Here is a 56,492-nt window from a genome sequence, read left to right on the forward strand (position 1 = left end):
AAGGTGGACGCCGCCGAGGAGGCCGGGCTCTACGACCCGTCCGACCGCAAGCCGGTCCCGATGCCCGAGCAGACGCCGGCCACGGCGCGCACGGAGCAGGACCCCGCCGACACGGTCTGAGGTCCTACGATGCCTCCATGGCGGGAGTGGGGGCAGCGCCGGGACCTCGGGGACGGCCGCCGAGCATGGCCGACGTGGCCGCCCTGGCGGGCGTGTCGCACCAGACGGTGTCGCGGGTCCTCAACGACGCCTCCCTGGTGAAGGAGGCGACCCGGGCCCGGGTCCTCGACGCCATCCACGAGCTCGGCTACCGCCGCAACTCCGCGGCCCGCTCGCTCGCGACCAACCGGTCCGGCCGGATCGGGATGATCTCGGCGCACCTCGCCCTGCACGGGCCGAGCATGATCGCGGTCGCGGTCCAGGAGGCCGGCCACGACGCGGGCTACGACGTCTCGCTCGTCGGCGTCTCGGACTTCGCGCCCGAGTCGCTCCAGGGCGCGGTCGACCGGTTGCTCGACGAGGCGGTCGAGGCCCTCGTCGTCGCCGTCGCGCACCGCGACTCGATGGAGCGTGCGCTCTCGCTCGACCTCCCGGTCCCGATGGTGCTCGTCCAGGGGGTCAGCGCCGGGCAGGCCCTGGCCGCCGGCATCGACCAGGTGGCGGGGGCCCGACTGGCCACCGAGCACCTGCTCGACCTCGGCCACCGGCACGTCGCCCACGTCACCGGCCCGCTCGAGTGGGTCGAGGCCGGCCAGCGCCGGGCCGGCTGGCACGACGCCCACGAGCGGCGCCAGCTGCTCCCCGGTCCCGAGCTGGCCGGCGACTGGTCGGCGGGCAGCGGCTACCGCGCCGGGCAGCGGATCGCCGAGGACCCGGAGGTCACCGCGGTCTTCGTCGCCAACGACGGCATGGCCCTCGGCGTCCTCAAGGCCCTGCACGAGCACGGTCGGGCGGTGCCCGGTGACATCAGCGTCGTCGGCTTCGACGACGTGCCCGAGGCGGCGTACTTCTGGCCCGGGCTGACCACCGTCAGCCAGGCCTTCTCCGAGCTCGGCCGCAGCGCCGTCGAGCTGGTCCTGCGGGCGCTCGGCGGGGAGTCCGGACCGGCGACCCGGCTGCTCGAGCCGACCCTCGTCGCGCGCGGCTCGACGGGACCGCCGTCGAGCCGCTGATGTTAACGTTCACATCATGACGCAGGGGCCGCCCGGACGCCGTTTCGACCACCTTCCGGACGGCCGCGAGGTCCGTCTGCTGAGCATCGGATCGGCCCCCGGGCCGGTCGTGGAGGTGCTCACCCTGGGCGCCACCGTGCACCGTCTGGAGGTGGCCGGGGGTGACGGCCGGCGCCGCAACGTCGTGCTCGGGCACGCGGACGTGGCCGAGCGGCTCGCGAGCTCCGACTACGTCGGCGGCACGATCGGTCGCTACGCCAACCGGATCGCCGGCGGCCGGTTCGTGCTCGACGGCCGCGAGGTCGTCGTCGGCGTCCACGACCGTGGGAACAGCCTGCACGGCGGGCCCGACGGCTTCGACCGACGGCTCTGGGACGTGGTGGAGCACGGACCCGACGAGGTGGCGCTCGGCCTGGTGAGCCCGGACGGCGACCAGGGCTTCCCGGGCGAGGTCTCGGTGCTGGTGCGCTACCGGGTCGACGGCGACGCCGTACGCGTCGACATGGAGGCGACGACCGACGCGCCCACCGTGCTGAACCTGACCAACCACGCCTACTTCAACCTCGACGGCGAGGGTGCGGGCACGGTCGACGACCACCTGCTGATGGTCGCGGCCGACGAGTTCACCCCGGTCGACGCGACCGGCATCCCGCTCGGTGAGCACGCGCCGGTCGCGGGCACGCCGTTCGACCTCCGCGTGCCGGCGCCGATCGGTCCGGCCGTGCGCGCCGAGCACCCGCAGGTCGTCGATGCCCGGGGGATCGACCACAACTACGTCGTGCGTGGGGAGGAGCTGCGCACGCACGCGGTGCTGGAATCTCTGCGGTCCGGCGTGCGGCTCGAGCTGCGCTCGGACCAGCCGGGGCTGCAGGTCTACACCGGCAACAACCTCGACGGTACCCGGCGCTCGACCCACGGCGGGCGCTACCGCCAGGGCGACGGGATCGCGCTCGAGCCGCAGCTCTTCCCCGACTCGCCGCACCGACCGGCGTGGCCGTCGGCCCGGCTCGACCCGGGCGAGACCTACCGGGCGCGCCTCGAGTGGGACTTCGCGGCGTTGGATCGTTCCGATTCCGCCGCCGCGAAGTGAGCGTTCACATTTCTCGGTCGCAATCTGGTCGCAGGGGTTGACGGCCAGGAATGTTAGCGCTCACACTCATGCCTCAGTGACACCGGTCACAGGGTGGAGAGCCCGACGATCTGGAGGAAAACCAGTGCTGAAGAAGACCCTGATCGCGGCGAGCGCGATCTCCTTGAGCGCGTTCGCGTTCACTGCGTGTGGCAGCGATTCCGCCGGCGGCGACGCCACGGCCTCGGACGACGGCAGCATCACGATGGGCTTCGCCCAGGTCGGCGCCGAGAGCGGCTGGCGCACCGCCAACACCACGTCGATCCAGGACTCCGCCAAGGAGGCCGGCATCGACCTGAAGTTCACCGACGCCCAGGGCAAGCAGGAGAACCAGATCCAGGCGATCCGCTCCTACATCCAGCAGAAGGTCGACGTGATCGCCTTCAGCCCGGTCGTCGAGACCGGCTGGGACGCCGTGCTCAACGAGGCCAAGGCGGCCGGCATCCCGGTGATCCTGACCGACCGGGCCGTCGACTCCAAGGACACCTCGCTCTACAAGACCTTCCTCGGCTCCGACTTCGTCGTGGAGGGCCAGAAGGCCGGCCAGTGGGTCGTCGACAACGCCGACGAGGCCGACACCGACGGCGACGGCAAGATCAACGTCGTCCAGCTCGAGGGCACCACGGGCGCGGCGCCCGCGATCGACCGTGGCGAGGGCTTCGCGGACTCCATCTCGGCCGACCCGTCCATCAAGGTCGTCGCCTCGCAGACCGGTGACTTCACCCGTGACGGCGGCAAGCAGGTGATGGAGTCCTTCCTGCAGTCCGGCGACCACATCGACGTGCTGTTCGCGCAGAACGACGACATGGGCCTGGGTGCCATCGAGGCGATCGAGGCCGCCGGCCTGACGCCCGGCAAGGACATCAAGATCATCACCGTGGACGCGGTCCACGACGGGATGCAGGCGCTGTCCGACGGCAAGATCAACTTCATCGTCGAGTGCAGCCCGCTGCTCGGGCCGCAGCTGATGGATCTGGCCAAGAAGGTCCTGGACGGCGAGGAGGTCGAGCCGCGGATCCTCACCGAGGAGACGACGTTCGACCAGGCGCAGGCCACCGAGGCCCTGCCCGACCGTCAGTACTGATCCACCGATCCGCCACGACGTCGTACGACGACGCACCGTCGCCGAGCCATCGGGCCCGTCCGGTCACCTCCGGGCGGGCTCGATGACTCAGCGGGGCCGCCCCGACCGGGTGGACCATGCAGCATGGAGAGGAACGAGATGACCCAGATGGACCTCGAGTCGTCCGAGTCGGGCACCCGGGTGCCGGCCGACCGGGCACCGGTGATCGAGATGCGCGACATCTCCATCACGTTCGGCCGCGTGCGCGCGCTGGACGAGGTCTCGCTGCGGCTCTACCCCGGTGAGGTGCACGCCCTGATGGGCGAGAACGGCGCCGGGAAGTCGACGCTGATCAAGGCGCTCACCGGCGTCTACAGCATCGACGCCGGCACCGTGCTCGTCGGCGGCGACGAGCACGCCTTCACCTCGCCCGCGGCCGCGCAGGCCGCCGGCATCAGCACGGTCTACCAGGAGGTCAACCTCCTGCCGAACCTCACGGTGGCCGAGAACATGCTGCTCGGCCGCGAGCCGCGGCGCTTCGGCTCGATCAACGTGAGAGCGATGAACCGACGGGCCCGTGAGCGGCTCGAGAGCCTCGGCATCGACATCGACCCCACCTCGGACCTCGGCGAGCACCCGATCGCCATCCAGCAGCTGGTCGCGATCGCCCGCGCCGTCGACGTCGAGGCGCGGGTCCTGATCCTCGACGAGCCGACCTCCAGCCTGGACGCCGACGAGGTCGCGAAGCTCTTCGAGGTGATGCGACGGCTGCGCGACCAGGGCGTCGCGATCGTCTTCGTCTCCCACTTCCTCGACCAGGTCTACGAGATCGCCGACCGGATGACCATCCTTCGGAACGGCGCGCTGGTCGAGGAGCGGATGGTCGCCGAGACCACCCAGCTCCAGCTGGTGAAGCTGATGATCGGCCGGGAGCTCGAGGCCCTCGAGCGGCTCGACCGCGAGGTCAGCGCCACGACCGCCGACGAGTCCGGCACGCCGGTGCTGAAGGCCGTCGGCATCGGTCGCAAGGGGTCGCTCGAGGCGACCGACCTCGAGGTCTACGAGGGCGAGGTGATCGGCCTGGCCGGCCTGCTGGGCTCCGGCCGCACCGAGCTCGCCCGGCTCCTCTTCGGTGCGGACACCGCGGACACCGGCGAGGTGGCGATCGGGTCGTCGCGCCGCAAGCTGCGCAGCCCCCGGCACGCCATCGACCGCAACGTGGCGTTCTCCAGCGAGGACCGCAAGGCCGAGGGGATCGTCGGCGACCTCACCGTCGCCGACAACATGCTGCTCGCGCTCCAGGCCTCGCGAGGTTGGCTGCGGCCGATCCCGCAGGCGACCCGGAACCAGCTCGTGGAGCAGTACATGGCGGCGCTCGACATCCGGCCCGCCGACCCGACCGCCCTGATGCGCAACCTCTCCGGTGGCAACCAGCAGAAGGTGCTCCTGGCCCGCTGGCTGATCACCCAGCCCGACGTGCTGATCCTCGACGAGCCCACGCGCGGCATCGACATCGGTGCGAAGGCGCAGATCCAGGCGAAGGTCGCCGAGCTCGCGGCACAGGGCATGGCGGTGGTCTTCATCTCCGCCGAGCTCGAGGAGGTGCTCCGCCTGAGCGACCGCCTCGTCGTGATGCGGGACCGCCGCAAGATCGACGAACGACCCAACCGCGACGTCAGCGTCAGCGACGTCCTCGAGATCATCGCGGGCGAGGCCCGCTCCGAGCAGGAGGAGGGCGACCGTGCCTGAGACCGCGACCCTCACCCAGCGCGTGCTGCGCCACCCGCTCCTGTGGCCGGTGCTGGCGCTGCTCGTCCTGCTGCTGATCAACGTGCTCGTGAAGCCGAACTTCTTCGACATCCGGATGCAGGACGGGCACCTCTACGGCAACCTCGTCGACATCGTGCGCAACAGCGCGCCGGTGCTCCTCGTCGCCCTCGGCATGACCCTAGTGATCGCGACCCGCGGCATCGACCTGTCCGTCGGTGCGATCGCGGCCATCTCCGCCGCGGTCGCCTGCACGCGGATCGTCGGTGCGGGGGACGAGGGTGCGCTGACGACCGCGGTGCTCGCGTGCACCTACGCGCTCGCCGTCTGCATCGTGCTCGGCGCCTGGAACGGCTTCCTGGTCTCGGTCGTCGGCATCCAGCCGATCATCGCCACCCTGATCCTGATGGTCGCGGGCCGCGGCATCTCGATGGCCATCACCGACGGCCAGATCACCACGGTCCGCAACGGCTGGTTCAGCGACCTCGCCTCCGGCTACGTGCTGACGGTGCCGCTGGCCTTCATCATCGCGCTCGGCGTCTTCGCCCTCACGGCGCTGCTCACCCGTCGTACGGCGCTGGGCATGCTCATCGAGGCCGTCGGCATCAACCCCGAGGCCAGCCGCCTCGCCGGCGTCCGCTCGCGCACGATCATCTGGACCGTCTACGCGTTCTCCGGTCTGTGCGCCGGCATCGCGGGCCTGGTCATCGCGGCCAACACCAACTCCGTCAACGCCAACAGCCTCGGCCTCTGGATCGAGCTGGACGCGATCCTCGCCGTGGTCATCGGCGGTACGTCGCTCGCCGGTGGCCGGTTCTCGCTCACCGGAACCCTCGTCGGCGCGCTCTTCATCGCGACCCTGGCCCGCACGATCCCGAACATCGGGATCCCCTCGGAGCTCAACTACCTCTTCAAGGCCGTCGTCGTGATCGCCGTCTGCCTGCTCCAGTCCCCGAAGGTCCGCGCCCTCTTCCGGGTCCATCGTCGCGGCCCGTCCGTGCCCGCCCTCGCGAAGGGAGCAGCGTGATGAGCGCCGCCACCGCCAGTCCCGCCGTCTCGCTCTGGGACCGCGTCAAGGGCTACTCGCCGCCGTCCCGCTTCCTGCCGGTCATCGCGACCCTGGCGCTCTTCGTGGGTCTGTTCGCGCTCGGCGGCGTCCGCTACGAGGGATTCTCCGACCCGCAGGTGCTGCTCAGCCTGCTCATCGACAACGCGTTCCTGATCGTGCTCGCCGTCGGCATGACGTTCGTGATCCTCACCGGCGGCATCGACCTCTCGGTCGGGTCGGTCGTGGCGCTGTCGACGATGATCGCCGCGAAGACGCTGGAGATGGGCTGGTCGCCATACCTCTCGATGGCCGCGGTGCTCGCGACCGGCACGCTGCTGGGCCTGCTGATGGGGCTGCTGGTCCACTACTTCGACATCCAGCCGTTCATCGCCACCCTGGCCGGGTTGTTCCTGGCCCGCGGGCTCACCTACCTGATCAGCGTCGAGTCGATCTCGATCAGCGACCCCACCTTCACCAAGCTGGCGTTCAAGACCGTCACGTTCGGCGACTACTACCTGCGGTGGACGGCGATCATCGCGCTGGCGACGGTGGCGATCGCGGCGTACGTGCTCGCCCGGACCCGCTTCGGTCGCACCGTCTACGCGATCGGCGGCAACGAGAGCTCCGCGATGCTGATGGGCCTGCGGGTGGCCTTCACGAAGGTCGGCGTCTACGTCATCAGCGGCTTCTGCGCCTCGCTCGGCGGCCTGCTCTTCTCGTTCTACATCCTGTCCGGCAACAGCCTGCACGCGATCGGCACCGAGCTCGACGCCATCGCCGCGGTGGTCATCGGCGGCACGCTGCTCACCGGTGGTCGCGGGTACGTCGTGGGCTCGCTGCTCGGCGTCCTCGTGCTCGGCCTGATCCGGGTGCTCATCTCCTTCGACGGCACGCTCAGCTCCTACTGGATCCGGATCATCACCGGCGCCCTGCTGCTGGTGTTCGTGGTCGTCCAGCGGTTCGCCACGCGGCGGCAGCCGTGACCGAGACCGCCCCACGACCACCGGCCGAGAGGACGCCGGTGATGGCCGACGTCGCACGCCTCGCCGGCGTCTCGCACCAGACGGTGTCGCGCGTGGTCAACGGCCAGACGAACCTGCGGCCCGAGACCCGCGAGCGCGTCGAGCGCGCGATCCGTCAGCTCGGCTACCGGCCCAACAAGGCCGCCAGGGCGCTGGTCACGAAGCGGTCCGCGACCGTCGGGGTCATCGGGTCGCGCACCGGCTTCTGGGGGCCGAGCACCGTGCACCGGGCCATCCAGTCGGCCGGCCGCGACGCCGGCTTCTTCGTCAGCTCGGTCAACCTCCCGACCATGACCCGGGCCGAGGTCCTGGACGCGGTCGACCACCTGCACGACCAGCGGGTGGAGGGCATCGTGCTGATCGCCGCCAACGACGAGGCGCTCGAGGTCGCCCGCGCCCAGGAGGCGACCGGCGTCCCGATCGTGGTCGTCGAGGGCGACGACGCGACCACCCGGCTGACGGTCGGCGTCGACCAGGTGCGTGGTGCCGAGCTCGCCACCCAGCACCTGCTCGACCTCGGCCACACCGAGATCGTGCACCTCGCCGGGCCGCTGCCCTGGACCGAGGCGCGGGCCCGGCTGACCGGCTGGCAGCGCGCGATGCACGGGGCCGGGCTGCGGCCGCACCCGCACGTGCCGGGGGACTGGACCGCCAGCAGCGGCTACGCCGCCGGCGTCGAGATCGCGCGGCGCCCCGACATCACCGCGGTCTTCGCCGCCAACGACCAGATGGCGCTCGGCCTCCTGCGTGCGTTGTCCGAGGCCGGGCGGTCGGTGCCCGGCGACGTCAGCGTCGTCGGCTTCGACGACATCCCGGAGGCGGCGTACCTGATCCCGCCCCTGACCACCGTCCGCCAGGACTTCGCGGCGGTCGGCACCCGCGCGATCGAGATCCTGCAGGCGGCGATCGCGGGGGAGCGACAGCTGCCCGAGCGCCTGATCGACGCGGACCTGGTGGTCCGCGCCAGCACCAGCGAGAGGACCCGATGACCAGCCAGGGGAGCACGCAGGACCAGTACGTCGTCGGTGTCGACTTCGGCACCCTGTCCGGCCGCGCCGTCGTGGTGCGGGTGGCGGACGGCGCCGAGCTCGGCAGCGCGACCCACGCCTACCCGCACGGCGCGCTCGAGCGGTCCCTGCCCGACGGCACCGAGCTGGCCCCCGACTGGGCGCTGCAGGTGCCGGAGGACTACCGCGAGGTGCTGCGCACCGCGGTCCCGGCCGCCGTCGCGGCCGCGGGCATCGACGCCGCGGACGTGATCGGCATCGGCACCGACTTCACCGCCTGCACGATGGTGCCGACGCTCGCCGACGGCACCCCGCTCTGCGAGCTGCCCGAGCACGCCGGTCGCCCGCACGCCTACGTGAAGCTGTGGAAGCACCACGCCGCCCAGCCGCAGGCCGACCGGATCAACCGGCTGGCGGCCGACCGCGAGGAGGCCTGGCTGCCGCGCTACGGCGGTCTGATCTCCTCGGAGTGGGAGCTCGCGAAGGGGCTCGAGCTCTACGAGGACGACCGCGCGACGTACGACGCGATGGAGCGCTTCGTCGAGGCGTCCGACTGGATCGTCTGGCAGCTCACGGGCCGGTACGTCCGCAACGCGTGCGCCGCCGGCTACAAGGGCCAGCTCCAGAACGGCAGCTACCCGAGCGTCGACTTCCTCGAGGCGCTCGCCCCGGGCTTCGGCGGCTTCGTCGCCGACAAGCTCGACCAGCCGATCGGCCAGCTCGGGGACCGGGCCGGCACCCTCACCGCCGAGGCCGCCGCGTGGACGGGGCTGCCCGAGGGGATCGCCGTGGCCGTCGGCAACGTCGACGCCCACGTCACAGCGCCCGCCGCACAGGCCGTGGGACCCGGACAGATGGTCGCGATCATGGGCACCTCGACCTGCCACATCATGAGCTCGGACATCCTCCGCGAGGTCCCCGGCATGTGCGGCGTGGTGGACGGCGGGGTGGTCGCCGGGTCGTGGGGCTACGAGGCCGGCCAGAGCGGTGTCGGCGACATCTTCGGGTGGTTCACCGAGACGTCCGTCCCGGCGGCGTACGCCGAGCGTGCGGCCGCCGCGGGCCAGGGCCTGCACGAGCTGCTGACCGAGCTCGCCGCGCGCCAGGAGGTCGGCGAGCACGGCCTGGTCGCGCTCGACTGGCACAGCGGCAACCGGTCGGTCCTGGTCGACCACGAGCTCTCGGGGATCGTGGTCGGCCAGACCCTCGCCACCCGGCCCGAGGACGTCTACCGCGCGCTGCTCGAGGCCACCGCCTTCGGCACCCGGGTGATCGTCGAGACGTTCCGCGACAGCGGGGTGCCGGTCGAGGAGTTCATCGTCGCCGGAGGCCTGGCCAAGAACCCGCTGCTCATGCAGGTCTACGCCGACGTCACGCGGCTCCCGCTGTCCGTCATCGGCTCCGAGCAGGGGCCGGCGCTCGGCTCCGCCATCCACGCCGCGGTCGCCGCGGGCGCGTACGCCGACGTGTCGACGGCCGCGAAGAGCATGGGCAAGGTCGTGCGCGACGCCTACCTCCCCGACGACGCCCGGGCCCAGGTCTACGACCAGCTCTTCGAGGAGTACCTGCAGCTGCACGACCACTTCGGGCGCCGCGACCGCGCGATGCGCCGGCTCAAGGCGATCCGGCGGGCCGCGGTCGAGCGCCGTCGTACGGCGTCGGCACCGGCGGTGACGTCATGAGCGCCGTCACCGGCGTCCAGGGCACCGTCGCCGCCCTGCGCCGCGAGGTCTGCGCCCTGCACGAGCAGCTCACCCGCTACCAGCTCGTCGTGTGGACCGCGGGCAACGTGTCGGCGCGGGTGCCGGGCCACGACCTGCTGGTGATCAAGCCGAGCGGCGTCTCCTACGACGACCTGACGCCCGAGAACATGGTGGTCTGCGACCTCGACGGCAAGGTCGTCGACGGCCGGCACGCCCCGTCGTCCGACACCGAGGCGCAGGCCTACGTCTACCGCGAGATGCCCGAGGTCGGCGGCGTCGTGCACACGCACTCGACGTACGCCACCGCCTGGGCGAGCCGGGGCGAGGCGGTGCCGTGCGTGCTGACGATGGGCGCCGACGAGTTCGGGGGCGAGATCCCCGTCGGGCCGTTCGCGATGATCGGGGACGACTCCATCGGGCGCGGCATCGTCGAGACGCTGCGGGCGAGCCGCTCGCCCGCCGTCCTGATGCAGAACCACGGTGTCTTCACCGTCGGGCCGACCGCCCGGGCCGCGGTCAAGGCCGCCGTGATGTGCGAGGACGTCGCCCGCACCGTGCACATCGCGCGCCAGCTCGGCGAGCCGATCCCGATCGCGCAGGCCCACGTCGACTCGCTCCACCACCGCTACCAGAACGTCTACGGACAGCAGAAGGATCGCCGATGACCACGAGTGCCACGCCCGTGCCCGAAGTCTGGTTCCTGACCGGCAGCCAGAGCCTCTACGGGCCGGAGACACTCGACCAGGTGGCCGCGCAGTCGCAGCAGGTCGCCCGCGAGCTCGGCGCGAGCATGCCGGTGCCTGTCGTCTGGAAGCCCGTGCTCCTCGACGCGGCCGCCATCCACCGCCAGATGCTCGAGGCCAACAGCGCCCCCGAGTGCGTCGGCGTCATCACGTGGATGCACACCTTCTCGCCGGCCAAGATGTGGATCGCCGGGCTCGACGCCCTGCAGAAGCCGCTGCTGCACCTGCACACGCAGGCCGGCATGGAGCTCCCGTGGTCGACGATCGACATGGACTTCATGAACCTCAACCAGGCCGCGCACGGCGACCGCGAGCACGGCTACATCCAGACCCGGCTCGGCGTCGCTCGCAAGACGGTCGCTGGCCACGTGCGCTCGCCGGAGGTCGCGCGTCGTACGGCGATCTGGGCGCGCGCCGCGATGGGCCGCCACGAGCTGCGGCGCCTCGAGCTCGTCCGCTTCGGCGACAACATGCGCAACGTCGCCGTGACCGAGGGCGACAAGGTCGAGGCGCAGCGCCGCTTCGGCGTCGCGGTCAACACGTACGGCGTCAACGACCTGGTCGCCGTCGTCGACGCCGTCGTCGATGCCGACGTCGACAAGCTCGTCACGGAGTACGCCGACTCGTACGCCGTGGCGCCCGAGCTGCTCCCGGGCGGGGACCGGCACGAGTCGCTGCGCTACGGCGCCCGGGTCGAGCTCGGCCTGCGGCAGTTCCTCACCGAGGGCGGCTTCCGCGCGTTCACCACGAACTTCGAGGACCTGGGCGGGCTGCGGCAGCTGCCCGGCCTCGCCGTACAACGCCTGATGGCCGACGGCTACGGCTTCGGCGGCGAGGGCGACTGGAAGACGTCGGTCCTCCTGCGTGCCGCGAAGGTGATGGAGGGCGACGAGCCGGGCGGCAGCTCCTTCATGGAGGACTACACGTACCACCTGGTCCCCGGCGCAGAGAAGGTGCTCGGCGCGCACATGCTCGAGGTCTGCCCCTCGATCGCCGCCGGCCAGCCGACCCTGGAGGTGCACCCGCTGTCGATCGGCGGTCGCGAGGACCCGGTGCGGCTGCGGTTCACGGCTGCACCCGGCGAGGCCGTCGTCGCGGGGCTCTCGGACCTCGGCGACCGGATGCGCCTGACCCTCAACGAGATCGACGTGGTCGAGCCCGACGAGGCGCTCCCGCAGCTGCCCGTCGCGTGCGCCGTCTGGGAGCCGCGGCCGTCGCTGTCGGTGTCGGCGGAGTCCTGGCTGATGGCCGGGGCGCCGCACCACACCGTGCTCTCGAAGGCGGTCGGCCGGGAGGTCTGGGAGGACTTCGCGGAGATGACCGGCGTCGAGGCGCTCGTCATCGACGCCGACACCACGACCCGCCGCTTCCAGCAGGAGCTGCGCTGGAGCGCGGCGTACCGGCGGCTCGCCGAGGGCCTCTGAGCGAGGCCGAGTTTGGGGTCCGGATCGATCGGTTACCGCTCCTGGTGCGTCGTCACCGACGCACCAACTGGAGGGAGCCCACCATGCTGTGGACCATTCTGATCATCCTGGCGATCGTCGCCCTCGTGCTGTTCATCCTCGGCCGCGTGCGCGGCGGCCGCGGCGTCTGAGCCTGGCCTGGGCGCCGCTCAGAGCAGCGCGTCGAACTCCGCCGCCTGCCGGTCGGTCTCGGAGCGATCCGGGCCGGCCGGCGGGCGCGGTCTCGTCGCGTCCATCCGCTCCTGGCTCGTCGTGACCCGGTTGGCGTCGTCGAACGCCCGCACGTAGGCCCGCTGCCCGACCGGGTCGGGACCGGCGAGCAGGTCGAGCATCTCGGTGTCGGCGCCGCTCGTCTTGGCGAGGAAGCGCTCGCCGGTCGCCTCGAGACGGCCCACCACCGTGCCCGCACGCCGGTCGTCGGGCAGGAAGCGCACCGAGTACGTCTCGATCGTCGCCCACCCCTCCGGGGTGTGCGTGTACGGCGTGGTCGGCCACGCGTCGACCTCGGCCTGGAGCTCGGCGCTGCGGTCCGGGCGCCACCCGACCGGCCTGGCCGAGTAGAGGCCGACCGAGTACTTCGACATGGTGCCGCCGTTGGCGCCGACCAGCCCGAGCTCGTCGGGGTGGGCCCGGCAGCGCTGCACCGCCTCGGCGATCGCGTGCATCGAGTAGTTGTTGCCCGAGCCGCCGAAGAACGGCAGGCCACCGGTCAACGTCAGTCCGCGCGGGTCGTCGGCCGCGAGGTCGAGCGCGTCGAGCACGACCGAGACCGCGACCGGGAAGCACGAGTAGAGATCGAGGAAGTCGACGTCGTCCAGCTCGACGTCCGCGACCTCGAGCGCGTGCCGGACCGCGAGCTCGGCCACCGGGTAGCGGCTGAGGTCGTCGCGCTCGACGAGCTCCGCGCTGTGCAGGTCGGCGTGGCCGTGCAGGAAGACCCAGCGGTCCTCCGCCACGCCGAGACGGCGGGCGGCAGCGACCGACATCAGCAGCACCGCTGCGCCCTGGTTGACCTGGTCGCGGGCGACGACGAAGCGCGGGTACGGGTCGACGATCGGCCGGTTGCGCTCGCTGGGCGTGACCAGCTCGGCCGAGGTCCGCTCGGTCGGGGCCGCGGCCAGCGGGTTGGCCGCCGCCACTCTCGTGAACGGCGCGAAGAGGTCGCCCATCTGCTCGTCGTACGCCGCACGCGACAGGCCGAGCCGGGCCCGGCGGGCGTTCTCGAGCATGGCGTACTGCACCGGGGCGCCGATCAGGCCGTGGGTCACCGTGTGCCACGAGACCAGGCCGCGCAGGCCGGCTCCCCGGTCGTCGAGCTGGCCGCCGACGGTCTCGCTGAAGTCCGGGCGGTCGTCGCGGCCCTCGAAGTGCCGCGCCGTCGAGATCGCCTCGGCTCCCGCGAGCAGCACGACCTCGCGACGCCCGGCCGCGATGTCGCCCGCCATCTCCGTCACCAGGCTCTGCGGTGCCTGGCCGCCGGCGACCTCGAGGATCGCGTGCGCCGGGTCGGCGCCGATCCGGCCCGTCACGGCGCGCGGGAAGTTGTCGGCCGCGCCCAGCGTCACCTCGATGCCGGGCCCCGAGATCTCGAACTGCCGCACCCCGGCGACCGTGTCGATCGCGGCGGCCACCGCGGCGATCTCCGCACCGGTGTCGGTGAGGGCCTGCGCCGCCGCGCGCCCGGCGAGGTCGGCCGCGGACAGTGCCTCGTAGCCCGGGTCGTCGATGCTCTCGGCGTACTGGCCGACGCCGACGAGCACGGGCGTGGCGGGGTCGAGGTCGCTGGCGCGCATGGCGTGACGGTAACCGCGAGGAGCACGTTCACCCGGTCTGGGTGACGCGGTTCACAGTCGACTGGTGCTCTGCTGGGTCCATGTCTGACAGTGCGCCCGCCGGTGCGGCACCGGCCACGAGCAACGACAGGGCGGTCCGGGTCGTCGGCGTCATCGTCGCCGTCCTCGGAGCCGTCTTCCTGGTCGCCGGCATCGTGACGTACGCCGTCGTCTCGAGCACCCTCGCGGACCAGAACATCTCGGTGTCCGACGACGCCGCCCACTTCGCCGGCAAGGACGTGAAGGGGCCGTTCACGGCGTACGCCCAGGCCGACGTCATCAACAAGCACGCGCTGGAGATCGGCGGCGGCAAGACCTACGCCGAGCTCCCGCAGGACGACCCCAACCGCGACACGGTGATGACGGCGTCGTTCCTGCAGGCGAGCCTCTTCACCTCGGTGGTGGCCTTCGGCGTCGCGGCCTTCGTGTCGGTGATCGGTGTCGTGCTGATGCTGCTCGGCTGGGTGCTGATGCGGCTCGCGCGGCGACCCGTGCCGCGGACGATCTAGCCGAGGGCCGCGAGTGCCGCGAGTGCCTTGTCGGCGTGGACGTTCATGTTCAGCTCGCTGGCGATCTCCTCGACGACGCGTCCGTCGGGCGCGACCACGAACGTGACGCGCTTGGCGGGCAGGCCCGGCATCCGGCGCTTGAGGCCGTACGCCGCCGCGACCGCGCCGTCCTGGTCGGACAGCACCGGGTAGCCGAGGCCGTACTCGTCGTCGAAGCGCTTCTGCGTCGCCACGTCGTCGCGGCTGATGCCCACGATGGTGGCGCCGGCGGCGCGGAACTCCGCGGTGATGTCGCGGAAGTAGCAGGCCTCCTTGGTGCAGCCCGTCGTGAACGCGGCCGGGTAGAAGAACAGCACGACGGGGCCCTCCGTCAGGTGCGAGCGCAGCGACCACGGCGCGCCGTCCTGGTCGGCCAGCTCGAACTCGGGGGCGGTGCTTCCGGGCTTCATGCCTGAACTATGTCGCACAATTGAGTTGGGCACAATCTAATTCTTCGCACGGTATCGTCGACCACGTGGAGTACCCGCAGCTGGATCTCGACGTACAGCTCTGCTTCCCGCTGTACGCCGCCAGCCGGGCCATCACCCGGGAGTACACCGAGCTGCTCGCCGAGGTCGGCCTCACCTACCCGCAGTACCTGGTGATGCTGGCCCTCTGGGGGACCCCGTCCCTGAGCGTCAGCGAGATCGGCCGGCGGCTGCAGCTCGACTCCGGCACCCTGACGCCGCTGCTCAAGCGGCTGGAGGCCGCCGGCCTGGTGACCCGGGCGCGGGACCCCGAGGACGAGCGCCGGGTCATCGTCACGCTGACCGCCGACGGGCGCGCGCTCCAGCACGAGGTCGCCGAGGTGCCCTTGCGCCTCTGGAAGTCGCTCGGGCTGTCCCCTGAGGAGTACGACGCGCTCCGCGCCAGCCTCGCGAAGGTGCTGGCCAACCTCGCCGCCACTCCGCCTGAGAGCCTGGACGCGTGAACCGACTCGCCTCCGCGACCTCGCCGTACCTCCTCCAGCACGCCGGCAACCCCGTCGACTGGTGGGAGTGGGAGCCGGCCGCGTTCGAGGAGGCCCGGCGCCGCAACGTGCCGGTGCTGCTCAGCGTCGGGTACGCCGCGTGCCACTGGTGCCACGTGACGGCGCGCACGCTCATGGGCACGCCTCGGGAGACGATTCACGCTCAAACCAGGGCCAATCAGCGCCGTTCGGGGTCGCCCTGCATCGCCAATTGACGCCGATTCCGGGGCTTCGTGTATCACTCTCGTGTATCACTCGGCCAAGTCCGACTGCGCCAGCCTTGCCGCTCGGGTGGCGTCGCGGACGAGGAGCTACGCGACCCACTTCGTCGGCAACGCATTCTCGCGCGGGAAGTCGTCCCACTTGCCGTACATGGTGTGCTTGGTGACCCTCGTGATCTTGCCCGTGAAGCCCGACCATCGAACGGCCGACGGCCAACCGAGACACCTCCGAGGCACGGCCAAAGTGATCACGTCGCTCCGATAGTTGACCGCGCGGTGGATGCCCTTGCACTTCACCTCGTCACTGCTCCGCCATGAGGTCGACCTGCCAAAGAACACGGATCCAGCCGCTGTAGCGGGGTTCGTTCCCATGTACCAATCGACGGCGAACTCCGGACCATTGCGCCCACGCCGTGTGTCGAAGTAGATCCGGACGAGGTCAGTTTGATCTCTGACGAAGTCGCCGCCGAAGACGCGGACCCGCAGGTATCCCTTTCGGCACACGTCGAGCGCTGTTCGCTTCACGTTGATCACCGATGGGGCATCGGTGGGCTTGTCCTTGTAGTTCCACGCGCAACGGCCGGGCCCGGGGTGTACCTGACCGACTTGGCTGCCGTCGCCTGTGTGCCCCGGGGTTCCACCGCCTCCGCCTCCACCCTGACCGTAGTAGCAAGGGCAGGGGTTGGACTCGCAGGCGACTCCGTCGTGATCGGTGTCGAGACCAGCAGGGTCGGATTGAGGCCCGCCGTGGTTGATGAACCATCGCTGCGCCGACGCTTGAGACCCGAAGTCGCTGCAGTTGACCGAGCCGGCTACCGCGGGTGCCGATGCTGCTGGGATCGCAATGATCGCGACGGCGAGGCCGACGACGAGTCCGAGTGCAACGTGGATGAGGCGTGACTTCACTGGAGACCCCCGATGTCGAGTGATGTCCCGTCGACGCTACGTCCGGTGTCGTGTTTTGGGTCAAGGTTGGAAACATTGGTGCCCTCAGGCCGAGGTTGCGATGGTGTGCTTCGTCCTGGTTGCAGGTCAGCGTGGGTTTCGCCGAGATAGGCCGAATTTTGTCGAACGGTGCGGGGCGCTCCTCTCGCAAAGCGAGGTCACGCCGATCGACGAGGCGCTCGCTTCGGTTGGGGCAGGAGATTGAGTAGGCGTTCGATGGTGTCGGGCTCAGTCGGTTCGGTGACCGACACGCCTCGCTCCTCCCAAGCCATCAGCTGATCCAGCCGCCAGCGATCCGGATGGGTCACCGCAGGGGGCGGCACCAGGCTTCGATCTTTAAGATTTCGGTAGCCCCGCGTCTTGCCCCAGTTGTATCGGTGCATGACAGCTCGTGCGTCGAGGAACACGTGTTTTGGATCGCCCCCTGGGCCCGGATGGCGGCTCGAGGTGTCAGTTCTGATGCCGGTGCGGGTCTTAGCCACGATGCTCGTCATCTCCTTGCATCACAAACTGACCGGACCCGATCGATCAGCGCGGATAGAAGGTCGGTGGATCAGCGCGCCACAGAGGTCGGCGCGCGTGGTGCCTGCCGTAGTGGTCGGCCGGGTCGGGTGAGGGATCAGGGCGTGGATCGTGTCGAGCAGGTTCCGGTTGCGTGTGCGATCCACGGTCACGAGCTGGTCGCGTATGGTGGCGGCGAGGTCGTCGGTCTCGGCGGGGCGGGGGAGCCGGGTTCGTTGCGCGAACGCGCCGTACGTGATGCCTTCTTCGATGACGTCGGCGATGTGTTGATCGAGTTGGTCGAAGAGCAGTTGGAAGCCGCCGAGGACCCGCGGTTCCAAGATGGTGTCTGCTGGCAGGCTCCGCAGACGGGCGACGGCGTTGCCGCCTTCGGCCGCCGCAGCTCCGCCGCCCGTGCCGAGGAGGCCGCTGACGCTGCGGAACTGTCGTTGGAGCGTGGCATAGGTGTCGGCACGGGTGTCCCAGCGTTCCGCGAGCCGGCCGTCGATTCGGTCGGCGAACGGCGTGAGGTGGTGCGACAGGATGCGTTGGGAGTCGATCACGTACCGCAGGTTGATCGTGCTTGGGAGCGATGACCCAAGTTTCACGACCAGGTTGTGCTCCGCTTGGAGCACACCGAGGATCCCGGGTCTCGGCGGACCGGAGATCGGCTTGACCGGCGGATGCCAGCCGAGCCGGTCCACGGTGTAGTCCGGCTGACCGAGGCTGACGTCGAGTGCTGCGGCGAGGGCGGCCCAGCCTAGGTGACCGCCCTGCTTGAGAAAGTGCCACTCGGGGGTGTTGCTGTGGCGCTGGTCGAGCACGACCAAGGCCTGGACGATCGCGGCGACGTCGGCCACAACGGCCTGGGCCTGCGGGGCGGTCATGGTCGCCGCGATTGCGGGTGCTGTGTCGTGCTCCGCCAGCGCTGCGGCCTTGGCGACCTGGCGCCAGAGCTCCACATGTAGTTCTCCGGTAGGTGTGGTGAGCTCCTTGCCGGAGGCGCACGCTGCCGTATCGCCGGCGAGGGCCACGTCGATGGAGCGAGCGAGCTCTCCGGCCGGCGAGGCGCCGGCGCCTGCGGCAACGGCGCGGAACGGATTGGCCCGCCGGCTTGGTTGATTGACGAACGTCATCGGGCTGACCGACTCCAGCGCTTGCCCGCACCAAGTCAGGACGCTGTGGCGGTATCGACGGACCTGCTTCCCGGCCTCCGTCCGCTCCGCGGTCGAGTGGCCGAGCCGGTGCTGCACGCGGTGCTGACGCAGCAGTTCGGCGAGCGCGGTGCGCATCGCGGCGCCGGTCTCGGCGTACATCAGCCGGCACCCTGGCCGACGTCTGCGGTGTGGGCGTCGAGGAGCATCCAGCAGAGGAGCTCGACACTGAGCGGTTCGACCCCGTGACGGGTCAGGTTCGCGATGGTGACGAGGGCGAGCTCGAACCACAGTTCGCGATCTCCAGTAGCGGCGTCGGCGTCGATGTCGGGGCTCTGGTCGTCGTGGAGACGGTCGAGCTCGATGAGGACGTGCTCGTAGGCCGAGGCGGCGTCCTCGTCGACGGCGTGGTCGGCGAGCGCGGCCACGTAGGTGCGGGCCAGCGCCAGAGATCGTGCGTGTCCCAGTTGGATGATGACCTCCCTAGATGGGTTTCTGCATCGTCGAGCGGGTCAGTTCGCATCGAGCACGTCGCTGAGCCTTCCTGTGGACAGCCCGCGTCTAGGCGTGTCGCGAGCGGCGGAAGGGGTCAGCCGAGGAGCTGCTGGTCGACGGTCGCCTGAGCGCGTCGGCGGCGGAGTACGTCGGCGCGGACGAACTCTTCGAAGTCGGCCGTCCGATCCTCGATCATGACCTCTACTCCCGGTGCCTCCACCTTCTCTCCGGGCCACCCGGTCTGGCGGGTCGGGCGGTCCCGGTCCAGCCGAGTTCCGCAGACGGAGACCCACTCCCGCAGCCGATGCCGCGCCTCGGCGAACTCCCGCATCCACACGATCGGCGCCGACGGCGACGCCACCTCGTCATAGCAGGCCAGGAAGTGCAGATGAAGAGCGGACAGCTCCCAGATCAGCTCGTCATGGCGGTGCCAGTGCGGCGGCACGATCGACGGCGAGAGCCCGAAGGACGTCTTGAGCCACAACACGAACCGATCCAGATCGCGCCACTCGACCTCGGCCTGGTCTGCATCGAGGACATTCCAGTTGATCGGCCCAGGCGGTTCGTCGCGGGTCATCGTGATTGACATCGCCGACACCGGGTCTCAGAAGCCGATAGCCGGGTCGGAAGGCTCGGCGGCCGACTGCGGGGGACTGGGGGCGAGTCGGCGGCGCTGGACCTCGTAGGCGGTCTTGTTGACGTTGTGCCCGATCTTGCGGGCCACGAACTCCTCCTTGATCACGCTCCCGCCATCGCGCTCGACCTCGTACTCGTGGACGTAGCCACTGGCCACGAACGAGTCGCCCTTGCGGAACCGGGCGTAGAGCTCCCGCGCTGTGCTCTCGAAGGCAACCATGTCGTGGAAGGAGGGATCGAGTTTGGTGAAGCTGCCGTCGGCTTCCTTGCGCCACTGCTCGACGCCGACTCGGAGTCGGACGTACTCCGCTCCAGCGGACGTGAAATGCAGGTCAGGGTCGGCCGCGACGAAGCCGGCCAAGCTCATTTGGGTCTGAATGGACATGGGAAGCCTCTGATCTCGTGCAGTACCTCGTTGGCGCTGCTTCGACCTTCAGGTGCGGCCTCCGTGCCAGTCAGCCTCGAGGCCGGAGCGGGCAGGCCGACCTAGCGACACCTGCGGCTGTCGATCCTCCGGCGAGTAGACCGACTCGTTCGGGGTAGGTGCAATGGGGTGCCCTACCCGTCGCGTCCCATGAAGGATCCGCTCCCGCAGTTCGCAGGAACTGCGAGTTGCCGCCCGACGGCGGCGCAACGCGAAGAACTCATCGCGTTCGTCGCGGCGGGCTATCGCAACGGGCTTTCATTACGTGAACTAGCCGAACTCACCGACCGAACCCAGACGGCGGTGCGTCGGGCTCTAGACCAGGCCGGTGTGCGTCGCAGGGACGTTGGCGCCCCAGTCGTTATGAATCCGGTGGCGGTGGGCCAGGACAAGAGTGCAGCGCTTGATGAATAGCGCGCCCGAGCGCGGCGGATAGACGCACGTCGCAAGCGTCGGACGGGTAATCCTGCCTAGTGCTCGCCGACGTACGCGAACGCTCGGGAGACCGCCGCTGGTAGCCCCTCGAACTGGGCGACCTCAGGCTCTAGTCCCATCAGCGAGGCCAAGCCGATTGACCGCTGCTCCGGTACGTACTTGTTGAGCTTCAGCGTCGACATCGCATGAAAGGTCCACTGGTCGAGGTCGAGGGGATCAACGGTGCTCTTGTTTTGGTGATGGAGGAGCGCGAACACGTAGACGTCCGACTGTCGCATGCGGGTTTCGGACAGCGAGTTGGTCGCGGCATCCCAACCGGTGGTCGGCCGAATGCCGAACGTGATCCTGGATGGTCGAGTTTGAGCCCACGTTTGCAGATAGGCCGCGGACTTCACCTCTACCCGTAGGCCGTCTGGTGTGAGTAGGTCGGCGGCGTCCCATTCCATTCGAGTTCCTCCGGCACACCCCAGGCCCAGGCCAACGATGTACTCGGCCAGGACGCCTCGCGTTGCGTTACTGAGCAAGTCCGAGGATGACCACCGCCAGAACTCGAGCAGCGTGTGCTCCGTGGCTCCGCCCGCAAGCCCGAAGACTTCGGTGCCCGATCGGCGAGCTACTTCAACCGCCCTCACTCGTCATCCACATCCGTACGCTAGGCGGCCGATTGACCGAGGACCACTCGCGCGGACCAGCGCCCGGTGCACGGGCCCTTCACTGCACCCCCACGCGGCGGAAACACACGAGAGGCTACAAGGGCTCGAGTACGACTAGCGCTTTGTGCTGCTGGTGGATCACTCTCGTGATATGGAGTCGTGGCTTGTCCCCGAATGGAGGTCCGTTCAGGTCCCCGTGCTCGCGCTCGACGAGTTGCGCGCTCGTGCATCGGCGCGACAGGACAACATGGACCCGGCGACGCTGTCCTATGGCGTCACCTCTGAAGACATGAACCTCGTCGGGCTGTTGGGGGAGGACGCTGTTCTCCGTTGGCTCACCGAACAAGGGGCAGAGGTGCAGAGCATCGCTGACGACCCGACATCTATTGCCACCGGCCAAGGCGACCTGCAGTTGAGCTTCAGTCCGACCGGATGGACCCGAATAGTCGCGCATGTTGAGGTAAAGACGTCTAGGCGCCGGGATTACGCTCGCTTCGAGCGGACCGTCGTGTCTTCGCAGTTAAGCCGAATGGCATGTGATGCGGTCTTTTGGTGCACTGCTGAGGACGACCTTGCTGATCGCGGGATCGTCGACATCATGGGATGGCTCCCTTGTGCGGACGCACAGGCTCCGGAGTACCACGAGCCCGCCGAAGCTCGCGGGCGGCCGGCCGTGCGAATCAAACGGCCCCTACGCGATCCAAGCGAGTTCATGTCGTGGCTCGACTCGGAAGCGCGCAAGCGTCCGCCGTTCTGACTGGGCGGCTCTCGCGGCTTTGACGCACCTTCCAAGGCCGCAGGTCCTCCACCTGGCCAGTCGGACGCAGGTTTCCGACGACACACGCCCCAGGATCACGGGACTGCGTGACGACCAACTTGTCACCTGTCGGGATCGCGGCGGTTCTCGTAGTACCAAGCACGGGGCCACGAAGCGTCCGCGGGATGCTGCGATTCCGGCGCCCGACTGGTCCAGGCCTCGAACGAGGAGACCACGGCAACGAATCGTTCGAGGACCTCAAGCTTCTCGGCGTTCGGGAGTGAGCGAGGCAGTACAAACTGCAGCTCGTCCCCATGTTTGTTGATCAGCACGCAGAGCAAGAGGTGGGAAGTCGTCCCAACCAACTCGCGAACCTTGGCGATGCGTGGCCAACGGTCGAACGGTTGAACGGGGAGCCGCACCAGCATCACGAATTCTTCGTTCGCCGAAACGAACAACTGCTGCGCAGACAGTCGTCGTGTTGCCGTGTCGAACTCGTGCACAAACGATGCAAGGTCCGCAGGCACCGTATTGCTAAGGATGTCTGACTGGGCATAGAGCGTTTGAGACTTAAACCGTCCAACTGCCGATCGGACAACGACCAAGTCGCCCCTAAGAACGTCGAGGGTGTCACTCGAGATCGCTCGATTGTGGGCCAAGGCGTTCCGCACTGCCCCGATGGACTCGATTCGGTTGGCCAGGACCGCTCCAGTGGTGCCTGTCAGGCTTGAAATCTGATCGGCGATGGTTGAGCTCGTCAGCACCTTGGCTAGCTGGCCAAGCGTCGTCGACCAGAGCAGTTCTTCTTCGGCGTCGATGCCAAGGACCCAACGAGTGGCGTTGACCTTTGACTGAGCCTCAAGCCGACCCCGAAGCGACGAGTCGATCTCGGCCGCCCAGGCCGGCCCGTGCGCAAGGAGAAGACCGGTCAAGGCGATCCGTCTCAGCCATGTCTCGGCCTCGTAGACCAACCGGTAGGCGTTGAGGTTCGCCCCAGAAACCAGAATCTCGTCAGACCACTCGCTGTCCACGGCGATGACCGTACGTCGCATTGATCCAGCGGGAGGGAAAACGGTATCCCACGGCGACTCTGTTGCAGGACCTTGCTCACCGCCCAGGTCGGCGGAACGCGGTATGACGCGCTGTCGGCAGCACCTTCGTGAGAGGTCACGACGACGTCCGCCCCAGCTCGTCCGGCCTAGGGAGTGGTCGGTCACCGACCCCGCAAGCAACGGCGCATCCGAACTGTTTTTGCTTCACCCGATAGGGAGTTAGATGTACGGGTTTGGCAGGGCCAGGCAGTCAGGCACAGGGCCCCCAAGCGCCTTTTTAAGCCAGTGGGAAGCAGTTTCAGTCTGACCCTTGCCAACTTAGGGCGTTGGGCGCATCCTTCGATCAGGCTTCGGACGCGCGAGGGTCGGTCCCAGGCTGGACTCCGTCCACTTTTGTCGACGACGCAATTCTGAATTTGTTAATGCCGCTCTGAGAATTGTTTGAGGCATTTCTAAGCATTCCCGGCAGTCGCGCAAAGCGATTCATTGGGTCGGCGCATCGGTTACCCGTCGGTAATTTACGGCTTTGAGACTTGCGATGCGGTCGCGTAGCACGCCTCTGACCTGCGCAAACACCCACTCGGTGCGCTTGGCCGCCGTTGAGTGCACTCATGCCTAGGTGCGACACAGCGATGTTTGCGAACTGTGAAAGCACAGCGCTGCGGTACGATGACGTTGCAGCAATCACAGAGGACTTTCAGACCAAGTTGAAGCGTGAGTTGTGCCGGAGGCAGAGCTCGGGGAAGCGAACTCGACTGCTGTCTGAACGGAGAGTTTGGCCTGCTCTCGTCGTCGTCCTTCCCGTGCACTCAGCCGCGAACGCGTGCCTGCGCACCCTCAATGGGACCTCCCACCAACTTCCTGTCTCGACTCCATGGTTAGGAGCATTGGAGTGGCCACATCGACACTGACCCATACGGGTCCCGGCACTGTGGGAAGCGGTGCCCCATGAACGAGGCCGAGCTGATCAACGCAGTCCTCGCTGCAAGTGGCATCGGCGGAGTGCTCATTGCTTTCGGCCTGATCATGAAGAACCTGCCCGCAGTGCTTAGCGCTCTGCACGCGTGGCACTTGGACATCAAGCGTATGAACTATCTGAGGCATCAGTTCGATCAGACGCGGTACGCAGACAACGTGTATCTCTATCCGCCGGCCGCCGAAGAGTCGAAGCCCGAGCAGATCGAGCCGAAGCCTGAGGAGGCCGCGTAGTCCTGTACGCGACTGTGTCGGGTCGTGGCCGCGCTCAGATGACATATCCCGATGCGGTTCCTCTGATCGCCACCAAGTGTCCGTTCGGCTTGCGACCCATCGTTGCTTCGTGAAAAGGCACCGACGCGCTGAGCCTCCTGGCGCACCTCGCAGAACGAAGTGATGAGGGCTACTGCCGCAATGTCCCTGTCAATGTCGGCGACGAGTCTCGCTATGGCGCCTGCGAAGGAAACGTGAAGGGCGTCGGTGACAGCGTTCAAACTCGGGCTGCGCCGGGGCTCAAGGAGTATCCGGCGCAGGGCAGATCGGCCTTAGGTCGAAGCGCCGACTGTGACGTGCGTCTGCTGCGACACCGGTGTGTTCCAAAGCGCCAACTGACTGATGGCGGAGACGCCGTCAGCGTGGACTTGGAGACCGTCACTAAGCCCTCGTAGCGTCAGAATGACGAATGCGGATTGCTCTATGCCATTCTCGTCGTCCTCACGCTCCAGGAGACTGAGTTTCAAGCCCCACTCGTCACCTGCGACGCCGTTGGGGAACTTCGCATAGTGAGTACGGACTGGACTCCATTTTCCAGCGGCAACCAACTGTGACTCCCATGGGTGGGAACCACTTGTCTTCTCCTCGGGAACCTTGCCCGTGATTGTGACGCTGCTGCCTGTCCGCTCTACGACTCCGAAACTCGCATCCACGCAGGTTCGGACAGCTTCGGCTCCGCAGGCTTGGTCGAGTAACGGGGTGAAGACCACTGTCATGAAGATCTCGGCCTTCAACTTTCCTTCTGTGGTGAACAGGCAAGCCGGCATTGGAAACGGTGCCCGCAGCCAACTGATCTTGCTCTGTAGGGGAACCTGATGGATCGTTGTGAACGAGTCTTCGCTTTCGAACAGCACCTCCAGACCGTCCAACGGCACTCCTGCGCCGTAGTAGTTTTTGTGGGCTCCGACCATGCTTCGACTTGACACAGCGGCGCTGTGGACCAGGAGGCCCTTCACTAGGGCCGGGCTTGGCTCCACGTCCACGGCACCATCAAGTTCTGCCCAGACATTGGCTGCGATCGCACTGACGAGAGGTGTGGCGAACGAGGTGCCCACTCCTTCTGCAATCTGATCGCCGGGCACCGTCGAGCGGATTCCGGCCTGCGGGATCTGTCCCGTCGGACCCAAGTCTCCGCTCCAGAACGAGACGTCGGGCTTCGTCTGACCGCCGAAGCTTGGTCCCCGGCGCGAATAGCTGGCCGGCGTGCCGACCGGAGTTCGAGCTCCTGGACGGTGTGTCAGGGATCCGACGACCAAGGAGTTGACCGCATCAGCTGGGCTGGCGATGCCATCTGTCAACGTGGCGCTTGGCGCCGGCCAAGTTCGGACGGGCTGGCCCTCGTAGTTTCCGGCCGCTTGTACAAATAGAATTCCGAGCTCGGTGGACAGCTTGTCCATTTCACTTGCGAAAACGGAGTACTCCAGCGGATCCAGTTGTACCCGTGCCGCAAAGGAGCAGTTCCATACCTTGACCTCGGGGTGCTTCCGGATCGTTTCGTCGATGCGATCCAGCAGTTCGTTTTCGCCGATCGGTTTCGCTGGAAGCACCTGTCCGTCCACCAGAACGGCGGAGTCCTCCCCGAAGCAGGACTCGTTCGGGTTCAGCGCGCGTCCAGCCAGGATTAGACCACCGACGAATGTCCCATGCTCCTGGTTGAGGTCTGAGCCAAGATCATAGGTTTCACGCGCTTGAACGTAGGGTTCGAGCGCCGGCGTGCCGATGCCGGAATCGAGTACGCCGACGATTGCGTGGGAGGGAGTCGCCGCGATCTCCTTGCGCAGGTCGTCGCTCACTCGGTCGACGACAGCCATCGTTTGCGGTGAGACTTCCCTCCAATGGCTATACATCGGCTCGGCGCCGGCGTACCGGATGCCGTATAGGCCCGCGATCTCTTCAACGTCCGCTTCCGTCGTCGGGGCGACGTAGACGCTCTCTCGGCGCTGGGTCCCTCGTACCCCCTGGATCTCCAGACCGATAGTCTCCAGGTGCGCTCCCAAGGGCTGATCGATCCAGGTGGTCTCGACGTTGAGCCAAGGAAACAGGTCTAGGCGGAGAAGGCGCCGTTCGTCGTGAGCGAATCGGACCACTGCTTCGAGGCTTTCAAGATCGCGTACTCCGAACGCGTCCGTTACAGGCTCGAAGATCGACAGATCTTCGATCGACGAGATGGCGCGGAGGGCCGTATTCGTCGAACCCGACGAGATGGCGCCCTGCAGTGTTCGCAGGTCGCGGGCCCGCGCGCGAGCGAAGAGCTCACCGGGTCTGCCCGTCGCAGTTGCCGGCGTGCCAGCACCTTCCAGGAACTGGGTGGGCCGGTTCGTCTTGGCCAGCGCCTCCTGCCTCAAAGCAATTCGAAGTGGAACGCCCAACCGGTCAACGATCTGTTCGGGGACATCTGCCAGGGCGGCTCGACTCGCTTCCAGGCTGGACACCAACGCATTGCGGAGGCCGCTAGCGTCAACGTCGACGAATGGCGGCTTGCTAGATCCGCCGCCGCCTTTGGCTCGCATCTCCGATGCGTCAGCACGCAAGTAGATCAGCGGTTCAAGGTCGGGCATCTAGCTACCCCCGGGTGGCGTTGGTGACCTGTCTCGTGCTGACGTCGAACAATTCCGCCAGCGCCCGAACTGTAAAGACTTTCGGCTGCCACGTCCTCAAAGCGCGCATTTCCGACGCGGGATTGTCGAAGACCTCGTAGTCGTCCCAGAGTGTCCGTGCGAGGCGGCGAAGAGCGATAGGGAGTGTCAATCCACCTCTTCCGGACCGCAACGCGGATCGCACCATGTCGCTAGCGGCCGCTTGAATCGCGGCTGGCGACATGCCGTCTGAGGCGACGACGAGTTGATCGAAGTCAGACGCTTCCAGGTTGACCTTGCCGCTCAGAAAGTGGGTCCAGAGCCTCTGACGATCACTGGCCCGCGGCAGCTCCAGCTTGATTCGGTGCCCGAATCTGCGCCATACGGCTCGATCAAGCAACTCGGGGTGATTTGTCGCCGCGATCACGATGCTGGACTCCGGCAACGCGTCTAGGTTCTGCAATAAGGCAATCACTACGCGCTGGAGTTCGCCGACTTCTCTGCTGTCTGCGCGCATCTTGGCAAGCGCGTCGAACTCGTCGAGGAAGAGGACACATGGGTGTGCCTGAGCGAAGTCGAACACTTCGCGGATATTCCGCGAAGTCTGTCCCAAGAGGGACGAAACCAGCGCGTCGCTTCGAGTAGTCGCGAGTGGCAAGCGCACTGCTCTCGCGATAGCACGGGCGAGAGATGTCTTACCTGTCCCCGGCGGGCCAACGATCAAGAGCCGATTCGGAACTGCTACTCCCTCAGCCTGCCACCGGTCGAAGTTGGCGATGGAGAGCAGGAACTCGTTCAACTGCTCCTGCGCCAGTGGTGCGAGGACCAGGTCATCGTCTGCGTCATCAACCGGGTTGACGATGTCGATGGTCTCAGCTTGGGAGGCGTCGTCGATCGGCAGGGACCGAAGGCCTGCGGCCGAGAAGCTTCGAACGGGGCGCTTCGCCAGTGCGCTGCGGACGGCGCCTGCCTGCCGACGTTGCCCGTCGCCTTCGAGCTTCTCCGCGAGGAGGTTGGCGTAGTCCACGGCCTTGCGTGAGTCGTGCGTCAACGCTCCATCTAGGATCTTCAGAACCTCCGACAGGTGTTCCATCTGGATCAGCTCCACGCCTTCCCCGCTTGTGTCGCGATTCGCTCGACCCGTTACGCTCAGCGCGCTGAGCGTAACGCCATCGTACCTCTTTGTCACGCCATCGCGGGAACCTGTTTCGCAGCGAGCTGCGCGAGGGTCGAGCGGGTTACAAGGACGGTCCGACCAGAAATTGGGGCAGCGCCGACGGCCAACTCGTCACGCTCCGTGCCTGCGCGGCCCTGCTGACGCGTCATTGTGGGCGGTTCGACGCGGCCTCAAGGGCGTCCAGGGCGGCGTCACACGTATTAGCGCTGGGTCCAGCGCCGGAGCGTCGTGATGATCGGCGGCGCCGTTCGAAGGAGGACGAGTCCGGTACCGAAGGGGAGCGTGCGGATGCGTTCGGGCGGCATGATCGCAACCCGCCTCTGGGAGAGTTGGAGCGAGCGGTTTCCGTACTCGCCGATGGTGGTGGTCTCGGAGCGCTCGTAGCGTTCGCCGATGAGTACGGCCAGTTCTTGGAGGTCCTTGGAGGCGGAGGTGCCGCCGAGGATGACCTTGACGATGGAGGCGTCCCAGATGGTGCTGGCGGCGTGGTCTCCCCAGCGAGTCCTTGCTTGGGCGAGTGACTGGAGGACCGGCATGGTGGTGATGCCGGTCCCTCCGCCTTCGGCCATGAGCACGGGCAGCGAGGGGATCGGTGCGAGGTTGCCGATCTCGTCTAGGGCGAGCAGGAGCGGTGGGTCGAGGCGGGTAGCTGGTGATCCGGCGGCCAGGTGTCGGGCGGTCTCGGTGAGGTCCTCGACGAATGCGGCAACCAGGGGCCATGCGGCGGTCGCGCCGGCGCCGGTGGCGAGCAGGTAGAGGGTGCCGTTGGTGGTCAGGAAGTGGGTGGGGTCGAACTCTTCGCCGGGCCCGGGGCTGACGGCGTCGAGGACCTGGGGGTCCGCGAGGCAAGCTGTGGCTTGGGAGACGGCCATCCAGATGGAGTCGCGGGTCCTTGGATCGCTCTCGATCATTCCGCACAACGAGTCGCCCCAGCCGGGGGCGGCGCCGCCGTGGCCGGCCAGGATCCCGACGGCGTCCATGGCGGCTGTTGCTGAGAGTGACCACTCGAAGAGCACGCGGGTGGGGAGCTGGTCGAGTGCGGCGGCGTGGAGAAGGGCTTGGATGACGACGCGGGCGCGGCCTTCCCAGAAGCTGCCGGAGTCGGTGCCGCCTGAGGAGAGCCCGGTGGAGGAGGCGAGCCCGGTGGCTCGGATCATCGCGGTCAGAGGGTTTTCGCAGCCTCGGATCGGTGACCAGCGGACGCCGGCACCTGCGATCGCGGGGAGTCCGGCGGTGAGGTGTTGAGGGTCGAAGACGGCGACCGGTCCACGAGCCTGACGGTCTTCGATGGTGGCGGTGATGTTGTCGGGCCGTGTGGAGGTGGTGACGACGGCGCCGGGTGCGTCGAGGATGGCGTTGATGACCAGGTGGAGTCCCTTGCCGGATCGAGGTGGGCCAATGACGAGGATGGAGTCCTCGACGGAGGCCCAGATCTGACGGCCCTGACTGGTGCCGAGCAGGTACCCGACCTCCGTTGGTGCCGGGTTGCTCAGTGATGGGCGCAGGTTGGCGGCGCGGCGTAGGAGTGCGTTCCGCGACGCGGTCGCGTCGATGTCGCGTCTGGTTGCGATGCCTTGGATGCGCCGTGGGTCGTGGGCGGTGCGGTGCCGAGCTCTCGCGATGAGTACCCACCCGATCCAGGCGACGGCGGCCAGCGCTGCGAGGAGGACGACCAGGGTCGCCCAGTAGGTGATCGGGGAGAGTCCTGTCGCGCCGAGCGCCGTGCCGGGAGAGTCTGGCTGTGCGAGAACGCCCAAAACCGCCGCGACACCGCGCGAGGGTTGCGGTTCGCCGGCCGCGAACGCGGCGACCGAGCCTGCGGCACGCAGGAGGATCGCCATGACGAAGGCCCCACCCACGAGGGCTAGGGCGGCGTTGGTGAGCTCGTTGTCGATTGGGCGGGCGCGGGTGTTCATGCGGGCCCGATCTCTGACCCGATCTCGGCAATGGCTGCTGACTCCATCCCGACCAGGAGCAATTTGCAACCGGACCTGACCAACATCGCGGGCGGGAGCTGCAGGTCCGCGCGGCCGTCCGCCCCGGCAGTCTTCGTGCACACGACGCACGCGACCGCTACGTCCTCCCCGGGATGAAAACCCGTTCCGCTGAGACGGGCCGGGCCCGGCGGCCACGCGTCGACGGGCGCAGCGGGGATCGTGTCGGTGTTTGGGATGGGCTCTGACGCCGCCGGGGGCATGGCGATGTCGGAGTACGTCGTCCCGTCGTTCTCGTGCACGTCGACTCGGACCGCGGTCCGGAGGTTGGCGGTGATCTGGTCGAGGACGCCTCGCAGGTCTTCACGGACGCATCCGGGAGCGGTGGGATAGGGCCGGCCGTCGACGTTGACTGCCAGGTGCCCGTCGCCGTCGATGGTGACGTGGACGGTGCTGAGTACGGCGGGGATCCTCATAGCGTGAGGGCCGTCTGGTCACGTCGTGGAGTCCTCGTGACCGGTTCGGTCCCGGCGCGGTGGTCGAGTGCGTCGCGGTCGAGTCCGGGGGGTGTGCCGTCGCCGACCTTCGTGGTGTCGAGGTTGTCGAGGATCCCGAGCGCTGTGCTTCGGACTCGTTCGGCGGTCGAGGCGACGACCTCGACCGGTGTCTTGCCGGGCACGCTCGAGGCCCACGTCGAGACGTAGGGGATCGTGTAGGCCGACGTGTCGAGGCCGTGGGCTGCGCCGACCATGAGCGCGACCGACTCCGCCTCGACCTCGGCGATCCCGCGGTGGAGCGTGGCCTCGGCGGCAACCTCCGAGGTGGCTGCTGCAGAGATGCCGTTGGCGCCTCCGTTCTGGGCAGGCGCGTGCAGCAGGACGTGTCCGAGCTCGTGGGCCAGGGTCTTCGCCTGAGCTGCGTCGTCCATGTCCATGCGGATCGAGACCTCGCGGGTGAGGAAGTCGGTCTGGCCGTTGGCTCCGCCGATCGCTGCTGCGGTTGAGACGAGTCGCAGCTCGTGCCCGCGGGCGGTGATCTGGTCAGCGAGGCCGTCCCACAGGCCGTCGGGTGCCTGGCCCTGCAGCAGGTCCGGTCGCGGGAGCTCGGGGAGCGGGGCGCCGGCGGTCTGGGAGACGTCCCATACGTGGGTGGGTTTGAGACCGACGAGCCTTGACCGCACAGTCTCGCCGGCGGTGGGGATCTCGCCGCGAGCGAGGCGGTGCCACGACCCTGGGTCGGACGGCGTGCGGGAGGCAAACCGTGCGGTGACGGGCGCGAGGATGCCGTACCCGTGCTGCCCCTTCTCGACGTGACGGCCCAGTGAGTGCCATTGGCGGAAGCCTGCGACGTAGGTCGGCGTCGGGTTGGGTACGCGACCTTCTTGGTGCGCGGAGAAGTGCTGGGCGTAGATCAGCATGGTGTTGTTGAAGCTCCGGGAGCGGAACTGCGCTGCGAAGGTCAGGGCGCGCTTCCAGTCCTCGCCGGTGACGAGCGCCGCGACTGACTCGGCCAGCTGCTGGTGGAGCGCTTCCAGCCTGGCCTTGCGAGAGACGCGCACGTGGGCTTCGGTGTTCATGACGACCGCCCTCCGGTGTCCCGGCCGGTCATGCGGCCGGTGGTGTCGAATAGGTCGAGCTCAGCTGGGTGCATCTGGTGCTGCACGACGAACGAGCGGTGCTTGATCCGCCACAGCCCTTGGCCGGTGCCGAGGGTGGGGATGAGGGACTGCTCGGTGCCGGTGAGTGCGAGGGCGGCGGAGGTGGCGCCGAGCTGGTCTGCTTCTTGGCGGTAGACGATGCGGGTCTCGGCGTTCGCGAGCAGTGAGGAGGCCAGCGCGCGCATGGCGGAACCGTGGTCGCCGACGTTGTCGAGGTCGGTGAGCTTGTGGAAGATCAGCATGTTCGCGATGCCGTAGTGGCGTGCGAGTCGCCAGTGGGCGTCCATGCGTCGCAGTAGGGCGGGGTGAGACATGAGGCGCCAGGCCTCGTCGTAGACGACCCAGCGTTGGCCGCCGGCGGGGTCGAGGAGCGCGGACTCCATCCACGCGGACGCGCAGGTCATCAGCACCGAGATCAGGGTGGCGTTCTCAGTGACGCGGGAGAGGTCGAGGGAGATCATCGGCAGGGTCGGGTCGAAGGTGACGGTCGAAGGACCGTCGAAGAGGCCGGCAAGGTCTCCGGCGACCAGGCGACGTAAGGCGTGGCCGACGAGTCGCCCGTCCTCGGTGAGTCGGCCGTCGGGATCGTCGGCACGTTCGGGGGAGAGGAGACGGTCGACCACCATCGGCAGAACCGGGACGTCCGCGGTGCGGACGGTGCGGTCGATGGCGATGTCGACCGCCGTGTGCTCGAGGGGGCTCAGGCGTCGTCCGAGGACGGTCTCGGCGAGCGCACCGACGAGGTCGCGACGCCGCGAGGAGATCTGCGCGGCCCATTGGGCGTCGTCGAGCCCGGAGGGGCGGTGTCCTTCGTCGAGGGGGTTGAGCCGGTTCGGCATCCCGTGGCCGAGGGCGATCGCGCGACCGCCCACGGCCTCGGCGACTGCGGTGTGCTCGCCCTTGGGGTCACCGGGGACATAGACCCGGCGACCGAAGGGAATCGACCGGGCGTACAGGCTCTTGGCGAGGCAGGACTTCCCAGACCCGACGATCCCGGCGAGCACGAGGTTAGGGGCGGTGATGACGCCGCGGGCATAGAGGATCCACGGGTCGTAGACGAACGAGCTCCCGGAGTAGAGGTCTTGGCCTACGAAGACGCCCTCGGCGCCGAGGCCGCCCTCGGCGAGGAACGGGTAGGCGCCCGCGAGGGTGGCGGAGGTGTCCTGGTGTCGCGGGACCCGCAGCCGTCCGGGGGTCCGCAGAGCGGCCGGCCCCGCTTCGCCGCCACGGGGCAGCGTCGCGGTCGCTCGCTGCTCGGCGACCAGTGCGTCGGCAGCGCGGCGGGCCTGGGCACGTCGCTCCTCGTGGCTCTCTGCTAGCCGAGCTCGGGCGGCAGCCTTGCGGAGCTTGCGGTCCTTGCGCCGCTCCCGGGTCGGGGAGACGAGAACCGCCGAATGGAGCCGGTCGAGCCGATCGACTGCTCGGCCGGTACCCGAGGAAATCATCGGGCGAATCATCGGGCGCCTCACAGCGCTAGCCCGCGGTCGGCGCCTCGGAGCGGCGACCCAGCGTGCGGCCTGTCCGCGGTGTGCGCGGGTGCTTGGTCGTAGGCGATGGTGGCCTCGATCTCGTGCGCTCGATCCACCGCTGCGGCGACCTGGTGGACCATCTCGGCGGCACGGTGCAGCTCCCAGGACACGCGGTAGGAGGACGCGGTGTCGGCTCGTGAGTCGCCATTGATCCACGCACCTCTGATCGCGGGGCCGTCGTGGACGTCGCCGAGCTGGTGCAGCGTCTGGGTCAGTGAGGCAAGAGCAGCGCTGATGGAGCCGAGGACCGGGTAGATCGCGACCGGGTCCTCGAGGGTCCGAGTCGCGTGGGCCAGGCCACGGATCGCCTCCCTGGCCTCGGTGGCGTCGGCGGCAGGGTCGCTGTAGGTCGGCATCGTTGGCTCCTCGACATTGCTGGGAGGGGAGTTGGGTCTCGTCGACAAGGTGCGCTCGTTGTTCCAGGAGCGCCGGCTAGCAAGACGCACGGCGCGGACCTGGGGGTGTGGGGTTCAGAGGGTTCTGCACAAGGGCAGCGCTGCGACAGCGAATGATTGGGCCTGTTGACCCCAAAGGCGCCGGATTTCGCATGAGGCTTGGATCGCTGCCTGCTCGACGGCCGCGACGGCGCGCTCGAGCTCGTCGGGGTCGTTCGCGCTGACGACGACCAGGCCGGTGGTGCGCAGGACGCCGTGCCCTGCGGTCAGGTCTGCTTCCTGCTGCAGAACGTCGTGATACTCGGCCGTCTGCTGGGCGTCCTCGATCTGACCGATCCTGTGACGTTGGGCGGCATCCGAGATGTACTCGGTCTTCTTCTTGCGGATGTCGCGCGCGGCCCGGTCGTTACGCATCGGGGAGTAGAGGAGGGTGAACGTGCGCCGGATCCCTGAGGACAGCAGCAGCGGGGCGAGGAAGCCGGGGAAGACGAGCGACCGGGGCCACTCGCTGATCCAGAGCACGCAGTGGTGTGCGGAGTCGCTACGCAGGCTGTCCCACGACTCGCTCACCGCGACGGGTCCGGCGGTCGCGAGATCGCGCCCGAGATCACCATGACGTTCCAATGCACCCGCGACGGCCGGGTCGTAGGCCGCTCGGAGGATTAGTGCGAGGTCGCCGGGGGTGAGCCAGTCCGATGGGGACAGGTCGGCCGAGCGGAGTGCAGCGGTCATCGTCGCCATCTCCTGGCGCAGCACCGCGGCCGCGCCGCGGGTGCCGCCGCCCGCGGCGCGGATCGCCCGCCGCGCGGCCTTCTGGTCGAGCGAGATCGAGATCGTGCTCGCGTGTCGCTCACCGGCGGGGCCGGCACGCTCGACGAGCTCCTCGTACGTCGTCGCGGCCCACGACCCACTCCGGTGCCCGTGGTGGGTCCACCAGTCAGCCAGGCCCTTGCCGGAGTCCGGGAGGGTGCGTTCGGTGACCTGGACCGATGCCAGTCGCCCGGATCTGCACGCGGTGGCCAGGACTCGTCCCCAACCGACAACCCGGCGTTCCTGCTCGGCCGGATCGAGCAGGACGAACGCCGGGTGAGAGACCCCGACGATGGCGGTCAGGGTGGCGGCATGCGGGTCGTGGACCATCACCGCCCCGGTTTCGGGATCCACCAACTGCCGCAGTCGTGCGGCGTCACCCGGCAACGCCAGCGTCCCCGCGGGTCGTGGCTTGATGATCCGGCGTCGGAAGAGCAGCTGGCCGCCGGCCGAGCGCCACACCCACCGGGCGCCGATCGGGCCCCACTCGACGAGCCTGCGGCCACCAACGCTGAGGAACCCGAGCGCGAGGAGGACCAGGATGATCGGGAACGCGAGCACGACGGCGCCGAGGTACAGCCCGAGGATCAACGTGCCGGCCGCCAGGCTCGCCATCACCAGCTGCGGACCCGAGAGCCCGAGCAGGACCCCACGCCTGGACAGTCGCGAGAACTTCACCGGCGACAAGGCTGGCTCACCGGACCCGGTGAACCCAGACCCTCCACTCCCGGTAGCGGAGCTCCGCGACGTCTCCCGTGTCGACGTGCCCACGGTCGTTCACCTCCGAGCGGTTGGTCGGGTGTGAGTGGTGTCGGCACCCGGTGATGGCATCGGCAATGATGCGGGGGATCTGGGGGAGGCCGGTGCGGGCTGCGGTGAGGGCGGCGTCGACGTACCGGCCTCAGCGTGTCCTGTTGCCTGGGCGGCGACGAACCCACCCAGTCGGGGGCCGGCGGCGCCGGCCTCCTTCGCCATCACTGCACCGGCGGCGATCGGACCAGCCGCGGCGGCTTCTCCACCTGCTGCGGCCCCGCTGGACGCGCCGCCGGATGCGCCGGCAGCTGCGCCTCCTCCGTTCGTCGCGCCGAAGGCGGCCGCCTGACCGGAGACACCACCGGAGGGTCCGGGCGATGGCGACCCGCTACCAGCAGATATCTCGCCGCTGCCGTGCTGTCCGAGGATCCTGGCCGGCGATGCTCCGCCGCCCCCAAGTCGTGAGAGCGGAAGTGGGATCGGGCGGTTGAGCGATGCCTTGCCTTCCTGTTCGGCCGACATCGCGTGGTACATGTCGAAGCCCATGAACGCGATGGCCTTGTAGGTCAGGTAGGGCGCGAACCCGGCGAGCAGCATCAGCACGACCCCGGCCATCGGTTGACTCACCGACTCCAGGTCCGCGTCGATCGGCGCTGAGACTTGGGCGGTGGCGAGCAGGAAGATGACGACCAGGACGACCTTGGACAGGATCATCGCGATCACGAACGTCGCCCACCGGCTGACCCAGGAGCGGGTGTGGTCCCAGCTGGACCCGGCCAGAGCGATCGGTGCGAAGACGATCGCGATCAGCAGCAGCGCCTTGCGCATCAAGAGGCTGATCCACACCACCATCGCGGCGCACATGGCCAGGCTGGCGAGGAAGATCGTCACGATCGCGCCGGCGCCGGGGGCGGTGAGGCTGATGGTGCCGAGGCCGGCTGTGAGGACCGCGAGCTTGTCGCCCATCTCGTTCATGTTGGTGCCGGCCGCGTTGACGATCCCGACGCAGAGTTGGTCGGTGACCTCGAGAGCCGTGCTGAGTAGTGCCAGGGCGACGAAGGAGCCGAGGATCGACTTCGCGACGCCGAGCGCGGCCCGAGACAGCGCGGCCGGTTCACGGCGGATCATGCCGCCGATGACCTGGAGCATGAAGAACCCGAGCGTCACGAAGACGGCGACGCCGAACATGATGCTGTAGACGGCCCGGTACTGCCCGCTGGTGACGTCGACGAAGGTCGTGGTGTCGATGACCGTCCAGACCGAGGTGAACATCCACGCCGCGGCGCCGGCTATGGACTGGGCGAGCCAGTCGAACGGGGCGGTGACCACAGCACCGGCGGCATCGCCGGCTTCGTTGCAGACCTGGTGGATGACCGGGACGTCGCACACTGCCATCGCGGGCATGGCTGATCGCCTCAGACCTGCTGGCCGACGTTCCAGAAGAAGTTCACGAGCGTCACTGAGGCCCCGCACACGATCGCGGCGCCGAGGGCGACCAAGACGCCGAGCTTGCCGCGGCCGGCCAGGTGGGGGTTGGAGGAGTTCGCTCCGAGCGCCCACACAACGGCGGACATGATCAGCGCCAAGACCGCGAGGATCAGCCCGATCGTCATCGAGGCGCCCACGATGCTGCGCAGCTGCTGGATCCCCGGCAGGCCGTTGGAGTTGGGGCTGATGTTGATGTCGAGCGGAAGCAGCAGGACGGTCGCGGGAAGGTGCATCGGAGGTCTCCAGAGGTCGATTACGAGACAACGGACGGTTCTTGGGTTGCGCGTTAGAGGTGCGCGCCGAGGTTCAGCAGCCAGTTCGCCCAGGTGAGCGCCGCGCCGGTGAGGACCGCGCCGCCGATCGCGACGAAGCACCCGGTCTTCGCCTTCTGGGCGGTGTGCCAGGCGCCGGATCCGGACGCGAGCGCCCAGGTCGTCGCGGAGACGACGAGCATCAAGACCGCGACGATGAGGCCGTAGGTGAGCAGCGCGCCGGCGATGGCGCGCATCTGACCGGAGCCGCCGACCGCGCCGAAGTTGGGACCGACCGCGCTCGCGGTCACGAGAAGTCTCCGCATACCCCCAGGTGCGAGCGAGGCGCCACCCGGAACTGCAGCTTGGACTCATAGGTTGGTCGGAGTTGTGCCGGTGGCTCTTGCGTGTCGAGTTCGGTCTCAGCCGAGGCGGCGGACCGTCATCACCTGGCCGACGAACTCGCCGGTCGTGCCGTAGCGGACGACATCGCCGGTGTGCGGTGCTTGGAGGATCCGGTCACCGCCGACGTAGATCGCGACGTGGTGCGGACCTCCGGCGCCGGGGTAGCTGAAGAAGATCAGATCTCCCGGTTGCTTGTCTGCCCAGCCGATGCCCCGGCCGGCGTGGATCTGTGAGCCGCTGTAGTGCGGGAGCCGGATCCGCCCACCGGAGGCTTGGTAGGCGGCGTAGAGCACCAGCCCCGAGCAGTCGAAGCCGCCGCCCGTGGGGCCGGTGAAGGTCCCGCCACCCCACACGTACGGCTTGCCGAGCTGGGAGGCGGCCGCGGCGATCAGGGCCCCGGGAAAGCCGGGCAGAAGATCTCCGGGCAGCTCGCCGGGCCGTTCACCGCCGGAGTCTGCACAGGCGAGCCCGCTGGCGAGCCCGACCCCGGCCAGCACGGCCAGGATCTTCTCGGCGATCGGCCGGTTGACGGCGTACCGGTCGGGATAGGCGGAGACCTGCACCGCTTGGGCTGCGGCGCCGGGATCCATCTCCTGCCAGTCGTCGATGTCGAGCAGGCCACGGGGCGAGCCGTGGTTGGGGCCAGTGGGTCCGCCGTAGAAGGCTCGTGCGGACCAGAGCGGGTTCATCAGGTCCTCGACGCTTCCCCATCCCGCGGCGGGGCGCTGCTGAAACATGCCGACGGAGTCGTGGTCGGCTCCGTCGCCGTCGTTGGGTAGCAAAGCTGAGTGTGGGTAGGCGCCGACGTTGGAGAGCACCCGCAGCGAGGACTCCGTGATCGCTGTCATGACCGCGATCAGCTGGCCTCGAGCGGGAACGTTCTCGCTGTCGCCGACGGCGATGATCGTGGCAGCCCGGGTGAGCTGCTGGTGGTTGAGGGTGATACTCGCGCCAGTGGCGTTGGTGGCGGTCAGGCTGGTGGGGACGGTCTCGGCGACCTCGACGCTGTCGGTGGCCTCGGAGTCCCACAGACAGCCGGCGGACCCGGCTGCAGTGGGTGCGACCAGCGTGGCCACCCCGAGCACCGCGGCGCCTGGTGCGGCCAGTGCCAGCAGTGCGGCGCCCGCAATGACCTTCACTCCCACCGGTGACTCATCTCAGCGGGTTGTCGAGCTCGGACAGACGCAGGACATGGCAGCGGGGGAAGGATGGGGCGCAGGCCACGAAGACTGTGAAGGACACCGGGGACGACGACTCGGCTGCAGCGCCGCCCCACGTCCCGCTGCGATGGCGGATGCCGGTGATGGTCACCGCTGTGGTGCCGGGCCGGAGCTGTCCGTGGGCCTGCTGGTCGGCCACTTCCCAGGAGCTGGGGACGTAGGCCTCCTCGATCGCGAGGGACTGTTCTACATCCATCGCCCCGAGGTCGAGCCACTGCTCGAGGGTGGGGACGTAGGTGGCGACATCAGCGAGCAGCCCTGGTGTCTCCTCGCCGGATGGGTCGGCGTCCGCGGCCACGGCGGCGGTGTAGTCGACCGGGAGGAACCCGGTGCGGGTGTCCCACTCGAACAGAGTGGCGGCGACCGCCTCCGCGTACGCAATCGGGTCGCCGGTGTGGGGGAGCTGCCGATCCTGCGGGGCCAGCGCCGGCGTCGTCGGTCGCCCGGGCGCCACCGTCTCCCGTAGCGCTGTGCCTGGCGCCGCGCCTGGCGCGGTGTCTGTCGGTCGGCTCGCTCCGCCCGGTCCCCGAACCAGTCCGTAGACGCCGACCGCGAGAGAGGCCAGCGCGAATGCGCCCGCGAGGAGCAGCAGGATCTGGCGGCCGGTCAAGTGAGACATCACACGACTCCGAGCGAGAGGACGGGGACGTCCTTGAGGTACACCAGCTACGCCGACGTGTCCCCGAAGTCGGTAGATCGGGCGGCGCCGGCGTCCCCTGCCTCCCCTGTGTCTCGGGTGGCGTGGCGGCGGGCGGTGATGAGCTGGTCGCGGAACGCGATGGTGGCGGTCACGACACGGTCGAACCGCTCCCAGTCGGCGAGGGTGAGCCCGGCGGCCAGCGCATCGACGTCGTACAACTCGGTCCACCCATCGAGCTCGGTCCAGGTCAGGACGAACGACCGGACGCTGCGGAAGTGGCTCGTCGGGCCGTGGTTCCGCTTGAGTCCCTTGCGTCCCTTCTTGCCGTTGATGCGCTCGACTGCCTCGCGCGCCAGACGGGCGAGCTCGGTTTCGACCTCCGGCTGGACGGCCTGGGTCTCGTCGTAGGCCGCCTTGACCTCTTGGTAGAGCGGTTTGATCGGCTCCCCGTTCTCGATCTTGCGCAGCGCGTCGTTGGCCATGGTCCGGATCTCGGGTGGGGTGGCCTTGCGAGACGCCCAGTCCATCAGTGCACAGACCCGCTCGTGGGTGTTGTACGACGCCTTGCCGGTGATCGCCATGGCTGCCTGACTTCGAGCTGTGCCGGTCTCGCCCGGCCCTGCACCCGGTGCATACCCGTGCAGTTGACCATCCTCATCCGCCCTGAACTGGGTCGCCTGCATCCGGCGCAAGGCCTCTTCTGTGCCGATCTGCTTGAGCTCGCGGTAGAGAGTGGCCTTCTCGATCTCGTTCAAGGACAGGTGGAGCTCGTTGTCGTCCCGCTGGGCCATGAGGGACTCGAGCTTGCCGGAGATCCCGGATCGGACCCAGACGTTCATCGAGCGCCAGCCGAGCCGGCGCACGGCCTCCAAGCGCCGCCATCCACAGATCAGGACACCGTCGGGAGTGATGGTCACCGGCTGCAACAGGCCGAGCTCGTTGATCGAGTCCATCAGCTTGGTGAGGTCACCGGGGTCCCTGCGGTACCGGGTGCCGACGACGATCGAGTCGAGGGTCCGGTCGAGCTCGATGCGACCCCGTGCGTCGGGGCCATGCTCAGTCCCGGCCGCCGGGTGTGTCTCAGGCATTGATCCGGGCTCCCGGGCGCGGGGCGGTTTCGTGGATGTCGAAGACCAACAGGTCGTCGTCGAGGAGCTCGGTGACGTGGTGCCCGATGAGCAGCCGGACCAGGACCCCGTGGCCGTCGCAGGTGTAGGCCTCGTCGGGGTTGGGGTTGCCGAGGATGATCCGCAGCACCGTCGACCACACCGTCTGGTCGATGTCGAGCAGCGCGCGGGCCGTGCCATCGCGGCGCAGGGCAGCGTGGGCCCGGGGACGGGAGCCGGACTCGACCAGCCGGCCCCCGATGTAGTCGAGCAGGCACGTCGCGGTATCGCGCGGCCAGCCCAGGGCGGCGAAGAGATCGATAGTCCGCTCCAACGCCTCAAGCGCCGTGGTCGGTCGAGCCGCAGGCGGAGCATCCACCTCGACCGGGTCGACCGGCACGACGGCGAGCACCGGCAAGATGTTGGGAAGATCCGCGTCGGACTCGCTGAACCGTCGTACGTCGTGATGCTGGGAGAACTCCGGCCGGCGAGCCTGGTCGACCGAGCACAGCAGCCCGAGGGCGCGCTCCTCGGCGATCAGCGAGGCCCGGACCGCCATGGTGACCACTGCCCAGGGGTCGTCGGCGGTACGGACCGCGTAGGTGCGCATCGCCTCGAACGCTGCCGTGGCCCCCGTGGCCGGGTCGCAGCGGTGCTTGAGCGCCAGCGCCTTGTACTTGTGTTCGGTGTAGACCATGAGCGCCCGGGCCTCCGGGTCGTGCTCCCATGCCCCAGGACCGGAGACCCGCAGCCTGATCAGTAGCCGGCGCAGCCCCTTCGAGGTCTCGAATGAACAGGTCATAGTGACGGTCCTTCCGTGTAGGCCACCGACATCGGTGCCGGTGAAGGCGCCGGCCTCCGGTTCGCTTGAGGGGTCGGCGGCGGGGTCGTCGGTGGGGTCGGTGATGTGGTTGACGTGCCTGGCGATGTCGCTCGCGTGGGATGTTCGAGGAGCCCTGGGATCGCGCGGGTGGCGGACGCTGGGGTACGCCGTGCCCGCCGGATCAGCTCGGCCTGCAGATCGATCCCGCGCCCGATGAGCGGCGCGGTGTGCGCCGCGAGGTCGGTCGGGCGGACCCAAACGAGACCCAGGGCCGTGGACAGCTGCGTTCGGGGATCCGGCATGAGCGACGGGTCGCGGTGGTGAGCCAGCGCGCTATCAGGGGCGTCCTGATCGTGGGCCGAGGCGACCTGATCGACCGGGTCGGTGGGACGTTGGCCGTCGTGGTGGTCGTGGCGGCGGTACTCGGCGTGGGTGTTCACGGCCCGGCCGCCTCACTGTGTGCGGTGGTCGGCGGGGTAGGGCCCACGCGACTCCCAGAGTGGCCGGCTGGTCCGAGCCGTGAGGCGACCCGATAGGCCGAGTTGATCGTCGTCTCGATCTCCCGGTCGGGGAGCCCGGCGTGCTGGGCAGCCGGCATCAAGTAGCTGAGTGCGCTCTCGCGGCTGTGGCCGGTCTCGACCATCCGGCACGACGCCCAGAACAGTGCGTCGTTGCGTCCGCCTTCAGCTGTCAGTGCGACCACTCGTGCGAGTGCCTCGGGTCGGCACCCGTGCTGGGTCAGGTTCGAGGGTGGCGCCGGGTGTGTCCTGCGGGGCGGTTCCAGGAACTGGCGGAGTCGGCTCGCGTCGACCGGCTCCGGTCGCCGGGTCGCGACGGCGATGACCTCGTACGGCATGTTTCGTCCGTTGACCTCGACACGGGACGGGGGAGCGATGATGTAGCCGCCATCGCCGCGGAAGTCGACGTGCGCGGATGGGACCTGCCAGGAGCGCTGCTCACGGTCCGGCGCGGCCGGGTAGTAGGCGTGGACGCCGCCCGAAGGCGTGCGGACCAGCCACCCCCAGCCCTCGGCGATCCCGTCGGTTCGCGCGCGTTCGAACGCGGCGAACCCGTTGCCCCCGGTGTGGACGTCGACGTCGACCACGTCCACCCCCGTGCTGGCACCGGTCGGCAGGCCGATGTTCGCCTGTGGGGTCCGCTGCCACCAACCGTGGACGATGCGGGCAGACGAGGTCGCGTTGTGGAACCCGTTCGGGGTGAGTGGCTGCTTCCCGCTCGGCACGCATGGAAAGACCGGGATGCCGAGGTTCGCGTAGCGGATCGCGGCTTCCGCGAGCGTCGGCTCGGCGGCGACGCGCTGCATCGTCGAGACGGTCCAGTCGGGGATTGGGTTGGTCGGGTCGAACATGCGCCAGAGAGTGGCGCAGCGGTGTTACCGGAATCCGGGAACACCGAGGGGGAACGCAAGGGGGAACGCAAGGGGGAACGCGGGGGGAACCTTGCGTTTGTGCAGGTCAGATGCGTTCCCTAAGAAGATTCGCCGAATTCGCCGACGGGGCTGTCAGGGCCGGGATCCGAGGCGCTCGAGGCCGTCTGGACGATCGGCTTGCGCAGGCGAACCCGGCATCCACCTCACCCGGCGGCCCGGTTCGAGGCGGGAGAGTGGACCAGACCGTTGGCGTCCTCGTAGTCCCACAGCGCCCACTCGTAGCCGGCGACGAACGCGTTTCCAACTTCAGGGTGGTCGGCGAGCCAGCGGTATCCCGCAGCCGCCGACCCGGCCTGGAGTGCGAGGCTTCGGCCAGCTTCGTACCCGGCCATGTACCGATGCTCGTCGCTCGTCAGTGGGGGTGTCGTCGCCACAGGGTCAAGTCGAACAGATGTTCGATGATGGGTCAAGATGGGGCGTGTCCACCAACCCGCCCAAGCACGACGCATGGCCCCAGCCCGGGCACTGGCGGCACTGCTGGGTGAGGTTCGGGCGAGGCAACTACCCTCCGCCAGCGCCGGGTCTGATCCTCGACTGGCGCCGCGAGGGAGCACGGTGGTGGTTCGCCTGGGTCATCTGGCTCGACAACACCCACCTGCGAGACAGCATCCAGCAGGCGTGGCTGCCGGCCACGGTGATCCGCCCAGCGAAGAGCGACATCAACGTCTGGAACGACGGGCCCCGGAGATGAGTGCGGCGCGCTGACCTTTGGTGCGAACGAGCGTCTGGGCCTGTCAGCCGGTTCGCCTCGAGCGAGATCTGGGGGTGCTCCAGCTCAGGTTGCGGATGACCTGGGTGGTGCGGCTGGGAACGTCGATCGGCGGATGATCGTCGTCGCGTCGGTTGAAGACCTCCGCGCTCAGGGCCTGGTCGGCCTGCTCGTCATGCCCGAGGGCCTTCTCGGCCGCGATGATGTCGAGCTGGGCGACCTCGTCGTAGGGGGATGCGCTGTAGGCGACTTGAGCTGCCCACAGCGCGAGCTCTGGGTCGCCGACGGAGTGGGCGCGGGTGGTGACGATGTGTCCGACGTCGACGATGGCGCTGCTCATGATGTGGTCCCACCGGTCGGCGTCGAGGAGCCAGTTCCAATGGTCCTCGCGCAACTGGGTGAAGGGCTCGCCGCGGACCAGTCCGAGCGCGGTGACAAGGTCGTCGATCCCCTCGGTGCCGCGGCTCTGTCCGCGGGCACGCAGGCGACGGAACAGGTCGAGGTCGCAGAGGACGCCTTGGGTCTTGTAGAGGGCCGCGGCGTGCGGACCAGCGCCTGGCTCCGCATGGGGCAGGTAGGGCTCTCCGGTACCGGGGTCGTTGCCGAGCCAGCGACGCAGCTGGCTCATGTCGACCCGGACGCGCTCTGGCCGCAGACCGAACGCATCGGCGATCTCCGTGGCTGGGACGCCCCGTGGATGCAGGACGAGGTAGGCCAAGAGCTCAACGTAGAATGGACGACGATGTGAGGTCGCCTTCGCATCGCCGGTGGTACGGGCACCGACGGGGCCGAGCAGAATCAGCTTCGCCGCGGACAGCGTCGAGGACTCCCACCGGGCGAGGTCCTCGTCCAGGTCCGGGTCCGCAGCGGCTACGGCTGCCCGGGCCTGCGAGGCTGCCTGTGGGGCGAGCGCCTCGATGTCCTCGACAGTCGTCGCCGCGGCGTCGGCATACACGTGCGCTTCCCGGGGGAGCAGCGACGCCTCGCCAGCGGCGCCGTCCGGCCGAGGCTCGGTCAAGTCCTCCACCAATGCACCACCCTGGTCGCAGACCCCTTCGGGGCCGGCGTCCGCTGCAGGGACCGGGACCATTGTTTCGTCGAGGGTCAGGTCCAGCAGTAGTGCGCACGCTCGCGCCTCCTCCTCGCTGAGGCCAGCCGCGGTCACGTCGACTCCGAGGCGGGTCTCGCGCAGCCGCCCGTCGGCGGTCACCTCCAGGTGTGCTCCGGCGGCCTGCGGGTCGCCGGCGAAGTCGATGAGTGCCGCCGAGGACCGGCCCGGGACGGAGGCGATGACCTCCGCGAGCCGAGCGAGATCGGCGGCCGGCCGGTCCGCGGTCGCGACGATGGTCGCGTAGAAGTCGTCGGGGTCAGAGGGGGCGGTGATCGAGGACAGACCGCTGGCGAGGTCGGCGATGAACTCGGTGTCGCCCGCCGGGTGGGTACGGACGCGGCCGAGGTTGAACGAGGCGAGGTCTGCGCCGAGGCCGAGAAGGTCGACGGTGGTGACGCTCGACCACGGGTTGACGGCCAGCTCGGCGGCAAGGTGGCGAGCCAATGCAGTGGTCCGCTCAGGTTCACCACTGACTGCGACGACGCGAAGCTCCTCGAGGTTGAGGAACACGAACGCACCATCCGTGTTGCGCCCGACGCTGACCAGGAGCGGGTACGGCGGGAACGAGTCATCGGGCCGCTCCGGTACCTCGGAGAGCCCGATGCGCCAGGCGGTGCCGGAACCGATCCACGGCGCAGCCAGGTCGGCTGGTTCGTGGAGTGTCAGCGCGATCGCACTTTCGTTGAGCGTCACGGTGAGGAGGCGATGGTGCTTCCGGACCGAGCACAGGGCCGTGTCGAGCAGGTCGATCCGGGGAGCGATCGTCGACGCGGTGGCCCGGACGGTCTTCTCGACCGCAACCAGCTCCGCGGGCGGCGGTGGGATGACTGTCCCGGGTCGCCGGTATCGCAGCTGGGTGCGTCGTTGCGCGCGAAGCGTCAGCCACACGGCGCCGCCGAGGATCGATCCGGCGCCCGCGAGGCCGGGCATGAGCCACGAGGGTGCGATGGTGTCGTGGGCGTCGGCCCCCGATTCCTGCGGTTCTGTGACCTGGTCGCCGGCAGTCTCCGACGGCGCGACGTCCGACGGTGCGGCGTCCGATGGCGCCAGGTCAGGGGCTGGGGGCTCGGTGGGTGCGTAGGGAGGATGGGTCGTCCCGGTGCCGTCCTCGTGGTTGTGGTCGTGGTTGTGGGGTGCCGGGTGGTGGGCCTTGATGTGACGGGGTTCCGGCGGTGCGTCCGAGCGCTCGTGCCCGGGGATCGTCAGTTTCCAGCCGGGGAGGATGAGGTCCGGATCGGTGAGTCGTCGGCCGTCGGGCTGGGTGGTGTCTTGTGAGGCGGTGAAGATCTCGGGGTAGGCGTCGGCCTCCCCGAGCTCGGTCTCGGCAATCCCGGACAGTGTGTCGCCGGTCTGCACGACGTAGGTCTCGTCCCTCTCGGCGGAGGTGGCGGTTTGAGGGGCAGGGTTCGTTGCGGGAACGCGGAGGACGGTGCCGGGTAGCAGGAAGTCGGGGCGCCCTTCTAGGACGGCGTTGTTGAGCTCGACGAGCTCGACGTACCGGGCGCCGTCTCCGAGGCGCTCTTCGGCTATCCGCCACAGGCTGTCGCCGCGCTTGACGGTGTACTGCTCGAGGTGCGGCTCCTGCTTCTCGACGCTCGGCAGAGTCGGCGTGTGTGTGTCGGGCCGATCGGGACCTGCAGCCACCACAGGCGGAGCGGAGGCGAAGCGAGATACCGGAGTGGCCCGGTCCGTGACATGCGTTGCGGCTTCGCGGCTGGCCGGTGCCACCGCCGCCGTGGCGTCGGCCGGTCGTTGGGGGAGCAGGACGGCGACGGAGGGGACGGCGACGAACAGCAGGGCGGCGGCTGCGACGAGGCGGTCGGCGGCCACTTGCGGGACGGCCAGGCCCGGCAGTCGAGGCGTGTCGGTGCCCCGGAGCCGCGAGGCGATCGAGGCGATCAGCTGGTAGGTGAAGATCGCCCAGGCGATCCAGCAGACGCAAGTGATGACCGCCAGCACCAGGGTTCCGTCGTCGCGCTCAGTGAGCCGCGACCACGAGAACGTGGACAGATTCGGCACGGCACCGATCGCCAGCAGGGAGGTGGGGACGCCGGCGACGAACGCCACGAGCCCGAGCGTCGCCACGAGGCCACGCAGCCGCGCACGTGACCCGGAGCCGGGGGAGTGCTGGGAATTGACGGTGGGGGTCATCGCTCGCTACCTCCGAGGGTGCGGATGAGGCGGGCCGTCGCTGTGCCCGTGACATCGAGACGGTTGATCCCGATCAGGCCCAAGAAGCGGGCGTCGTAGGTGTCGTGGACCGTCACGGTGAGGGTGTCGCCGCCGGTGATCGTCACGGTTCCGGTGACCCCCGCGGCGGCGAGAAACTGCTGTGCGGCCGCTCGTGCGGCCGCGGGGCTGACGGCTAGAGCGTGTCCTTGGACTGCAGCGCTCCCCTCGACCTCTTCGCCGCCGGCGCGTGCTGCTTGGGCTGCGACGTCGTGGGCGCGTTCGTGTGCGTGGACCTGGCCGCCGAGATCGACCGCGAGGCCAAGGAGGAAGATCATCGCGAAGCTGGACAGCGCCATCCAGACCGTGATGGAGCCCCGCTCATCACGCGCTCGCGCGCCGATTCGTCTCGCTCTGGGTCGGGCCGGTTTCGTGGGGCTCATGGTGCTGTCTCCCGCCAGGTGTCGATCGGGCTGGACATCGAGGCCCGCATGACGCGCGAGCCCGGTACGCCCGGCACCGAGAGGTCGGAGAGCGCGAGTCGACAGGAGACGGTGACCTCAACGGAGCCTGGGGCCCCAGGCGGCTTACCGAAGTCGCTGGTGTCGACGCTGACTTCGACGCCTTCGCAGCCGATCTCCTGGTTGGCGATGCTGGCGACGGCAGCCTCACGTGCCTGGATCCGGGCGACCTGCGCGTCTCGGGCGATCGAGGCAGATCGCGCGCCCTCGGCGGCAGCGGACTGGAGCGCCTCGTCGGTGCTGGCGGTGCGGCCGCCGAAGATGATCAGGCCGACGAAGAGCCCGAAGGCCGGGACACCGAACACTGCCTCGATAGCCGCGGATCCGCGTTCGTCACGCTCCCTGCGCGCCGGACTCATCGCGCGCCGCCGAGTGGCCGCCTTCATGGCGACCCCGCAGCCGTGGGTGCCGTCACTCGCTCCGCAGGGACGGTGGCGCTCTGGGTGATCCGGACATGCCAGCCGGGGATGACGCTGAGGCTGAAACCGCTGACGGTGACGGTGGCCTGGGTTGCCGTGCGGCTCGCGTTCGCCGAGGACCCACTGAGGACATCGTGGCCACCGGCCTCGGCGATGAAGTCGTTGGCCGCGTCGACCCCGTCGGCCTCGCGGCCGCGCTCAGCCCCTGCGGCGCGAGCGCCCTCCTGCGCGGCAGCAATGGCGACGGTTCGGGCGTGATAGTAGAGCGCTGCCTGCATGCCGACGAACAGGACGGCGAACAATGCGGGCAGCAGAATGACGAGCTGGATCGAGACCGACCCGCGCTCGTCTCGCTGCCGCAGACAGCTACTTGATCTTGCCGGACTGCGCTTGGACATAGGCCGTGACTGCCGCGACGACGATGCCGACGATGGCGATCACCGCGACCGCCCACAACACGTACTCGGTCGTGACGGAGCCGTGCTCGTCACGACGCCTGAGTCGCACGACGGCTCTCCGGTGAGCGACGGGTCGGTCGCCGTGCTGGTCGATGGGGGCGAGGACTGCCAGCTGCAGCAGGACCAGGATCTTCAACATGGGTTCCTCCTGATGGGTGAGCGTTCGGACGGTTCGACAGGTCGGCTGGGTCAGGTGCTGGTGAGCATCCGGAGCAGAGAGGGGGCGACGAGCAGGGCCATGAAGATGACGCCGAGCAGGGAGCCGGGGATCGTCATACGCTCACCGACCGCGTTGGCCTGAGCGATCTCGTCGTTGAGCATCGCGGTGCGCATGGAGGCCGACCGGGCGCGCAGCGTGGCGTACACACTGGCTCCTTCCTCGCCGGAGAGACGCATGATGTCGGCGAAGTCATCGAGCTCGGCCAGCCCGAGCTCTGCTGCCAAGGTGTGCAGCGCGTCCCAGGGCGGGAGCCCCGACCAGCGCGAGCGGGCGAGCTCCTCGGCCAGGCGGGAGAAGACCCACGAGTCGCCGACCCCGGCGGCCGTCTCCATGGCCTGCCGGGCGCCGACGCCGTTGTGCCGTTCGAGTGCGACCAGGTCGATGTAGGCGCCGAGCGCTCGGGAGAACTCGACCCGTGCCTTGCGTGCCTCGTCGAGGGCGTTGTAGTTCGGGATGAAGAACATGACGACCGCGAGCACGATCGAGGCGAGTGCCGGGATCTGAACCGGAATGCCGAGGCCGAGGATGTTGAACAGGGTCGTGAGGAATACCGGGATGAGCAGTCCGAGGCCAGCAAAGGTGAGCTTCTCGCCGTAGAACTGCGCGAGCGAGATCCGCAGGAGCGCGAGCTCGCGGACCGGGGTCCGAACCCAGAACCCGGGTGGGAGGACCCGCAGCCCCCACAGACCGAGCCGTTCCTTACCGCTGCGGGCGACCGCGACCTGCGTCGTCGACCGGCTACGGGAGGTCGACACACGCTCCAGGGCATCGGCGAGGTCCGGCTCCGCAGGCAGCAGCCGCGCCACAACCAGGCACAGGCCCAGCCCGATCAGTCCGCCGGCAAGGATCGCGAGCTGAAGACCGGAGATCACGACGCCACCCCTGCATCGGTGCGTGACGATTTCGGCTGTGCGGTGTCGGTTCGTCGCTGGAGGAACCGGGGCAGTGGCTTGCCGGTCGCCATGCGTCGCATCCAGATCAGGGTCGCGACGTACGCCGAGAGCAGGACCACCAAGATCACCTGCCCGACCGGGCTGGCGTACGGCTCGACGTACTGCCCCGAGAGCGCGAGGACGACCAGCACGCTCGCGCTGATCAGCGTCACCCAACGCGCGGTCGAGCGCGGCTTGGCCCGGTCGGCCTCCACCTGGCGACGGGCCCTGACATCGGCCGCTACGGACTCGGCAAGCCCTTCCAGGACGCTCGCGAGCCCGGCGCCACGGCGCCGAGCACCGAGAATGAGGTTCGCCGCGATCAGGTCCCCGGTCGCGTCATCGAGCTCATCGGCGAACGCCCGCAACGCGGTCTCGGTATCCCACCGGGCCCGGAGCCGAGCCACGAGCCGGGTGACCTCAGCGTTGATCGGTGCCGGAGCGGAGCGCAGGGTGGCCACGAGCGCCTGCTCGAGCCCAATCCCGACCGTCAGGACGCCGGCCAGGGAGCGCGTCCACTCCTCCATCGCCTCGAGCCGCGTGATCTGTGACGCGGCCGGTGGCTCGGCGAGCAGTGCCGGCAGCCCGATCACCGCGACCGGCGCGATGACCACGACGAGGACCCAACCGGTGACCAGCCAGCCCAGCAACCCGAGTCCGATCCCGACAAGGAGAAGCAGCCGCGTCCGTGGGGCGAGGCCGCGCCCCCGAGTGCGGAGGCCGGGCCTGGTCTGGGGCGGTGTGGCAGTAGGGCGAAGGCCCACGACGATGCCGAGCACGCCGAGTGCGATCAGGCCGCCGGCGAGACCTGCCGAGAGCGGGCTCATCCCCGCACTCCGGGTGAGTCAACTGGGTACGGCTGGTTTGCGAGGTAGCCGCCCAGGTCGAACCCGTACTGCGCCAGCGCGCGGTACTCGTCGGGGAGAACCTCCGGATTCGCGACTCCGGAACTGTCGGCGCGGAACACGTGTGTGGTCGCGTACCCGACCTCCTTCTCGCCAGGGGTCAACGCGATGACCTCGGCGACGCGACGGGTTCGCTGCATGCCGCCCGGAACCGCACGTGTGTCCATGCTCAGCTGGACGATCACGTCGACCGTGGCGGCGAGCTTGGACGTCGCTAGCCCTTGGGTGACGTGCGGGCCGGCCTCCATCGCGCAGGTGACGAGCTTGCGGATGGCGGCGACCGCGTCGGAGGCGTGGGTGGTGGAGATGGAGCCGGTCCCCGACTCCATCGCCTTGATCATCGCCCAGATCTCCTTGCCCCGGACCTCGCCGACGATCTGGCGCGACAGGTTGAACCGGAACGAGTCGACGAGCGCCTCGTCGAGAGTGAACTCGCCGGCCTGCCGGCCATCGACGCCGCGCTCACCCGATCCGGGTCGGGCCTCCCAGGCGTGGACGATCTTGTGTCGGCCGAGCTCGTGGAGGTGCAGCTCGTACTCGGTCTCGAAGGTCCCGATCGCCTCCATCGAGTCCATCTCCGCGCACAGGGCCCGGACCAGCGTCGTCTTGCCGGCGCCCTGAGCCCCCGCGACCACGACCGAGCGGCGCGCCCGCACGGCTGCGCGCAGGAACGAGGCGAGGGTCGTGCTCATCATGCCGCGCTCCACGAGGTCGTCGAGTGTGACCTGCATCAGCCGGTGCCGGCGGATGACCACGGACGGCCGCGGTGTCACCCAGGCCGCTGCTGCGAGGCGCGAGCCACCGTCCAGTCTGAGGTGAAGTCGTGGCTGGGCCTCGGAGAAGGAGCGGGCGTTGACTTCGCTGCGCGAGGCGAGGAAGACCAGGAAGTCGATCAGCTCAGAGTCGGAGTCGGCGACCGGCGGACCGTCGACGAGCGTGCCGTCGATCAGCTCGAGCAGCACGTTGTCGTGGCCGACGATCACGATGTTCTCGATGTCGTCGTTGTCGACAAGAGGCTGGAGCCGCCCAAGCCGGAAGAGCGAGTCGAAGACGGCCTGTGCCATCGCCCGCTGACGTGCCGGACTCCAGGCCCCCCGACCTGCGTCGACCTCCTCAGCCATCACCGACTCGACGAGGTCGAGGACGATCGACCGGCCGAGCTCCTGCTGAGCGTCCTTGTCCAGCCGGGCCCGATCAGCGGCCACGGCCTGGCTCAGCTGCTCCGAGGCCCGGGCGCGCAGTTCGGCTACGGTTGACCAGTCGATATCGGGGTCGACAACTGTCTCCGACGCTCGAGCAGCCACGGCGGGTCGACTGAGGCCAGCCTCAGCGGGAGGCACGTCGGTGCTCTGCTGGGCGAACAGCGGAAGGCGTGAGAGGTCGCCGTAGTCGTGTCGGTAGCGGGACGCCTCACTCATCGCGTGGCCTCCTGGACGAGAGCGAACCGGCCGCGTGCCACATGCGCCTGGACCGACTGCGCGAGGGCCTGCAACCCGCGGACGTACGACCCGGAGTCGAAGTGGCGAGGCGGGCTGGCGCCGCGGTGATAGACCGCAGCGGCCTCAGGGTCGTCCGGCAGGTCGGCCACCACAGGCATCCTGAGCACCTTGGCGACCTCGGTGTCGCGATACGGCCTGCCCTCGCCGATGAGCACGAGTCCTGGGTGGCGCCAGCCCGCCGCCGGCTGTAGGGCTGTCTCGGCCCACGAGCGTGCCGCGGAGATCGAGGGCAGGGTCGTGCGGGTGAGGAGCAGCGTTGCGTCTGCCGACTCGAGCAGCGGATCAGGCGTCCCCACCAGGCCGAGCCGTCCGGCGTCGACGATGACGTCCTGCCCGCTGGCCTCAAGGTCGACCAGGGCTGCGGCGAGTGGCTCCCACACATCGCGAAGCGCCATCGCCTGGCCGTGTGACCGGGGTCCGGCGACCAGCGAGACCTGCGGGCTGAGCGGCCGTGCGACCTCGCGCAGCGCATCCGCTGGCGCCAGGGGGGAGAGGGCGAGCTCGATCAGTCCACCGTCGTAGGCCGCGGTGCCCTTCAGGAAGCCTGCGAGAATCCCGGACCCGCCGGTCGGGTCGGCCTCGACCAAGAGGACCGGCCGAGGCCAGCAGAATGCTAGGCCGACGGCCGTCGAGGTCACCCCCGGCGATCCGGAAGCAGAGGTCAAACAGACGAGGGCCATCACTGTGCCCCCACGTCGTCGGCGGAGTCTTGGGCAGAGTCGAGCACCAGCGCGACGTTGCCGGTGGCAGCGCGTGTAGCAAGGATCCCGGCGTCGGCGTACGGCACCAGAACGTTCACGACCGTGTTGCCCGTGGTCTCGTCCGCGAAGGTGTTGACGACCTCCCCGACCGTGAACTGCGGTGCGCCGGCCGGGGCATCCCCGCTCTCGCCGGGTGTAACGACGATCCGCACCCGGTCGCCGGCGTACAGAGGCATGCCTGGCACCTGCGCGGGAGTCAGGGAGATCCCGACGACCGACTGGCCCTTCGGCGGCAGCGGCTCGTCGGTGGTCGATTCGCTGGTGAGCAATCCGCCGGCGGCGATGTCGAGTGCCGCCCGCGTGCCGACAACGTCGTCGTACGCCGAGGCGGACATTGGTGAAAGCGCTGGGTCGCTGCTGATCCGGACACGTTCGATGTCCCCGGCCCCGATCACTTCGCCACGGTGGATCGTGTCCCGCGCGGCGAGCACCTCCTGGGTATTGGTCGTCGCACCCCAGGCCCACGCACCGATCAGGCAGCCCAAGGCGGTCACGATCACCGCGGCCACGATCATCGCCGGTCGCCGACGCAGCTTTGGCGGTGGGACCACCACGGCCGTCGGTGGCGGCGTCGGGGTGGGGCCGGTCCTCCGGTCCTCTCGAGCAGATGTGGACATTCGTCGTACCTCCCGCGCACCTCGTTAGCTCACGAGCACTTGCGCCTCGCCGATCCGGATCTGTGTCGAGCGCGTGAGTCCACCGAGCCGGATGGTGCCTGTCTGACCTGCACCGGCCCAGGTGATGACCCAGCTCGAGGTGGCGGTGACGGTAAAGGCGTCATCGGACTCGTCTGCGCTCGACTTCTTGTACGTATGGCCGCAGTCAGGCGAGTTCTTCTGCCCGTACGACGGCTTGTACGGCGTCCCGGCTGTGTCGCAGACAACCTCGGTCCCATCGCCCATGTCCCAGGTGATGTTGAGGACATTCGCGGTCGCCGTGATCGTAATCCCGCCAGCCGACGCGCTCGTGGTGATCGGCCCGAACGTGTGCTCGCTGGGAGCCTTCGCCCACATCCACACCGGCATCCCGACCAAGCCGATGCTGTCCGGGCCCGGCTCCGGAACGATGCCGATGTCGATAGCCGACAGGTGCATCTGGTCGACCGCGAGTTGAGCGACCTCCCGCGGTGACGGTCCGGCGCCCGAACCCGCGGGTGGGTCTTGTGCCCAGACCTGGATCGCCAGGCCGCTCTGAGGCTGGTAACACAGATAGACGGCGCCATCGCCTGGGTCGTGACCCTGCCACGCCGGATCACCGGCTGGAAGTGGCGGATCCAATACCTTCAGGTAGCAGTTGTAAGCGTTCGACCAGTACCCGTACTGCGAGTCGCACGGCACCGGCCCAGCCGGCGGACCAGGCAGTCCTTGCTTCGACGGATCCCAATAGCAGGCGGCGCCAGAACCGGTGTCTATCGGACCATCGTCGCCACCCCCGCCGGGTGTCCCAGGATGGCCCGGCACCTCGACCCAAACGATGCATGCTCCTGTAGCAGGGTCGGTTTGCTGACAGACGGTGTCCGCGTAGACGGGCCACGGTCCGAATGCGCTCAAGCCGAGAACCGGCAGTAGCAGCGCGGATGCGCGAGTTAGGAAACGCATGTCGTGTGCTTAAGGTCCTGGCCGGTCGCGATGCGCCAGCCAGCCGAAGGATCGTCGGACCAGTGATAGTTCGCGACGGTGTAACGGGTCGCTCCCGCGCTGGCTCGGTTTGGGCTCACCACGGACTTGCCGCCCTTGTCGACGATGTCGACGTCGCTCACATCCCAGCAAACGTCCACGGTCGCGGTTGGCACCTTGCCTGCGGACGGGTCGGAGTTGTCAAGGTTGACCGACTGCACCGTGACGTCGACGACTTTGGTGTCGCCGACCTGCCGGAGCTTCTGGGATCGCTCGGTCGTGAGCAAACGCTTCTGGGCGGCGAGTTGGGTGCTGGTTGCGACGGATGAGAGCTGGGCGAGGGCCTTGGTCGGATCATGGCGGAGGCCATCGAGCACGGCGAAGTAGCGGCGTACGACGTCCTCGGCCGCTGTCGAGGCGACCTCTGATGCCGAGGTCGGTGACGGGGATGACGACGTCGTGGTGGGCGAGGACGCGGCGGTCGTCGCTGGGGGCGACGGGTCGGCGCTCGAACCCGAACTGGCGCAGCCGGTCAGCGCGGCCAGCACCACCGTGCCGGTCGCCCATGCCTTCACCCCGAGTGATCTGGTCATGTGCGGTTCCTGCTTCCTCTCGCCGTCAGGCTCGAGGAGCGCAGACGACGCCCCACCGGCGGTGCGTGCATCGTCTGCTCGTCATCGTAAGCCCGAAATGCGGTCCCTGACCTGCGCGTCTTCCGCCGGCCTCTCACTCCCTCAGGTGCTCGCCGGTTGCCAGCCCAATCGACCGGCCGCTGAGCGCCCTCCCAGCGCCGCGACCTCCTGTCCAGCGCCCTGCGTGGATTCAACCCCTCCTCGGCTTCACACGGTGTGCAGATCGAGGGGTGCTGTGGAGAAGGGCGCGCACCTGAGGGCTGTGGAAGCGATGCGGCGGTGACAATCTCGATACGGCGCATGTCAGCCGGCAGTGGGTACCAATACCTGCTCCGCTCCGTTGCCGCGGGCGACGGGGGCCGGGCGCTGTCGACGCCGTTGACGCGCTACTACGCCGAGGTAGGGACGCCGCCTGGAAGGTGGATGGGATCCGGGGTTGAGGCGTTCGGCGCGGGACAGATTAAGCCTGCGATGCACGTCGCCGAGGAGCAGCTCGCGTTGCTCGTCGGCATGGGCCGAGACCCCATCACGGGCGAGCAACTCGGCCGGGCGTATCCGTCCTACAAGCGACTCTCGGACCGGATCGACGAGCGTGTCGGAGCCCTCGATCAAGAAATGACGCGGGAGAGCTGCGCGGACGACATTGCAAGGATCGAGGCTAAGGAGACCGCCGCTGGGATGCGGCGCGCGGTGGCAGGGTTCGACCTCACCTTCAGCGTGCCGAAGTCGGTCTCCGTGCTTTGGGGTGTCGCCGACGCCGTCACCCAGGAACGGATCGTCTCCGCTCATCACGCGGCGGTCGCAGACGTCATCGCGCTGTTCGAACGAGAGGTCGCCGCCACTCGGGCGGGGATCTCCGACGCTGACGGCGCTGTCGCCCAGGTCGACGTGGCAGGCGTCGCGGCCGTGGCCTACGACCACTTCGACTCCCGGGCCGGGGACCCGCAGCTCCACACGCACGTCGTCGTCGCCAATAAGGTTCTTACCGTCATGGACGGCCGCTGGCGCAGCCTCGACGGACGCCCGGTCTTCGCCTCGCGCACCGGCTTGTCTGCGCACTACGACGCACTCCTGGCGGACCGGCTGTCGCGCGAGCTCGGCATCGAATGGGAGCTGCGGCAGCGTGGACCCGACCGGAACGCTCGATGGGAGATCGCGGGCGTGACCGACGAGCTGATCACTGAGTTCTCCAGCCGCACCCGCGAGATCCAGCTCAAGAAGGACGAGCTCATCGCGGAGTACGTCACTCGCCACGGGAGGATGCCTTCTGGGAGGACGATCGTCGAGCTCCGCGCCCAGGCGACACTGGCCACGCGTCCGCCGAAGGAGGTGCGGTCGCTCGCCGACCTCACCGCGGATTGGCGGCGGCGGGTCGCCAAGCGGTTGGGCGCCGAGCCGACGGGCTGGTCGCTGTCGGTGATCGGCCGAGACGGCGACCTCCTGACTGCGGAGGACGTGCCGATGCCAGCGATCGAGGCGATCGGTGCCGAGGTTGTCGCGGCGGTCTCTGTGAAGCGGGCTGTGTGGACGCACTGGAACCTGCTGGCCGAGGCGGCGAAGCAGACGATGGATCTGAGGTTCGCGACGACGGAGGACCGGGAGGCCGTCGTCGGGCTCATCGTGGACGCGGCCCAGGCGGGCTCCGTCGTCCTGACGCCGCCGGAGCTTGCCCTCAGCCCGGCTCGGTTCCAGCGCGAGGACGGCACGAGCCGGTTCCGCCCGCGGCACGGTGAGAAGTATTCCTCGATCGCAGTGCTCGAGGCCGAGGGGCGGTTGCTGGCACGAGCGGAGAAGGGCACCGCACCGACGGTGTCAGCCAGGGTCGCGGGTCGAGCAGGCGGCCGTGGCACGGTCTCGCTGACCGTTCAGCAGCGGCGTGCGGTGGAGAGCGTCTGTCGCTCCGGCCGCCAGATCGACCTATTGGTCGGGCCCGCAGGGGCTGGCAAGACCACCACGATGAGAGCGCTCCGAGCGGCTTGGATCAGCGAGCATGGGCGGGGGAGTGTCATCGGTCTGGCGCCGTCTGCCGCCGCAGCCCTGGCGCTGGCGAACGACCTCGGTGTCGCATGCGAGAACACCTCGAAGTGGCTCCATGAGTACGACCGCGGCCGCACCGAACTGCGGCGCGGTCAGCTGGTGATCGTCGACGAAGCGACCCTCGCCGACACCGTGACACTGGATCGGCTCACGGGGATCGCTGCCGGCGCTGGTGCGAAGATGCTGCTCGTCGGCGATTCCAACCAGCTTCAGTCCGTCGACGCTGGCGGAGCCTTCGCACTCCTCGTCGACCGGCGCACGGATGCCCCGGCGCTGAATGAGATCCACCGTTTCGCCAACG

The 56,492-nt window shown here is 68.8% G+C and carries 55 protein-coding genes and 1 pseudogene (2 of these 56 only partly in view); 19 read left to right on the plus strand and 37 right to left on the minus strand.

Annotated features, from left to right (window positions below):
• From ACFPYL_RS16700 to ACFPYL_RS16755, 12 genes are all read left to right on the plus strand, one after another.
• On the plus strand, positions 1-120 hold the final stretch of the coding sequence (locus ACFPYL_RS16700; RefSeq protein ID WP_379156618.1) for a hypothetical protein. The gene continues 156 nt to the left of window position 1, outside the view; the window shows 120 of its 276 coding nt (coding positions 157-276); its start codon lies beyond the left edge, outside the window; it ends in the stop codon at positions 118-120.
• Between the two features lie 74 nt (positions 121-194).
• The gene (locus ACFPYL_RS16705; RefSeq protein ID WP_379156621.1) at positions 195-1,172 is read left to right on the plus strand and encodes a LacI family DNA-binding transcriptional regulator; all 978 of its coding nucleotides are present in this window, start codon (positions 195-197) and stop codon (positions 1,170-1,172) included.
• Positions 1,173-1,188: 16 nt separating this feature from the next.
• A complete protein-coding gene (locus ACFPYL_RS16710; RefSeq protein WP_379156624.1) occupies positions 1,189-2,262 on the plus strand; it encodes an aldose epimerase family protein in 1,074 nt (357 codons plus the stop codon).
• 124 nt (positions 2,263-2,386) lie between these two features.
• Positions 2,387-3,385 (plus strand): ABC transporter substrate-binding protein, encoded by a 999-nt coding sequence (locus tag ACFPYL_RS16715; protein ID WP_379156627.1) that lies wholly within the window; start codon positions 2,387-2,389, stop codon positions 3,383-3,385.
• Positions 3,386-3,508: 123 nt separating this feature from the next.
• Positions 3,509-5,113: a sugar ABC transporter ATP-binding protein gene (locus ACFPYL_RS16720; RefSeq protein WP_379156630.1), complete on the plus strand. Its 1,605-nt coding sequence runs from the start codon at positions 3,509-3,511 to the stop codon at positions 5,111-5,113.
• Complete coding sequence (locus ACFPYL_RS16725; protein WP_379156633.1) at positions 5,106-6,158, plus strand: ABC transporter permease; 1,053 nt, start codon at positions 5,106-5,108, stop codon at positions 6,156-6,158. Before ACFPYL_RS16720 ends, ACFPYL_RS16725 begins: the two co-directional genes overlap by 8 nt.
• A complete protein-coding gene (gene yjfF / locus ACFPYL_RS16730) occupies positions 6,158-7,162 on the plus strand; it encodes a galactofuranose ABC transporter, permease protein YjfF (RefSeq protein ID WP_379156636.1) in 1,005 nt (334 codons plus the stop codon). Before ACFPYL_RS16725 ends, yjfF begins: the two co-directional genes overlap by 1 nt.
• 41 nt (positions 7,163-7,203) lie before the next feature.
• Entirely contained in the window at positions 7,204-8,190 is a 987-nt protein-coding gene (locus ACFPYL_RS16735) for a LacI family DNA-binding transcriptional regulator (RefSeq protein WP_379156639.1), read from the plus strand.
• Positions 8,187-9,890: a ribulokinase gene (gene araB / locus ACFPYL_RS16740; RefSeq protein ID WP_379156642.1), complete on the plus strand. Its 1,704-nt coding sequence runs from the start codon at positions 8,187-8,189 to the stop codon at positions 9,888-9,890. The genes ACFPYL_RS16735 and araB overlap by 4 nt, the downstream gene beginning before the upstream one ends.
• Complete coding sequence (locus ACFPYL_RS16745) at positions 9,887-10,576, plus strand: L-ribulose-5-phosphate 4-epimerase (RefSeq protein ID WP_379156645.1); 690 nt, start codon at positions 9,887-9,889, stop codon at positions 10,574-10,576. The genes araB and ACFPYL_RS16745 overlap by 4 nt, the downstream gene beginning before the upstream one ends.
• The gene (gene araA / locus ACFPYL_RS16750) at positions 10,573-12,078 is read left to right on the plus strand and encodes an L-arabinose isomerase (RefSeq protein ID WP_379156648.1); all 1,506 of its coding nucleotides are present in this window, start codon (positions 10,573-10,575) and stop codon (positions 12,076-12,078) included. The genes ACFPYL_RS16745 and araA overlap by 4 nt, the downstream gene beginning before the upstream one ends.
• A gap of 44 nt (positions 12,079-12,122) precedes the next feature.
• Positions 12,123-12,248, plus strand: coding sequence for a hypothetical protein (locus ACFPYL_RS16755; RefSeq protein WP_379156651.1), 126 nt, complete (start codon positions 12,123-12,125; stop codon positions 12,246-12,248).
• Between the two features lie 18 nt (positions 12,249-12,266).
• Here ACFPYL_RS16755 and ACFPYL_RS16760 read toward each other — a convergent pair whose 3' ends face one another.
• Entirely contained in the window at positions 12,267-13,910 is a 1,644-nt protein-coding gene (locus ACFPYL_RS16760; RefSeq protein ID WP_379156653.1) for an acetyl-CoA acetyltransferase, read from the minus strand.
• An 80-nt stretch (positions 13,911-13,990) separates the two neighbouring features.
• Between ACFPYL_RS16760 and ACFPYL_RS16765 the strand changes: the two genes are divergently transcribed.
• Entirely contained in the window at positions 13,991-14,458 is a 468-nt protein-coding gene (locus tag ACFPYL_RS16765; protein WP_379156656.1) for an aromatic ring-opening dioxygenase LigA, read from the plus strand.
• On the opposite strand, the gene ACFPYL_RS16770 is transcribed toward ACFPYL_RS16765, so the two are convergent.
• The gene (locus ACFPYL_RS16770) at positions 14,455-14,907 is read right to left on the minus strand and encodes a peroxiredoxin (RefSeq protein ID WP_379156659.1); all 453 of its coding nucleotides are present in this window, start codon (positions 14,905-14,907) and stop codon (positions 14,455-14,457) included. The two genes, ACFPYL_RS16765 and ACFPYL_RS16770, sit on opposite strands and share 4 nt — an antisense overlap.
• 65 nt (positions 14,908-14,972) lie before the next feature.
• Here ACFPYL_RS16770 and ACFPYL_RS16775 point away from each other — a divergent pair, with 65 nt between their 5' ends.
• The gene (locus ACFPYL_RS16775) at positions 14,973-15,428 is read left to right on the plus strand and encodes a MarR family winged helix-turn-helix transcriptional regulator (RefSeq protein WP_379156661.1); all 456 of its coding nucleotides are present in this window, start codon (positions 14,973-14,975) and stop codon (positions 15,426-15,428) included.
• Positions 15,425-15,613, plus strand: a pseudogene (locus ACFPYL_RS16780) (DUF255 domain-containing protein); the annotation flags it as partial. The gene ACFPYL_RS16775 and the pseudogene ACFPYL_RS16780, both read left to right, overlap by 4 nt.
• A 165-nt stretch (positions 15,614-15,778) precedes the next feature.
• On the opposite strand, the gene ACFPYL_RS16785 reads toward ACFPYL_RS16780, so the two are convergent.
• The 5 genes from ACFPYL_RS16785 to ACFPYL_RS16805 all read right to left on the minus strand — a co-directional run bounded on the left by ACFPYL_RS16785 (position 15,779) and on the right by ACFPYL_RS16805 (position 19,804).
• The gene (locus ACFPYL_RS16785; RefSeq protein WP_379156664.1) at positions 15,779-16,594 is read right to left on the minus strand and encodes an excalibur calcium-binding domain-containing protein; all 816 of its coding nucleotides are present in this window, start codon (positions 16,592-16,594) and stop codon (positions 15,779-15,781) included.
• 542 nt (positions 16,595-17,136) lie between these two features.
• On the minus strand, positions 17,137-18,450 hold the full coding sequence (locus ACFPYL_RS16790) for a hypothetical protein (protein ID WP_379156667.1): 1,314 nt from the start codon (positions 18,448-18,450) through the stop codon (positions 17,137-17,139).
• Positions 18,450-18,716, minus strand: a complete 267-nt coding sequence (locus tag ACFPYL_RS16795; RefSeq protein ID WP_379156670.1) for a hypothetical protein — start codon at positions 18,714-18,716, stop codon at positions 18,450-18,452. Before ACFPYL_RS16795 ends, ACFPYL_RS16790 begins: the two co-directional genes overlap by 1 nt.
• Before the next feature lie 161 nt (positions 18,717-18,877).
• Positions 18,878-19,360 (minus strand): hypothetical protein, encoded by a 483-nt coding sequence (locus ACFPYL_RS16800; RefSeq protein ID WP_379156672.1) that lies wholly within the window; start codon positions 19,358-19,360, stop codon positions 18,878-18,880.
• A 27-nt stretch (positions 19,361-19,387) separates the two neighbouring features.
• On the minus strand, positions 19,388-19,804 hold the full coding sequence (locus tag ACFPYL_RS16805; protein ID WP_379156674.1) for a single-stranded DNA-binding protein: 417 nt from the start codon (positions 19,802-19,804) through the stop codon (positions 19,388-19,390).
• A gap of 189 nt (positions 19,805-19,993) precedes the next feature.
• Here ACFPYL_RS16805 and ACFPYL_RS16810 point away from each other — a divergent pair, with 189 nt between their 5' ends.
• Positions 19,994-20,257, plus strand: a complete 264-nt coding sequence (locus ACFPYL_RS16810; RefSeq protein ID WP_379156676.1) for a helix-turn-helix domain-containing protein — start codon at positions 19,994-19,996, stop codon at positions 20,255-20,257.
• Positions 20,258-20,313: 56 nt separating this feature from the next.
• On the opposite strand, the gene ACFPYL_RS16815 is transcribed toward ACFPYL_RS16810, so the two are convergent.
• Entirely contained in the window at positions 20,314-20,724 is a 411-nt protein-coding gene (locus tag ACFPYL_RS16815; protein ID WP_379156679.1) for a hypothetical protein, read from the minus strand.
• Between the two features lie 403 nt (positions 20,725-21,127).
• Between ACFPYL_RS16815 and ACFPYL_RS16820 the strand changes: the two genes are divergently transcribed.
• The gene (locus tag ACFPYL_RS16820) at positions 21,128-21,688 is read left to right on the plus strand and encodes a hypothetical protein (RefSeq protein WP_379156682.1); all 561 of its coding nucleotides are present in this window, start codon (positions 21,128-21,130) and stop codon (positions 21,686-21,688) included.
• A gap of 122 nt (positions 21,689-21,810) precedes the next feature.
• Here the strand turns inward: ACFPYL_RS16820 and ACFPYL_RS16825 are convergent, their stop codons facing one another.
• Complete coding sequence (locus ACFPYL_RS16825; RefSeq protein WP_379156685.1) at positions 21,811-22,719, minus strand: hypothetical protein; 909 nt, start codon at positions 22,717-22,719, stop codon at positions 21,811-21,813.
• Positions 22,720-23,688: 969 nt separating this feature from the next.
• Here ACFPYL_RS16825 and ACFPYL_RS16830 point away from each other — a divergent pair.
• A complete protein-coding gene (locus ACFPYL_RS16830) occupies positions 23,689-23,949 on the plus strand; it encodes a hypothetical protein (protein WP_379156688.1) in 261 nt (86 codons plus the stop codon).
• Positions 23,950-24,260: 311 nt separating this feature from the next.
• Here ACFPYL_RS16830 and ACFPYL_RS16835 read toward each other — a convergent pair whose 3' ends face one another.
• From ACFPYL_RS16835 to ACFPYL_RS16970, 28 genes are all read right to left on the minus strand, one after another.
• A complete protein-coding gene (locus ACFPYL_RS16835; RefSeq protein WP_379156691.1) occupies positions 24,261-26,546 on the minus strand; it encodes a S8 family peptidase in 2,286 nt (761 codons plus the stop codon).
• A 4-nt stretch (positions 26,547-26,550) separates the two neighbouring features.
• Positions 26,551-27,672 carry an AAA family ATPase gene (locus ACFPYL_RS16840; RefSeq protein WP_379156694.1) on the minus strand — a complete coding sequence of 374 codons (1,122 nt, stop codon included), beginning with the start codon at positions 27,670-27,672 and terminating at the stop codon, positions 26,551-26,553.
• A 269-nt stretch (positions 27,673-27,941) separates the two neighbouring features.
• The gene (locus ACFPYL_RS16845) at positions 27,942-29,807 is read right to left on the minus strand and encodes a type IV secretory system conjugative DNA transfer family protein (RefSeq protein ID WP_379156697.1); all 1,866 of its coding nucleotides are present in this window, start codon (positions 29,805-29,807) and stop codon (positions 27,942-27,944) included.
• A 340-nt stretch (positions 29,808-30,147) separates the two neighbouring features.
• The gene (locus tag ACFPYL_RS16850; protein ID WP_379156700.1) at positions 30,148-31,251 is read right to left on the minus strand and encodes an ArdC-like ssDNA-binding domain-containing protein; all 1,104 of its coding nucleotides are present in this window, start codon (positions 31,249-31,251) and stop codon (positions 30,148-30,150) included.
• A complete protein-coding gene (locus ACFPYL_RS16855; RefSeq protein ID WP_379156703.1) occupies positions 31,248-32,777 on the minus strand; it encodes an ATP-binding protein in 1,530 nt (509 codons plus the stop codon). Before ACFPYL_RS16855 ends, ACFPYL_RS16850 begins: the two co-directional genes overlap by 4 nt.
• Positions 32,778-32,797: 20 nt before the next feature.
• On the minus strand, positions 32,798-33,217 hold the full coding sequence (locus ACFPYL_RS16860) for a hypothetical protein (RefSeq protein WP_379156705.1): 420 nt from the start codon (positions 33,215-33,217) through the stop codon (positions 32,798-32,800).
• Positions 33,218-33,331: 114 nt separating this feature from the next.
• Positions 33,332-34,681, minus strand: coding sequence for an SCO6880 family protein (locus tag ACFPYL_RS16865; protein WP_379156707.1), 1,350 nt, complete (start codon positions 34,679-34,681; stop codon positions 33,332-33,334).
• A 162-nt stretch (positions 34,682-34,843) separates the two neighbouring features.
• A complete protein-coding gene (locus ACFPYL_RS16870; RefSeq protein ID WP_379156710.1) occupies positions 34,844-36,223 on the minus strand; it encodes a conjugal transfer protein TrbL in 1,380 nt (459 codons plus the stop codon).
• 11 nt (positions 36,224-36,234) lie between these two features.
• Positions 36,235-36,540 (minus strand): DUF6112 family protein, encoded by a 306-nt coding sequence (locus ACFPYL_RS16875; RefSeq protein WP_379156713.1) that lies wholly within the window; start codon positions 36,538-36,540, stop codon positions 36,235-36,237.
• 53 nt (positions 36,541-36,593) lie between these two features.
• Positions 36,594-36,869 (minus strand): DUF6112 family protein, encoded by a 276-nt coding sequence (locus ACFPYL_RS16880; RefSeq protein WP_379156716.1) that lies wholly within the window; start codon positions 36,867-36,869, stop codon positions 36,594-36,596.
• 111 nt (positions 36,870-36,980) lie between these two features.
• Positions 36,981-38,108, minus strand: a complete 1,128-nt coding sequence (locus ACFPYL_RS16885) for a C40 family peptidase (protein WP_379156719.1) — start codon at positions 38,106-38,108, stop codon at positions 36,981-36,983.
• A 7-nt stretch (positions 38,109-38,115) separates the two neighbouring features.
• A complete protein-coding gene (locus tag ACFPYL_RS16890) occupies positions 38,116-38,802 on the minus strand; it encodes a hypothetical protein (protein ID WP_379156722.1) in 687 nt (228 codons plus the stop codon).
• Between the two features lie 47 nt (positions 38,803-38,849).
• The gene (locus tag ACFPYL_RS16895; RefSeq protein ID WP_449289718.1) at positions 38,850-39,776 is read right to left on the minus strand and encodes a hypothetical protein; all 927 of its coding nucleotides are present in this window, start codon (positions 39,774-39,776) and stop codon (positions 38,850-38,852) included.
• 127 nt (positions 39,777-39,903) lie between these two features.
• Complete coding sequence (locus tag ACFPYL_RS16900) at positions 39,904-40,731, minus strand: serine/arginine repetitive matrix protein 2 (RefSeq protein ID WP_379156728.1); 828 nt, start codon at positions 40,729-40,731, stop codon at positions 39,904-39,906.
• A gap of 457 nt (positions 40,732-41,188) precedes the next feature.
• Positions 41,189-42,121 carry a bifunctional DNA primase/polymerase gene (locus tag ACFPYL_RS16905; protein WP_379156731.1) on the minus strand — a complete coding sequence of 311 codons (933 nt, stop codon included), beginning with the start codon at positions 42,119-42,121 and terminating at the stop codon, positions 41,189-41,191.
• Positions 42,122-42,345: 224 nt separating this feature from the next.
• The gene (locus ACFPYL_RS16910) at positions 42,346-42,534 is read right to left on the minus strand and encodes a hypothetical protein (protein ID WP_379156734.1); all 189 of its coding nucleotides are present in this window, start codon (positions 42,532-42,534) and stop codon (positions 42,346-42,348) included.
• 402 nt (positions 42,535-42,936) lie between these two features.
• Entirely contained in the window at positions 42,937-46,173 is a 3,237-nt protein-coding gene (locus tag ACFPYL_RS16915; RefSeq protein WP_379156737.1) for a LysM peptidoglycan-binding domain-containing protein, read from the minus strand.
• Positions 46,170-46,634: a TadE/TadG family type IV pilus assembly protein gene (locus ACFPYL_RS16920; RefSeq protein ID WP_379156739.1), complete on the minus strand. Its 465-nt coding sequence runs from the start codon at positions 46,632-46,634 to the stop codon at positions 46,170-46,172. Before ACFPYL_RS16920 ends, ACFPYL_RS16915 begins: the two co-directional genes overlap by 4 nt.
• Entirely contained in the window at positions 46,631-47,098 is a 468-nt protein-coding gene (locus ACFPYL_RS16925) for a TadE/TadG family type IV pilus assembly protein (RefSeq protein WP_379156742.1), read from the minus strand. The genes ACFPYL_RS16920 and ACFPYL_RS16925 overlap by 4 nt, the downstream gene beginning before the upstream one ends.
• Entirely contained in the window at positions 47,095-47,529 is a 435-nt protein-coding gene (locus ACFPYL_RS16930) for a TadE/TadG family type IV pilus assembly protein (protein ID WP_379156745.1), read from the minus strand. Before ACFPYL_RS16930 ends, ACFPYL_RS16925 begins: the two co-directional genes overlap by 4 nt.
• The gene (locus tag ACFPYL_RS16935; RefSeq protein ID WP_379156748.1) at positions 47,498-47,728 is read right to left on the minus strand and encodes a hypothetical protein; all 231 of its coding nucleotides are present in this window, start codon (positions 47,726-47,728) and stop codon (positions 47,498-47,500) included. The genes ACFPYL_RS16930 and ACFPYL_RS16935 overlap by 32 nt, the downstream gene beginning before the upstream one ends.
• Positions 47,729-47,778: 50 nt before the next feature.
• Positions 47,779-48,681 carry a type II secretion system F family protein gene (locus ACFPYL_RS16940; RefSeq protein WP_379156751.1) on the minus strand — a complete coding sequence of 301 codons (903 nt, stop codon included), beginning with the start codon at positions 48,679-48,681 and terminating at the stop codon, positions 47,779-47,781.
• Positions 48,678-49,355, minus strand: a complete 678-nt coding sequence (locus tag ACFPYL_RS16945) for a type II secretion system F family protein (protein WP_379156754.1) — start codon at positions 49,353-49,355, stop codon at positions 48,678-48,680. The genes ACFPYL_RS16940 and ACFPYL_RS16945 overlap by 4 nt, the downstream gene beginning before the upstream one ends.
• Positions 49,356-49,564: 209 nt before the next feature.
• Entirely contained in the window at positions 49,565-50,851 is a 1,287-nt protein-coding gene (locus ACFPYL_RS16950; protein ID WP_379156757.1) for a CpaF family protein, read from the minus strand.
• Positions 50,852-51,060: 209 nt separating this feature from the next.
• Positions 51,061-51,783, minus strand: a complete 723-nt coding sequence (locus ACFPYL_RS16955) for a hypothetical protein (protein ID WP_379156760.1) — start codon at positions 51,781-51,783, stop codon at positions 51,061-51,063.
• A gap of 41 nt (positions 51,784-51,824) precedes the next feature.
• Complete coding sequence (locus ACFPYL_RS16960) at positions 51,825-52,421, minus strand: SAF domain-containing protein (protein ID WP_379156763.1); 597 nt, start codon at positions 52,419-52,421, stop codon at positions 51,825-51,827.
• Between the two features lie 126 nt (positions 52,422-52,547).
• Complete coding sequence (locus ACFPYL_RS16965; protein WP_379156765.1) at positions 52,548-53,243, minus strand: hypothetical protein; 696 nt, start codon at positions 53,241-53,243, stop codon at positions 52,548-52,550.
• 248 nt (positions 53,244-53,491) lie between these two features.
• On the minus strand, positions 53,492-54,115 hold the full coding sequence (locus ACFPYL_RS16970) for a hypothetical protein (RefSeq protein WP_379156768.1): 624 nt from the start codon (positions 54,113-54,115) through the stop codon (positions 53,492-53,494).
• Between the two features lie 339 nt (positions 54,116-54,454).
• Between ACFPYL_RS16970 and mobF the strand changes: the two genes are divergently transcribed.
• Positions 54,455-56,492, plus strand: the 5' portion of a protein-coding gene (gene mobF, locus ACFPYL_RS16975) for a MobF family relaxase (protein ID WP_379156771.1). It continues 1,466 nt past the right edge of the window; the window shows 2,038 of its 3,504 coding nt (coding positions 1-2,038); its start codon is at positions 54,455-54,457; its stop codon lies off the right edge, out of view.

It is taken from the genome of Nocardioides hankookensis, from assembly GCF_042658885.1.
GTDB classification, from domain to species: domain Bacteria; phylum Actinomycetota; class Actinomycetes; order Propionibacteriales; family Nocardioidaceae; genus Nocardioides; species Nocardioides hankookensis.

What these genes read in the sequence shown, in the direction of transcription:
- ACFPYL_RS16710 (WP_379156624.1), top strand. Translation starts at nt 1,189, where the DNA reads ATGACGCAGGGGCCGCCCGGACGCCGTTTCGACCACCTTCCGGACGGC.
- ACFPYL_RS16720 (WP_379156630.1), top strand. Translation starts at nt 3,509, where the DNA reads ATGGAGAGGAACGAGATGACCCAGATGGACCTCGAGTCGTCCGAGTCG.
- yjfF (WP_379156636.1), top strand. Translation starts at nt 6,158, where the DNA reads ATGAGCGCCGCCACCGCCAGTCCCGCCGTCTCGCTCTGGGACCGCGTC.
- ACFPYL_RS16735 (WP_379156639.1), top strand. Translation starts at nt 7,204, where the DNA reads ATGGCCGACGTCGCACGCCTCGCCGGCGTCTCGCACCAGACGGTGTCG.
- araB (WP_379156642.1), top strand. Translation starts at nt 8,187, where the DNA reads ATGACCAGCCAGGGGAGCACGCAGGACCAGTACGTCGTCGGTGTCGAC.
- ACFPYL_RS16745 (WP_379156645.1), top strand. Translation starts at nt 9,887, where the DNA reads ATGAGCGCCGTCACCGGCGTCCAGGGCACCGTCGCCGCCCTGCGCCGC.
- araA (WP_379156648.1), top strand. Translation starts at nt 10,573, where the DNA reads ATGACCACGAGTGCCACGCCCGTGCCCGAAGTCTGGTTCCTGACCGGC.
- ACFPYL_RS16760 (WP_379156653.1), bottom strand. Translation starts at nt 13,910, where the DNA reads ATGCGCGCCAGCGACCTCGACCCCGCCACGCCCGTGCTCGTCGGCGTC.
- ACFPYL_RS16765 (WP_379156656.1), top strand. Translation starts at nt 13,991, where the DNA reads ATGTCTGACAGTGCGCCCGCCGGTGCGGCACCGGCCACGAGCAACGAC.
- ACFPYL_RS16770 (WP_379156659.1), bottom strand. Translation starts at nt 14,907, where the DNA reads ATGAAGCCCGGAAGCACCGCCCCCGAGTTCGAGCTGGCCGACCAGGAC.
- ACFPYL_RS16790 (WP_379156667.1), bottom strand. Translation starts at nt 18,450, where the DNA reads ATGTACGCCGAGACCGGCGCCGCGATGCGCACCGCGCTCGCCGAACTG.
- ACFPYL_RS16800 (WP_379156672.1), bottom strand. Translation starts at nt 19,360, where the DNA reads ATGACCCGCGACGAACCGCCTGGGCCGATCAACTGGAATGTCCTCGAT.
- ACFPYL_RS16805 (WP_379156674.1), bottom strand. Translation starts at nt 19,804, where the DNA reads ATGTCCATTCAGACCCAAATGAGCTTGGCCGGCTTCGTCGCGGCCGAC.
- ACFPYL_RS16810 (WP_379156676.1), top strand. Translation starts at nt 19,994, where the DNA reads ATGAAGGATCCGCTCCCGCAGTTCGCAGGAACTGCGAGTTGCCGCCCG.
- ACFPYL_RS16815 (WP_379156679.1), bottom strand. Translation starts at nt 20,724, where the DNA reads ATGGAATGGGACGCCGCCGACCTACTCACACCAGACGGCCTACGGGTA.
- ACFPYL_RS16830 (WP_379156688.1), top strand. Translation starts at nt 23,689, where the DNA reads ATGAACGAGGCCGAGCTGATCAACGCAGTCCTCGCTGCAAGTGGCATC.
- ACFPYL_RS16835 (WP_379156691.1), bottom strand. Translation starts at nt 26,546, where the DNA reads ATGCCCGACCTTGAACCGCTGATCTACTTGCGTGCTGACGCATCGGAG.
- ACFPYL_RS16850 (WP_379156700.1), bottom strand. Translation starts at nt 31,251, where the DNA reads ATGAACACCGAAGCCCACGTGCGCGTCTCTCGCAAGGCCAGGCTGGAA.
- ACFPYL_RS16855 (WP_379156703.1), bottom strand. Translation starts at nt 32,777, where the DNA reads ATGATTTCCTCGGGTACCGGCCGAGCAGTCGATCGGCTCGACCGGCTC.
- ACFPYL_RS16860 (WP_379156705.1), bottom strand. Translation starts at nt 33,217, where the DNA reads ATGCCGACCTACAGCGACCCTGCCGCCGACGCCACCGAGGCCAGGGAG.
- ACFPYL_RS16865 (WP_379156707.1), bottom strand. Translation starts at nt 34,681, where the DNA reads ATGGCGAGCCTGGCGGCCGGCACGTTGATCCTCGGGCTGTACCTCGGC.
- ACFPYL_RS16870 (WP_379156710.1), bottom strand. Translation starts at nt 36,223, where the DNA reads ATGCCCGCGATGGCAGTGTGCGACGTCCCGGTCATCCACCAGGTCTGC.
- ACFPYL_RS16875 (WP_379156713.1), bottom strand. Translation starts at nt 36,540, where the DNA reads ATGCACCTTCCCGCGACCGTCCTGCTGCTTCCGCTCGACATCAACATC.
- ACFPYL_RS16890 (WP_379156722.1), bottom strand. Translation starts at nt 38,802, where the DNA reads ATGTCTCACTTGACCGGCCGCCAGATCCTGCTGCTCCTCGCGGGCGCA.
- ACFPYL_RS16895 (WP_449289718.1), bottom strand. Translation starts at nt 39,776, where the DNA reads ATGGACTCGATCAACGAGCTCGGCCTGTTGCAGCCGGTGACCATCACT.
- ACFPYL_RS16900 (WP_379156728.1), bottom strand. Translation starts at nt 40,731, where the DNA reads ATGACCTGTTCATTCGAGACCTCGAAGGGGCTGCGCCGGCTACTGATC.
- ACFPYL_RS16905 (WP_379156731.1), bottom strand. Translation starts at nt 42,121, where the DNA reads ATGTTCGACCCGACCAACCCAATCCCCGACTGGACCGTCTCGACGATG.
- ACFPYL_RS16910 (WP_379156734.1), bottom strand. Translation starts at nt 42,534, where the DNA reads ATGGCCGGGTACGAAGCTGGCCGAAGCCTCGCACTCCAGGCCGGGTCG.
- ACFPYL_RS16915 (WP_379156737.1), bottom strand. Translation starts at nt 46,173, where the DNA reads ATGACCCCCACCGTCAATTCCCAGCACTCCCCCGGCTCCGGGTCACGT.
- ACFPYL_RS16920 (WP_379156739.1), bottom strand. Translation starts at nt 46,634, where the DNA reads ATGAGCCCCACGAAACCGGCCCGACCCAGAGCGAGACGAATCGGCGCG.
- ACFPYL_RS16925 (WP_379156742.1), bottom strand. Translation starts at nt 47,098, where the DNA reads ATGAAGGCGGCCACTCGGCGGCGCGCGATGAGTCCGGCGCGCAGGGAG.
- ACFPYL_RS16930 (WP_379156745.1), bottom strand. Translation starts at nt 47,529, where the DNA reads ATGTCCAAGCGCAGTCCGGCAAGATCAAGTAGCTGTCTGCGGCAGCGA.
- ACFPYL_RS16935 (WP_379156748.1), bottom strand. Translation starts at nt 47,728, where the DNA reads ATGTTGAAGATCCTGGTCCTGCTGCAGCTGGCAGTCCTCGCCCCCATC.
- ACFPYL_RS16960 (WP_379156763.1), bottom strand. Translation starts at nt 52,421, where the DNA reads ATGATCGTGGCCGCGGTGATCGTGACCGCCTTGGGCTGCCTGATCGGT.
- ACFPYL_RS16970 (WP_379156768.1), bottom strand. Translation starts at nt 54,115, where the DNA reads ATGACCAGATCACTCGGGGTGAAGGCATGGGCGACCGGCACGGTGGTG.